We start from the raw sequence: 57671 nt of genomic DNA on the forward strand, positions 1-57671 counted from the left end.
CGAAGGTCGGCTGGGAGGACTACGACCTCATCGTGGGCCCGGCAGGCGTCCTCGTGGCGTTCGCCATCGATCCCGGCATCGACGCCGCGGGCCGGGCACCGCTGATCGCCCGGCTGGCGCTGCTCTGCGAGGACGAGGCACTGTCCAGGTTGCGGGTGGGCCAGTACCAGGGCGAGAAGCTGCGCGGCTGGAACGTCGACCGCATCAATCTGGGCCTGGCCCACGGGCTGCCCGGCATCGTGACCGCTCTACGCGCCGCCGCCGACGCCGACGGGCTGAGCGAGGAGCTGAACGACCTGCTGCGCCGGCTCGCGGGCCGGCTGGTGGCCGAATCCTACGTAGACGACAGAGGTGTGATCACCTGGCCGTTCGGGACCACCCGGCTGGACGGCCATCGCGCGCCCAAGGGAGACGGGCGGCGGCAGGCGTGGTGCTACGGCTGTCCCGGCAACGCCTGGACGCTGTGGGAAGCCGCACGCGTGCTCGGCGACGACGACCTGGCCGCCTTCGCCCTCGAGTCGGCGCGATCGTTCCTGGCGGCGTACGACGATGACCTTTATCTGGACGACCTGGGCATCTGCCACGGGGCCGCCGGACTGATGCTCGTGTTCGACTCCTTCGCCCGATGCGCCGGGCTGCCGGAGGCGGCGAAACTCGCGGATCACCTGACGGACCACCTCATGGGCCGCCTCGACGAGCCCGCCGCGCTCGCGGAGACCGGCTGGTCATTACTGATGGGCGCACCCGGGATGCTGTCCGCGCTGCTGACGAGGAGCGGAGGTGACCGGCGATGGCTGGCCGCACTGGGACTGAGGTGACCCGCGGTCGCGGCGCGAGCGGCGTGCTGGAGGTGCTCCGCCTCCTGCCGCGCGTGTCGCTCCCGCTGACCGCTGCCCTGACCGCCGTCGTGCTCCTGCAGGCCCTGCTGAGCAGCGGATTCATGCTGGCCGGCGCCGCCGTCGTCGGAGACGTGGCAAGCCGTGCGGCCGGTGACGCGGGCCTCGCGCTGGATCTGGCCGTCTTCATCGCCGTCTTCGTGGCGCGGCTGGCCATCACGCCCGTCCAGGGGATGATCTCCGGCGAGCTGGCGCGACGGCTCAACGCGACGCTCGGCCAGACGACCCTCGAAGGAGCGCTCCGGCCGGTCGGCATCGGCCATCTCAGCGATCCCGACGTCGCCAACCGCATCCAGCTCGCGCAGGGACTGGCGACGGGCTATCCGCCCGGCGACGCCGTGACGTCTCTCACGAGGCTCGCGACCAGCAGGTTGAGCGGGCTCGCCGCGGCGATCCTGCTCGCCACCGTCGAATGGTGGCTGCCGCTGCCGCTGGCCGCCGCGTGGATCACGCTGTCCCGATGGCGGCTGCGCGAGGTCAGGAAGGCCGTGGACGCCGAGGAAGAGTCGATGCCCGCGCTCCGGCAGGCCGCCTACGCCCGGGATCTCGCGATCGGCGACGCCGCGGCCAAGGAGGTCAGGGTCTTCGGCTTCCAGGACTGGCTGCACGACCGCTTCACCCGGGCCTGGCTGGCCGGCATGGACACGCTGGCCGGGTCGGGCCGGCTGCCCAGCAGGACGGTGGGCCCGGTCGTGCTGGCGCTGTCCCATGCCGCCGTGTTCGCGTACCTGGCCTTCGCCGTGGTGGGCGGGCGGCTCGACGTGGAGTCGATCACCGTCGCCCTGCAGGCCATCGCGGCCATGGGCGCGCTGGGCTGGATCGGGGACATCCAGTGGATCCTGGCCCAGGCGAGCGCCACCGTGCCGCACGCCCTGGCGGTCGGCCGGCTCGGGGTGGAGGCCGAGCTCAGCCGGCCGGACACCGTCGCGCCGGACGAGCGGTGGCCCGCGCAGGGGATCCGGTTCGAGGACGTACGGTTCGGCTACCCCGACCGTCCGGTACTGAAGGGCCTGGACCTGAGCATCCCGGCAGGTTCGTCACTGGCGATCGTCGGTATGAACGGCGCGGGCAAGAGCACGCTGATCAAGTTGCTGGCCCGGCTCTACGACCCCGTCTCCGGCCGGATCACGGTCGACGGCGTGGACCTGCGTACCCTCGACCCGCTCGCCTGGCGCCGCCAGCTGGCGATCGTCTTCCAGGACTTCGTCCGCTACGAGCTCTCCTTGCGGGACAACGTCGGATTCGGACGGCTCGACGCCGACCGCTCCAACGGCGCGTTCGACCGTGCCGCCAAGCTCTCCGGCCTCAACGACTTCCTGCCCAGGCTCCCGGCGGGGTGGGACACCCCGCTCAGCCGCAGGTTCGAGGGCGGCACCGACCTGTCCGGCGGCCAGTGGCAGCGCGTCGCGCTGGCCCGCGCGCTGTTCGCGGTCGAGCACGGCGCCCGCGTGCTCGTCCTCGACGAGCCGACCGCCAACCTCGACGTGCGCGCCGAGGCCGAGATCTACCAGCACTTCCTGGAGATCACCCGCGGGCTCACCACGATCCTGGTGTCCCACCGGTTCGCCACGGTACGGCTGGCGGACCGGATCTGCGTGATCGACGGCGGCGAGGTCATCGAGTACGGCTCGCACGAGGAGCTGATGGCGCTCGACGGGCGGTACGCCCACCTGTTCACCCTGCAGAGCGCGCCGTTCAGGGAGGCCCGCCATGTCTGACCGAACCTCCCCGCGCGTCGCCGTCCGGGCCATGGCCCTGCTGATCGGGGCCGCCTTCAAGGCCGACGCCCCCAGGGCCGCCCTCGTCCTCGGGCTCGCGCCCGTGGTCGGCGCGGTCGCCGCCGTGACGGCGGTCGGCCTGCAGCGCATGGTGAACTCCGCGGTCGAGGCGGACCTGCCCGGCATGCTGGCCGCCGCCCTCATCCTGGCGGGCGCGCTCGTCGCCGGCCAGCTCGCGGGCACGGTCGCCGCGGACCTGCGCATCCGGCTCCAGCAGCGGGTCGGGCTTCTGCTCGACCAGCGCATCATGGCGATGACCAGCGGCCTGCCGCACCTGGACCACCACGAGTACCCTCCGTACCAGGACCAGCTCGAACTGCTCCGCAGCCACCGCACCTCGCTCGGCTCGGCCTTCGGGGCCCTGGTGGAGAACCTGCGGGCGATCGTCGCCTTCGGCTCCACCGTCGCGCTGCTGATGAGCGTCCGCCCGGAGTTCCTCCTCCTGCTGCTCCTGGCCCTGCCCACGGTGCTCGCCGTACGGCGCGGCGAGCAGGCCACCGCCAGAGCGGAGGAGACGACCGTGGCGCCGGCGCGGCTGCGGCAGGGGCTGTTCACGACCGCCTGCTCCCCGAGCGCGGCCAAGGAACTGCGGGTCTTCGGCCTGCAGGAGGAGATCGCCGGCCGCCACCGCGCCCTCTGGGAGCAGGTCGACAGGCCCCGGCGGCAGGCGGAGGCCCGTACGGCCGTGTGGACCTCCGTCGGCTGGCTGATCTTCGGCGCGGGCTTCGCCGGCGCGCTCTACCTCGTCGTCACGGCGGCGGTGGGGGGTCAGGCGAGCCCCGGTGACGTCGTCCTCACCATCGCGCTGGGCGGTCAGCTGACCGGCAGCGTCTCCGGGTTGATCCAGATGCTCGCCTGGATGCAGAAGACGCTGCGCGCCATGGGCTACTACCTGTGGCTGGACGACCACGCCAGGGCCCGCATCCGGCCGCGGGAGTCGGGCGCCCCCGCGCCCGCCGCCGGCTCCGACCTCGTCCTGGAGAACGTCTCCTTCAGCTACCCGGACGCCGCCCGGCCGGTCTTGCGGGACGTGTCGCTGCGGCTTCCCGCCGGCCGCACCGTGGCAGTCGTCGGCGAGAACGGCGCCGGGAAGACGACGCTGGTCAAGCTGCTGTGCCGGCTGTACGACCCCACCGCGGGCCGGATCACGTACGGCGGGAGCGACCTGGCCGGCTACGACGTCCAGGCCTGGCGCGACCGGGTGACGGCCTGCTTCCAGGACTTCTGCCGCCTGGAGTTCCTGCTGCAGGAGTCGGCCGGCATCGGCGACCTGCCCCGCATCGACGACGAGCCCGCCGTCAGGGACGCCCTCGACCGCGCGGGCGGGTCCGGCCTGCCCGGCCTGCTCCCCCATGGCCTGCGGACCCAGCTCGGCCCCACCTTCCCGGGCGGCACCGACCTGTCGGGCGGGCAGTGGCAGAAGGTCGCGCTGACCCGTTCGATGATGCGGGACGCGCCGATCCTCCGTGTCCTCGACGAGCCGGCCGCCAGCCTCGACCCGGCGAGCGAGTACGAGATCTTCCGGCGCTTCCAGATCGCCGCGAACCAGACGGAGAACGGCACGATCACGGTCTTCGTCTCCCACAGGTTCGCCACCGTGCGCACCGCCGACCTCATCGTGGTCCTGGACGGCGGCACGATCCGCGAGCTGGGCAGCCATGCGGAGCTCATGGCCCTGGACGGCCTGTACGCCACGCTCTACCGGCTGCACGCCAAGGGGTACGAGGAGACGAAGCCTTCGTGGACCGACGCCCTGGACAAGGACTTCGAGGACGCGCCACCGGTGGCGGCCGAACTCTAGGAGTAGCGCTCGCACACCGTGAACGCCACACTCCTGGTGGCCTTCGACGGTGTCAGCAGGTGGAAGACGATCGTGTGCCGGCCCGGTTCGAAGGCTCCGAAGGGGTTGCGCCGGTTCTTGGTCGTGCCGGTCACCCAGTCCGTCTTCCAGCCCTCGTCCTGGCCGTCCACCACCCAGCGGTAGCCGTACTCCACCTGCCTGCCTGACGGGCCCCTGAGCGAGGCGACCGGGAAGAGGCTGGGCGACCAGCAGCCCTTCTCGGTCCGCAGGCCGTCCAGCGTCAGCGACACCAGGCGTACGGTCCCCGCCGGCGCGGCCGTGGTCTTCGTGGCCTTCGTGGGCGTGGCCTTCGTGGGCGTGGGGGTCGGCCGGGCGCGGGAGACGGTGGGGGTGGAGCCGGCCGTCCTGGTGGGACGCACCTTCCTGACCGGCGCGCTGGGCGTTTTAGCGGGGGTCCTGGCAGGTTTCTCGGCCGACGCGCTGGGTGTGCCGGTGGCTCCCTGGCCCGCGGCCGAGGGTGAGGGCGCGGGTGTCGTCGCCACGCTGGGGGCGGCCGTCGTCGCCGGTGCGGGCATCCACATGATCGCCCCGGCCACCAGGGCCCCGGCCACCGCCAGTGCCCCGGCGCCCGCCAGCAGCGCCTTTCCGCGCGGGCGGCGGGCCACGGTGCCGTCCCGGCGGCTCGCGACCTCGCCCGTCGGGCCGGTGGGCGGGGCGCCGATGAGCCGGAGCAGGACGTCCTGCATGGCGGGCCGGGCGGCGGGGTCCTTGGCCAGGCAGGCCAGCACGATCGGGCGCAGCGGACCCGGCAGGTCGCCCAGGTACGGCTGGTCGTGCAGGATGCGCCGGATCACCGCGGGCAGCGAGTCGTTGCCGAACGGAGGCGTCCCGGTGGCGGCGAACACCATCACCGACGCCCACGCGAACACGTCCACCGCGGGACCGAGCGGGGCGCCCGCGAGCTGCTCGGGCGCCATGTACGCGGGCGTGCCGACGATGCTGCTCGTCACGGTCAGCGAATGGCCGGCCGCGCGGGCGATCCCGAAGTCGATGACCCGCGGCCCGTCCCGGCCGAGCAGCACGTTCGCGGGCTTGAAGTCGCGATGCACCACCCCGGCCCGGTGGATCGCCGCCAGCGCGGTCGCGGTCGCCACCGCGAGCCGCTGCAGGTCGGCGCCGAAGTGGCGACCGGCCTGATGGAGCGAGGGCCCCTCGACGTACTCGGTCACGATGTACGGCCGCCCGCCCAGCGAGGCGTCGAGCACCTGGGCGATGCAGAACGGCTCCACCCGGCGCGCCGCGTCGATCTCCTTGGCGAAGCGGTGGTCGTCGGCCAGTCCGTCCACCAGCACCTTCACCGCGACCCGCCGCCCGTCGGGCCCCTGCCCGAGGTAGACCACGCCCTGGCCGCCCACGCCCAGCCGCCCGAGCAGCCGGTAGGGGCCCACCGCCGGGGGATCCTCGGGCAGGAGCGGGTTCATCACTCGGTCCCGACCGGGCAGATGGTGAACGAGAGCGCCCTGGACGCCGTCGCGGGCGAGGTGACGCGGAGGGTGATCTTGTGAGGGCCGTTCGACGTCACGAGCGGGCCGACGACCTGCATGGTGTGGGATTCGGCGATGACGGACTCGGAGCGCTCGACCACGCGTCCGTCCAGGATCCATTCGTAGTGGAACCTGGTGGCCAGCTTGGTCCCCTCGACCAGGCCGAAGGTGTTGGTCTGGCCGATCTGGCAGTCCTGGGTGTTGGCCTTCCTGGCGCCCATGGCCCGGATCCACACCACCCGGAAGGAGCCACCGCCCGACGAGGGCTTCGCCGACGCGGTCGTCGGCTTGGGAGCGGGCTGCGTCGGCTTCACGGTCTTCTTCACGGTCGGGGTCACCGGCTCCGACGGGCTCCTGCTCCTTTTCGGACGCTGGCGCGCTTTGGTCGCAGTCGAAGTCGGAGTCGAAGTCGAAGTCGAAGCGGGAGCCGGGGTCGAGGTCCGGGCCGGCGTCCCGGCGGAGGTCAACGCCAGTGCCTGCGTACTCGGCCGCTGCGGCTGGAACCGGACGTTCGTGGCCGCCCAGGCGACGGCGCCCGCGACCGCCAGCGCCCCCACCCCGGAGACGACCGCGATGACCGCTGTCCCCTTCCCGCGCCGCCGCCGTCCCGGGACCGTGGACACGCCGCTGCCCCCGCCGGCCCCGGCCGGAGGCCCGGGGGCCTGCCCGCCCAGGAGCCACAGCAACACGTCCTGCATGCTCGGCCGGTGGGCCGGATCCTTGGCCAGGCACGCCAGGAGGATCGTGCGCAGCGGTTGCGGCAGGTCGCCGACCTGCGGCTCGTTGTGCAGGATGCGGTTGATCACCGCGGGCAGCGAGTCCTCGCCGAACGGAGGCGTCCCGGTGGCGGCGAACACCATCACCGACGCCCACGCGAACACGTCCACGGCCGGCCCGATCCGCTCACCGGCGAGCTGCTCGGGCGCCATGTACGCGGGCGTCCCCACGATGCTGCTGGTGGCCGTCGCCCCGGCTTCGACGGACCGGGCGATCCCGAAGTCGATCACCCGCGGCCCGCCCTGCCCGAGCAGCACGTTGGCGGGCTTGAAGTCGCGGTGGACGATGCCCGCCTGGTGGATGGCAGCCAGCGCGGTCGCGGTCGCCACCGCGAGCCGCTGCAGGTCGGCACCGACGTGACGACCTGCCTGCTGGAGCGAGGGCCCTTCGACGTACTCGGTCACGATGTACGGCCGCGGGCCCAGCGAGGCGTCGAGCACCTGGGCGATGCAGAACGGCTCCACCCGGCGCGCCGCGTCGATCTCCTTGGCGAACCGCTCGTCGGCGAGCCCTTCGCGCAGCACTTTGATCGCGACCGGGCGACCGTCGGGCCCCTGGCTCAGGTAGACCACCCCTTGGCCGCCCGCACCCAGCCGCCCGAACAGCCGGTAGGGCCCCACGGCCGTGGGATCGCCCTCCCGCAGAGGCTCGACGCGCGACATGGGACTCCTGTGACGACAGTAGGGGATCTTCGGCACCATAGCGGGAAATGTCAGACGCAGTGAGCCAGTCAGGTAAACCCGCGCGAGATCAGGCCACAGCGCCCGGCCCGCCGCCGGCACCATGATCCTCGAATGCCTGCGCCCTTACAGCTCACGAACGCCGGATGACCCGGCCGCTCGACCGCTCCCGCAGCATCCTGGCTAGGTGCCGGTCGAGGCGGGGGTGGGGGCGGTGGAGGAGCGGCGCAGGTCCGGGGTGGACGCGCCCACCGCGGCGACGGCGGCGAGGCAGAGCAGGCCGCCGCTGATCAGGGCCGCCGCCCCCGAGGTGGCGTCCGCGACAAGGCCTCCGCGCATGTTGCCGAGGTCGGGGCCGGCCTGCCCGACGATCTGTTCGGCGGCGCTGACCCGGCCGAGCAGCTCGTTCGGGGTGTGCAGCTGGACGATCGTGCTCCGGGACACCACGGAGACGGTGTCGGCGGCGCCGGCCAGGACGAGGAAGGCCAGCCCGGCCCACGGGTCGGTCGACACGCCGAACAGCGCGAGCGCCCCGCCCCACGTGGCCGATCCGGCGAGCATGACCACGCCGGGCCGGGGCAGCCGGGTGAAGGTCCCGGAGAAGACGGAGGCCACGACGCCACCGACGGCTATGGCCGTGAGGAACAGCCCGAGCGTGCGCGGGTCGCCGCCGAACCGCTCCGCGTTGATCAAGGGGAACAGGCTGATCGGCATGGACAGCACCGTGGTGGCGAGGTCGGTGAGCAGGGCTCCGCGAACGACGGGAGTGCGGGACAGGAAGGCCAGGCCGTCCAGCACGCCGCGCAGTCCGGGGCGGGCGGGCGCGCCCTCGGGACTCATCCGCGGCAGACCGATCACGCCGTAGAAGGCGGCGACGAAGGTGAGCGTGTCGATCAGGTAGCAGCCGCCGACGCCCAGCGCGCCCACGATCAGCCCGCCCAGCGCGGGGCCCGTCAGCATGGCGCCCTGGAAGGAGATACGTCTCAGCGCCAGCCCGGCGGCCAGCTGGTGCTTGGGCAGGAGGTGCGCGATGAACGTACGCGAGGCCGGGCCTCCGACAGCGCCGAAGCAGGAATGCGCGACCACCAGCCCCAGGATCCCGGCGGGCGGGAGGGGCCCGAAGAAGCCCTGGAGCGTGAGAAGGAGCGAGCACACGGCATGCCCGATGGTCGTGATCAGGCAGAGCCTCCGGCGATCCACCCGGTCGACGAGCGATCCGGCGAACAGCCCGAGCACCACGAGCGGGATCGCCTGCGCCAGGCCGACGGCGCCGGTCCACGCGGTGCTGCCGGTCATCTCCCAGACCTGGAACATCACCGCGACGATCGTCATCTGGCTGCCGAAACCGGACAGGGCCTGGCCGATCCATAACCGCCGGAACCGCGGCGACGACCGGAGCGGGGTCACGTCGAGCAGCGTGCTCCTCAGCCCCATTCGGGGTCCTGTGCCAGCTTCTCGGCGATCCGGTCGTGGAAGCTCCTGCGTTCGAGGGCCTGCTCGATGTCGGTGACGACCCGGGAGAGCGGATAGGGGAGCTCGGCCTCGAGGTCGGCGAGGGCGGCCTCGGTGGCCCGCCACTCCGCTGCCAGGCGGCCGATGACGCCGCGGGCGCGGTCGGTGAGCGTCACCTTCTTGCTGCGCGCGTCGTCGCCCGCGACGGTCTCGACCCAGCCGGCCTCGCGCATCGCGGCCACCTTCTGGCTGAGCGCGGAATGCGTCCGGTTGACCGACTCGGCCAGCTCGGTGATGGTCATCGGTCCGCGGGCGTGCAGCCGGAGCAGCTCCATCACGTAGCTCGGCTTGAGCCCCTCGATCCGCTCCTCGGCGTAGATCCGGGCGATGTCGGCGTCCATCGACGCCTGGAGCAGCCGCAGCGGACGCCAGAGGCTCTGCCTGCTGAGGTCGAGCTCATGGGGATCGGCCATGAGCAAATCGTAACAGCGCTTATATAAGTACTGTTAGATGTCAGGCATGGCGCCGCACCCGTTCGTACGCGCACCTGGCCGACCGGCCTCGCCGGAGGCGGCGGCGAGCGGTGGCCGGACCGCAGCAAGGTGGCACGAACACGGGCGTGGTGCGAGGCGGACGCCGTCGGCGGGACAGATACCGCCCCACGTTCCGCCGCAGGATGACGGTGCCGGCCAGCACCACCAAGGCGATGAGGAAGGCGCTTTCGGCCACTTTTCTCGCCTCCTTACAGCGACTGCTCTTCGCACGACACTCGGCGCAGAAGCTATATATCCGCCACAGGGCCGCTACAGAGCTTCAGGCTCCCGGCCAGTTTCTGAGCAGGACGTCCAGCGCGTCCAGGGCCCTGGACCACGACACGTCCGCGCTGCGCGGGTTGGTGGCGAACCGGCCCGTCGTCTCCAGGGACACGTATCCATGGAAAGTGCCGCCCAGCAGCCGTATCGCGTCCGTCTGGTCGGGGTCCGACAGGTCGTAGCCGCGCAGGAGCGCCCGCGCCAGCTCCGAGTGCCGGCCCGCCGCGCTGGTGGCCGCCGTCACCGGGTCGAGTTCGAGCTGCGTCGCGGCGTACCTGCCCGGGTGCTCCTTCGCGTAGTCCCGGTAGGCGTTGGCGAAGGCCACCAGCGCCTCCTTGCCCGCCCGGCCGGCCAGCGCGGCGGCGACCCTGTCGGCGAGCTCCCCCATGGCCAGCTCCCGCACCCTGAACCGCAGGTCCTGCGCGTCCTTGACGTGCGCGTACAGGGCCGCGGGCTTGACACCGAACCCGCGCGCGAGCGCCGAGACGGTCACGTTCTGGAAGCCGATCTCGTCGGCCAGGTCCGCCGCCGCGCTGGTCAGCCGCTCCGGGGTCACTCCCGCCCGCGCCATGCGCCCACCTTTCTTACACCCTTTAAGTATTTGCATAATAGCCTTAAGGAGAGCTAGCCTCGCCGCTCATGAGACCAGTCACCGAGCGGGATATCCGCGCATCGTTCATCAACTGCTCCAAGGGCGAGACCCAGCGCCTCAGCATGCCCAGGGACTTCACGCAGAGCCCCTGGGAAGACCTCGACTTCCTCGGGTGGCGAGATCCGGGCGCGCCCGAACGCGCCTACCTGGTGGCCGAACGCGACGGCTCCTTCGTCGGGATCGCGCTCCGGGTGACGTCCGGCTCGTCGCGCGGCTTCACCTCGCGCAGCATGTGCTCGCTGTGCCTGACCATGCACACCAGCGGCGGCGTCGCGCTGATGACCGCGCGCCGGACCGGCGAGGCCGGCCGTCAGGGCAACTCGGTCGGGCAGTATCTGTGCACCGACCTCGACTGCTCCCTGTACGTACGCGGCAAGAAGAAGGCCGCAAGCGACGGGGCCATCGACGAGTCACTCAGCCTGCCGGAGAAGGTCGCCCGCACCCGGGCCAACCTGTTCGCCTTCCTGGCCAAGGTGTGACCGGCGGCGGTCGGTGTGCGTGGTGTGGACGGCGGGCCAGCCCTCGGAGGCGGGCTCCCGGCACAGGCCGTTGAGGGTGGCGCGGATGACGCGTTCGGCCTGGAGGTCGAAGGCCCGGGCGTCGTCGACGCGGATCAGACCGTCTATGAGCAGGACCGCGAGGCCGTGGATCGGCGCCCAGACGACGAACTCGGCCCCCGGGCGCGACGCCGCCGGGAGGGCGCCGAGGTCGGCGAGGCGGTCGAGCTCGGCCGTCAGGACGTCGTGCGGGTGGCGCGAGACGCGCGAGTCCGGGCCGGTGGCGCCGGCCCCGAAGACGAGGCGGGCCACGGCCGGATCCTCGACCGCCCAGTGCAGGTAGCCGCGACCGAGGGCGATCAGGCGCCGCAGAGGATCGGCGGTCTCGCCGACGGGCGCCCGCGGACCGGCACCTGCACCGCTCAGCTCGCCGGCCTGTTCGCAGGCGTCCGCCAGGAGGTCGCCGAGGTGGGAGAGGATCCGTTCGGACAGGGCGCGGACGAGCGTGTCGCGCGAGGCGAAGTGGTGGTAGGCGGCGCTGGGGCTGACGCCGACCCGGGCGGAGGCCTCGCGTAGCGACCAGCCGTCGGCCCCGCGCTCGCGGACGAGCTCCTCGGCGGCGTCCAGGAGTGCCGCGCGCAGGTCGCCGTGGTGGTAACGCCCCTTCGCCATGAGCCGATCTTAACACCGGTCAGATCCGTGTTACGCTGCGCGAAAAGCCATCTCAACACTGTTCAGATTGGAGTGGGTCATGTGCCCCACCGCGTCTTCGCCGTCCGCCGGACAGAGCGTCGTGCCGGACGTCCGGCAGAGCCCGCCGCCGATCGTGCGGGGCGAGCCGGTCGAGGTGGCCGACGGCGTGTACGTCATCCCGGACGGCCGCGTCGAGCTCGTCCCCAACGTGGGCATCGTCGTGGGCGAGCGGGCCGCGCTGGTGATCGACACCGGCATGGGACCCCGCAACGGCGCTCACGTCCTGGAACAGGCCCGCCTCCTGGCCGGCGACCGGCGCCTGTACCTGACCGTCACCCACTTCCACCCCGAGCACGGCTTCGGCGCGCAGGCCTTCCAGGGGGCCGCGACCATCGTCTACAACGCCGCCCAGCGCGCCGAGCTGCGCCGCAAGGGCGCGGCCTACCTCGACATGTTCAAGGGGCTGAGCCCCGCCGTAGCGGCCGAGCTCCAGGACGTCACCCTCGTCGAACCCGACCTCGTCTACGACGGCGAGGCGGAGCTCGACCTCGGCGGCCGGACCGCGGTCCTGCGCACCGCCGGCCCGGCGCACACCGCCTCCGACCAGATCATCCTCGTCGACGACCGCATCCTCTTCGGCGGCGACCTGTTCGAGACCCGCATCTTCCCGATCACCCCGTACCTTCCGCCCCATGACGTCGACGTCGACGGCGCCCGCTGGATCGACGTTCTCGACCGGCTCATCGCCCTCTCCCCCGAGGTCGTCGTCCCCGGCCACGGCGAGGTGACCGACGCCTCCCTGCTCCACGACGTCCGCGACTACCTCGCCTACGTCCGCGCCGAGGCCGCCCGCCTGCGTTCCTCCGGCGCCTCCGAGGAGGAGACCGCGGCGGCGATCGACCAGGCCGCCCGCGCCCGCTGGACCACCTGGGAACGTCCCGAGTGGATCGGCTTCGCCGCCCGCGCCTTCTACCACGAGGCCGCCTCATAGCGCCTGGACCTGCGGCGACGCCGGGCACGGAGCACAGGCCATACCGACCGGGGTAGCGCAGGCCGCACCTCGGTCGGGGCGCGGGATCGACGCGCTGCGCAGCCCCTCCGTGCGCGCTGTCGCCGATCTGGCGGTGCAGTCGCAGTTCTCGCACTACTTCGTCGCGGGCACGGCGCTGTGCGTCGTCCACCGGTACGGCCCGATCATCGCGGTCCGCCTCGGCAACGCCGTCCACCGCGGCGTCGAGTTCGACGGCAGGGTCGCCGCCCGCCAACCACACCGAGATCGCGTCAGGCGTCGTGGTGACCGTCGTCATCGCGACGCCCCTGATCCCGCTGCGCGTCACGCGCGGCCCGGGCCGGCCCTGGTTCGCGATCGCCGATTCACACCCTTGTCGAACGCCCGCCGACCCCGGCGCCGAAGCGGGCCTTGACCCCCGGGGCAATGGCGCGGCAATCCCCCGCGGATAATGGTCGGCGGGACCGCCATAAAATCACTACATTACCGCCATACGAATTCAGAAGGACATCGGTCCATCTTCACCAGAGACCCGATAAGGGCGCCATAAATTCACCCGGAAAGCCGCTCTGGCCTGGGATTACGCGAGCGCTGGCGGTGTCCGGAAATGCGGGTCCGTAGAACGCGTCACCGCTTACAGAAGGGCGCGAAGGGTGCGACTCCGAATGCGATTTGAGCACCGATCCGAATGGCTGTCCAGACCCTTGTGGAGTGAATTCCGATCATCTACTGTCCAGGTGATCAAATCACTCACCCGCGCACTCGGGAGGCCCAATTGCGCCGATTAACGACCGCCGTCGCCCTTTCGGCGGTGCTGATCCCCTTCCTCTCTCCCGAGGCCTCCGCCTCCACCTCCACCGTCGCCGAGCCGCCCCCGGCCGAGGTTCAGGAGGTCGGCCCCGGTCAGTACTTCGCCGACTCCGGCACCTTCAAGATCGCCGAATCGGACGTGTCCTTCGCCGCGATCGGCCGCCGGCACGGCGTGGCCGCGGCCAACGGTGATCTGGCCCGGCCGCAGTCGGCCCCCGCCACCCGCCCCGAGCTGGCCGTCTTCGGGCCCGGCTGGCAAGGGGAGTTCCTCGGCGGGGCGATCAACCGGAAGCTGGAGGTCCAGAACGGCGCCGTCGTCGTCACGGACCTGGAAGAAGGGGGTTCGACCCGCTACGACCTGAAGAGCAGCGTCTCGCTGCCGGGCGGCGGCGGCATCAACACCTACGAGGACGCCACCGGCGCCAAGCTCACCGAGACGACCAAGTGGGACGCGACCGCCGGCGCGATGCGTACCACGATGGCCGAGGCGATCACGGTGGATCCGACCACCCAGGACGCCGGTGACGACACCTTCACCGACGCCAACGGCAACCCCGTCAGCGCGGCCGACCTCAAGTTCAACTACACCTGGGCGCAGCCGGCGGGCCTGCAGAGCACCGACACCTGGCGGGTGACCAGCGTCGGCACCACCGCGTACGGCAAGTCGACGGTCGGCTACGACACCCAGGGCCGCATCAGCACCATCAAGGAACCGGCCGGGGCCGAAGCCCCCGAGACCACCCTCGCGTTCACCTACGCCACGTCGACCACGGCCGGCACCTCCTCGCTCGGCGACTTCACGGGCCGGCTCAAGGAGGTCACGGTCACCCTCGGCACCGAGGCGCCGCAGACCGCGGCCCGCTACGCGTACGACCTGTCCGGGCTGCTGCGCACGGTGTCCGACCCCAGCGACGGCACCACCCAGGCGACCTACGCCTACGACGAGATCGGCCGCCTGACGTCGATCGACTCGCGCAGCAACGGCGCGTGGCAGCTGAGCTTCCCGGCGGGCAGCGCGGTCCCCCAGGCGACCTCCGTCGACGCCGACCGGCCGACCGCCGACACGCCGATCGAGGGCTCGGGAGGGATCCCCAGCCCCGTGACCCCGGAGCCGCCGCCGGGCGACTTCATCCCGGGCGGCATCGACGGCACGCAGGCCTATCCGAAGTACTGCCCCACGGCCAAGGACTGGATGTGGTGGACCAAGATCGGCTGCATGGCCTACGCGGCGCACTACGGCTGGCACAGCCCGAGCTGGAAGCGGACCGCCAGCGGCTTCAAGGTCATGGGCATCAACCACGACCACTGCACGCAGGCTCCGGACCGCCCCAGCGGCTTCGACTACCGGCCGGCCTGTGACTCGCACGACTACGGGTACGGGCTGATCGGCAACACGTACAAGAAGTACAAGTACTACCTCGACCGCAGCCGCAAGGCCGACGTGGACAACAGGTTCTACATCACGCTGCGCGACAAGGTGTGCGGCGGTTACTTCATCCTGGTCCGCGGGGCCTGCCGGCGGATCGCCCTCGTCTACTGGGCCGCCGTCCGCGTCAAGGGCAACCCCAAGAACGGCGCGAACGCGACGTAACCACTCGCTGTGACCCCAGAGGCCGGACGGCGGGATCGATCGCCGTCCGGCCACCCCCTCATGTCGGCGTCGTCACCATGGAACTCTTAACGTAAGGCGCGATATGTCATGAAATTTCCGGTCTTATCCTGCGTCATCGTGGCATTCGCGGCCACGACGCTCGTGAGCGTGCCGGCCCACGCGGCCTCGGCGAATCTGGAGAAGCAAACCACCCAGCAGGTCACCGCGGCGGCGCCGACGGTGGAGCCCGAGCTGCGCACCAAGCTGGCCGCCGGCGGCAAACTCCGGGTGAACGTGGTCACCAAGTCCCGGACCGACCTGCCCGACGCCTCCGCCAACGGCCAGGTCCTGCAGACCTCCTCCCGCTTCCCCATGGTCACCCTGCGCGTGGACGCGGCGGCCGTGGACCGGCTGTCCAAGCTCGCCAACGTGGTCAGCGTCACCGAGGACAAGCCCGTACCCCCGGTGCTGGCCCAGAGCATCCCCCTGATCGGCGGGGACCGCACCCGCGCCGCGGGCATGACCGGCGCCGGCAGCGTCGTCGCCGTCCTGGACACGGGCGTCGCCGTCAACCACCCCTTCCTGGGCAGCCGCGTCCTCGAAGAGGCCTGCTTCTCCCCCGTCGACGCCGACTACTCGGCCACCAGCCTGTGCCCCGACGGCAACGCCGAGCAGGAAGGACCCGGCGCGGCCGACACCGACACCGGCCCCTGCGCCGACGTCGCCCTCGACTGCGACCACGGCACCCACGTGGCCGGCATCGCCATCGGCAACGGCCAGAACGTCACCGGGGCCCCGCCCGCCGGCGTCGCCCCCGCCGCCGAACTCGTCGCCATCCAGGTCTTCAGCAAGTTCACCTCCGAGGACTTCTGCGGCGCCGGCGCGGCCCCCTGCGTGCTCAGTTTCACCAGCGCCCAGATCGCCGGCCTGGAGAAGGTCCTGGAGCTGCAGGAGGGCGGCACCCCCATCGTGGCCGCCAACCTGAGCCTCGGCAGCGGCCGCTACACCGCCGCCTGCGACTCCGACCCCCGCAAACCCGCCATCGACGCCCTCCTGGCGGCCGGCGTGGCCACCGTCATCGCCTCCGGCAACAACGGCTACGGCGACGGCATCAGCGCGCCGGCCTGCGTCTCCTCGGCCATCGCCGTCGGCAGCACCACCGACACGGACACCCCGTCCACGTTCAGCAACCGCGGCACCCTGCTGGACCTGTTCGCCCCGGGCACCGACATCGTCTCCTCCATCCCCGGCAACAAGTACGCCTCCATGAGCGGCACCTCCATGGCCGCCCCCCACGTCACCGGCGCCCTGGCCGTGATGCGCCAGGCCCAGCCCACCACCGCCGTCTCCCAGCTGGTGACCACCCTGAAGTCCACCGGCAAGGTCATCACCTACACCGGCGCCACCACCCCCCGCATCCAGCTCGACACCGCCGTGCTCGGCGGCACCAACCCCACCCCGGACCCCGACGCGGACCCGTGGCCGCTGCCCAACTACACCAACGGGACCGACTACGCCATCCCCGACCACGGCTACGTGGAATCGAAGATCGTGGTCAACGACCTCATCGGCAGCGCACCCGCCAACATCGAGGTCTACATCGACATCCACCACACCTGGCGCGGCGAGATCAAGGCCGACCTGATCGCCCCGGACGGGAAGGTCTACCCGCTGCGGGCGCCCGCCCCCAACGACAGCGCCGACATCATCCACGAGACCTATCACGTCAACGCCAGCGCCTCCCCGGTGAAGGGCACCTGGAAGCTGCGCGCCCAGGACGTCGAATGGCTCGACACCGGCTACATCGACAGCTGGACCATCAGGCTGCCCTGCTTCGGCGCCTGGGACGACGTGCCCATCCCCGACCCCGGCAGCGCGGACTCCCAGATCGTGGTCGGCTGGCTCTCCGGCAACGCCCCCTCCAACGTGACCGTCTACGTCGAGATCAACCACACCTGGCGCGGTGACCTCAAGCTCGACCTGGTCGCCCCGGACGGCAAGGCCTACCCGCTACGGGCACCGGCACCCAAGGACGACGCCGACGTCCTGAACGAGACCTATCACGTCAACGCCAGCACCTCACCAGCCAGCGGCAGCTGGAAACTCCGCGTCGAAGACGTCACATCCGGCGACAAGGGCTACATCAACGGATGGACGCTCACCCAGTGAGGGAACGCGGCGGCCCGCCGAGCCGCCGCGCACCCTCGACCAGCTCGGCGACGTCGGCGGCCGCCGCGAAGCCGAGCCGCAGGTAGCCGCCCGGAGCCTCCGCGGCGAAGTAGTCGCCGCCCGCGCTGATGACCACGCCCCGCGCCCGCGCCGCCTCGACGGCGGCGTGGTCGTGGCCCGCGCTCATCCGCACCCACAGGTGCAGCCCTCCGGTGGGGATCTGCCCGGGCACCCAGCCGGGGACCTCGCGGGCGAGCGCGGTGACCAGCGCGGCGCAGCGTTCGCGCAGCGCGTGGGCCAGGGCACGCAGGTGCCGGTCCCAGGCCGGGGTGCTGAGCAGCTCGACGGCCGCCTCCTGGAGGGGGCGCGCGATGAAGAAGTCGTCGACCCGCCGCATCGCGCGCAGCCGTTCCATCACCGGGCCCCTGGCGATGACCGCGCCGATGCGCAGGCTGGGCGAGGCGGGCTTGGTCAAAGAGGTCACGTGGACCACGGTGCCGTCGCGGTCGTCGGCGACGAGCGCGCGGGGCACCGGCGCGCCGTGCCCGAGGTGGCGCGCGAAGTCGTCCTCGACCAGGAAGGCGCCGGCCGCGCGGGCCACGTCGACCACCTGCCGGCGGCGCTCGGGCGAGAGCACGGCGCCGGTCGGGTTGTGGAAGGTCGGCTGGCAGTACAGCAGCCGGGCCCCGGTCGTGGCGAAGGCGTCGGCCAGCAGGTCGGGCCGGATGCCGTCGCCGTCCAGAGGCACGGGTACGGGTCGCAGCCCCGCCGCGCGGGCGGCCACCAGCGCGCCCGGATAGGTGGGCGATTCGACCAGGATCGGGCTGCCGGGCGCGGCGATGGCACGGAACACCATGGAAAGGGCGCTCTGCCCGCCGCTGGTGATCAGCACGTCGTCGGAGCCGACGTCGCCGCCGGCCTGCCGGGCGAAGATCGTACGCAACGGCGCCAGGCCGGCCACCGGCGCGCGATCCCACGCGTCCGGGCGGCGCGCCGCGCGGGCCAGGGCGGCGGCCAGTGCCTTGACGGGCTGCAGGGAGCTGTGCAGGTAGCCGCCGGCCATCGTGATGGCGCCGGGCGGCGGGCCGAGCAGCTCGCCCGCCGTCAGCGCGGGCATGCTGCGGTCCGCGAGCACGACCGTCTGCCAGGAGGTGTCCCCCATGCCGTCGGCGGACCGGTCGCGGCGCGCCGCGACGAAGGTGCCGCTGCCTGGCCGGGTCACCACCGCCCCCTCGGCGGCCAGCAGGGCGAAGGCCCGCGTCACCGTCACGGGGCTCACTCCGTGGCGGCGCACCAGGTCGCGGGCGCTGGGCAGCCGGTCGCCCGCGGCCAGCCCGGCGATCTCCGCCCGCAGGCTCGTGACGAGAGCCTCAGTAATGTTACTCTCGGACATGAGAGACAAGAGTAACGCTTTCCACTTTTCACCGGAAACGCTTCGATCCCTCCGAGCCGACACCCCGGGCTGCGAATCGGTGGTGCACTTCAACAACGCCGGCTGCGGCCTGCTGGCCAGGCCGGTGCTCGAGGCGATGCTCTCCCATCTGCGGCTCGAAGCGGCCATCGGCGGATACGAGGCGGCCGCGGCCCGGCAGGTGGAGGTCCGCGACTTCTACGCCGCGACGGCCGGGCTCCTCAACTGCTCCCCCGAGAACATCGCCTTCGCCGGGAGCGCGACCGACGCCTACACCAGGGCGCTGTCCGCCATCCCGTTCGAGCGCGGCGACGTCATCCTCACCACGCGCAACGACTTCATCTCCAACCAGATCGCCTTCCTGTCCCTGCGCAAGAGGTTCGGCGTCGAGATCGTGCACGCCCCGGACCACGCCGACGGCAGCGGCGTCGACGTCGAGGCGATGGCCGCGCTCATGCGCTCGCGGCGGCCCCGGCTGGTCGCCGTGACCCACGTGCCCACCAACTCCGGCCTGGTCCAGCCGGTCTCCGAGATCGGCCGCCACTGCCGTGAGCTGGACCTGCTGTATCTCGTGGACGCCTGCCAGACGGTCGGCCAGTACGAGATCGACGTCGAGGAGATCGGCTGCGACCTGCTCACCGCCACGTGCCGCAAATTCCTGCGCGGCCCGCGCGGCTCGGGCTTCCTCTACGTCTCCGACCGGGTCCTGCGCGCCGGCTACGAGCCGCTGTTCATCGACATGTACGGCGCCCGCTGGGTCGAGCCGGGGCGCTACCGCCCGGTCGAGACCGCCGCGCGCTTCGAGGACTGGGAGTTCCCCTACTCGGCCGTGATCGGCAGCGCGGTGGCCACCAGGTACGCCCTCCAGGTCGGCGTGCACCGCATCGCCGAGCGCACGCCCGCGCTCGCGGCCCGGCTGCGTGACCGGCTGGCGGACGTCCCCGGCGTCCGGCTCCTCGATGGCGGCACGCGGCCGGCGGCCCTGGTCACCTTCGAGATCGAAGGCTGGCAGCCGCAGCCCTTCAAGGAGGCCATGGACGCGCGGGGGATCAACTCCGCCCTCAGCTTCCGCGAGTTCGCCCAGTACGACTTCGGCGACAAGGACGTGGAGTGGGCCCTTCGCCTGTCACCGCACTACTACAACACCGAGGAGGAGGTGGACCGGGTCGCCGCCGCGGTCGCCGAGCTCAGCCTCACCGCCGCCCGGCGGTGAGGCTGAGGGCCCGCACTCAGAAGTACGTGGGCAGGCGGGGCGTGTAGTGCTCCTCCAGTGACGTGACCTCGTCGTCGGTGAGCTTGACGTCCAGCGCCGCGCCCGCGTCGGCCAGATGGCGCGCCTTCGTGGCGCCCACGATGGGCGCGCTGACGACCGGGTTGTTCAGCACCCAGGCCATGGCCACCTGCGCCATCGAGACGCCACGCGCCTGCGCGATCCGCTGGACGGCGTCCACGATGGCCTTGTCGCCCTCGAGGAACAGCGGCCGGCCCTGGCGGTCGGTCGTCGGGTTGGTCGCGGCGCGGCTGGTGCCCTTCTCCCCCCAGGGACGGGCGAGCAGGCCCGCGGCGAGCGGGCTCCACGGCATGCTGCCCACGCCCTGGTCGGCGAGCAGGCCGAACATCTCCCGCTCCTCCTCCCGCTGGACCAGGCTGTACTGGTCCTGCATGGAGACGAACCGGCTCCACCCGTTCGCCTGCGCGACGTGCTGCATCGTGGCGAACTGCCAGGCCCACATCGACGAGGCGCCGATGTAACGGGCCTTGCCCGCCTTGACGACGTCGTGCAGGGCCTCCATCGTCTCCTCCACCGGCGTCTCGGGGTCGAAACGGTGGATCTGGTAGAGGTCGACGTAGTCCGTGCCGAGGCGGCTCAGGGAGGCGTCGATCTGCTCCATGATCGCCTTACGGGACAGCCCGGCGCCGCCGGGGCCCTGATGGATCGGGAAGAACACCTTGGTCGCCAGGACGATGTCGTCGCGGCGCGTGTACTTCTTCAGCGCGCGCCCGACGATCTCCTCCGACGCGCCCATCCCGTAGACGTTGGCGGTGTCCCAGAAGGTGACGCCGAGCTCGACCGCCTGCCGGAAGATCGGCTCAGCCCCCTCGTCGTCGAGCGCCCACGGCGTCCACTCCCCGGACACCCCGAAGCTCATGCAGCCGAGCGCGATCCGGCTCACTTTCAGGCCCGACGACCCCAGACGGGTGTACTCCATCTGCTATCTCTTTCCTCGCGAAACCGCAGTTCGACGGGGAGGCGGCCGCCCCCACCGGGGGAGGACACCTCCTCGACCGTCCATCCTGCGCGCGGCGGGCGCGCGCCGGCAGGGCGGGCTGTTCGGGGGTGTGACAGGGCCCCCCAACGCAGCCGCCGCGCAGGTCAGGGCCCGGCAGACTGGAAGGTATGGCACGTGAGCAACGGGACGGCAGTGGCGGCAGCGAGCTGGGACGTTTCCTGCGCGCACGCCGCACCCGGGTGACCCCGGGCGAGGTCGGCCTGACGGTCGGCCCGGGCCTGCGGCGCGAGGAGCTGGCCACCCTGGCCGGGGTCAGCGTCGACTATTACGTCAGGCTGGAGCGCGGCAGGGAGACCCGGCCCAGCCCGGCCGTCGTCGACGCCCTGGCCCGCGCGCTCCTGCTGGACGAGATCGAGCACGAGCACCTGCGCAGCCTGGCCGCGCGCGCCGCCCTCGCGCTCGCGGAGGCGGCCACGCGGGTCGCCGACAACCCCGACGGCGTCCCCGACGCGGTGTGGCAGGAGGCCGCGGCCCACTACGACGAGGAGGCGCTGGCCGCCCTGGTCATGGCGATCTCGGCGATCAACGTCTGGAACCGCATCAACATCACCCTCCGCAACGCCCCGGCCCAGCACCTCGCTATCGAGCAAACGCTTGGTAGAGTCAGGACGTGCTGCTCGATGACAAGGTCGCGGTCGTCACCGGGGCGGGCCCCGGGCTGGGGCGGACCCTGGCGCGCCTGCTGGGCGAGGAGGGCGCCAGGGTCGTCGTGGCCGCCCGCACCGCGGCCACCGTCGAGCGGATCGCCGCCGAGGTGCCGGGCGCGCTGGCCGTGCCCGCCGACGTGACCAGGACAAAGGACGTACGGCGGCTCGCCGGCACCGTGATCGACCGCTTCGGCCGGGTGGACGTGCTGGTCAACGCCGCCTTCCCCGGATCGCACCGCAGGAACGTGCTCGACATGTCCGACGACGACCTCGAGGCCTGGCGCGCGGCCGTCGAGACGGGCGGCTACGGCACCCTGCTGGCCTGCAGGTTCATCGCGCCGCACATGGTGGCCCAGGGCTCCGGCTCGATCGTCAACATCACCTCCATGTCCTCCCGCACGGGCTACGCGGGGCGCAGCGACTACGCCGCGGGCAAGGCCGCAGCCCACCTGCTGTCCCACTGCCTCGCCGACGAGCTCGGCCCGTACGGGGTGCGGGTCAACTGCGTCGCCCCCGGCTGGATCGCCAGTGACGTGCTCGACGACTGGATGCGCACGCGGGCCGCGGCGGAAGGCGTGCCGTTCGAGGAGATCCTCGCCCGCGACGTCTCGGCGATGGCGCTGCGCCGCATCGCCACCGAGGAGGACGTGGCCCGCGCCGTCCTCTACCTCGCCTCCGACCACGCCAAGGCCCTCACCGGCGCCACCATCGACGTCAACGGCGGCCAGCTGTTCACGTAAACGCGATCTTGTCTGCTGCCCCGGAAGTGATCACACTACGGTTCAGGCAGAGCTCGGCGTCGAACGAGGAGCACCTCCATGACCACCCCTTTGACCTGGCTCGTACGGATAGGTGCCGCGTGCGTCCTGGCCGCGCCCGCGCTGTCACCCGGCGTCGCGTCGGCCCTGACCACGGCCCCGGCACCACTCCAGCCCCTGAGCCTGACGGGCCTCGACCTGCGCGCCGGGTCCGACCCGTACACCGTGCCGCTCACGGCGGAGTACGAGCAGGTGGGCATCGGCGGGGCACTCAGCGGGACCGACCGCGTCGCGCTGCCCGGCAACGAGGACCCCGCCTGCGCCGCCCGGGCGGCCTATCTGCCGCGGGTGCCGGTCCGCTCCTGGTTCTGCTGGCCCGCCGCCGCCCAGGGCGACAAGGAGGACCTCCCGCACTCCCCCTGGGTGCCGCAGGGGCTGGCCACCTCGGGCGAGGCCCAGCTCGACGGCACCCCGATCGGCGGCGACCACCGGGCGCTCATCACCAGCTGGGTCTGGCTGAACTCCCCCGACCCGGACAACCCCGACTACCGCACCAACTCCGTGAACCTGTCGGTGGTCGACCTCGACGACCGCCGCTACCGCAACGTCCTGCCCGTGTGGGTCGACAGCCAGGGGAAGCTGCGGCGCGTGTACGGGCACGGCGGCGGCCTGGCCTGGTACGGCCCCTACCTGTTCATGACCTCCAGCACCAACTGGAACGGCTACTCGGGCCCCGACTCCACGTACAACACCATCCGGGTGTTCGACACCCGCAAGATCTACCGCAAGCGGGACGGGAGCGGCGGCGACTACAGGTACGTCATCCCCGAGGTGCGCCACTACATCACCCCCATCCGCCTGGACTACGTCTCCCTGGACCGCCACAGCTCCGGCGGCGCCAGCCTGATCACCGGAACCTACAAGGCCTCCAGCGGCTCGACGGGCTCCCCGGCCGGCACCAAACTGGTCCGCTACCGGTTCCAGCCGCCCCCGGACGGCGACTACCGGCTCATCAACGCGCCCGTGCAGGCCTGGGTGTCCACCGTCCCGGCCGACCCCGCCGACGCCATCAGCGACGTGCAAGGCGTCCAGTCCGACGGCGACCTCCTCTACATCAACATGGCGGCCGGCGCGCACCCCGGCCCCGACCCCAGGAGACGCTTCGCCACCGTGAACGTCGCCACCACGCCCCGGACGATCAGCGCCCACACGAGCTGGGCGTACCGGCCGGAGGACCTGTCACAGTGGTACGCCACCGGCGAGCTGTGGGGGCTCACCGAGGGCGAGGAGGAACGGGTCGTCTTCTCCGTCGCCATCGCCGACGTCGATCCCTCCTGAACTCAGCACCACTGGCGAAATCTTGATGGTCCCGGATTAACGACATCGCCATCCGCCGGGCGTCCCGATGGAGGAATCGTCCCGAGTTTGCTGGGGTGGGTCCGGGAGGTGACCGATGCCCCAGGACAGACCGATTCTCGTCACGGGCGCCGCCGGCAGCGTCGGAGCGGTCGGCCGGACCGTCGTGGAGACGCTGCGGCGCCAGGGGCTCCCGGTCCGGGCGCTCGTCCATCGCGAGGACGAGCGCGCCGAGGCGCTGCGGGCCACGGGGGCCGAGGTCGTCGTCGCCGACATGACGCGCGCCGCCGACGTCGTGCCCGCCATGCACGGCGTCGGCCGGGTGTTCTTCAGCATGAGTGTCTCGCCGTCGTACCTGGAGGGCGCGGTCACCATGGCGACCGTGGCCCGCCAGACCGCCGGCATCGGGGCGTTCGTCAACCTCTCGCAGATGACCGTCTCCGGGATGACCACCACGAGCACGGAGGAGTCACGCCAGCAGCGGCTGCACTGGCTCGCCGAGCAGGCGCTCACCTGGTCCGGGCTGCCGCTGGTCGTCGTCCGGCCCACGGTCTTCCTCGAACACCCCTTCTTCACCCTCTTCGCCGCCGCCTCCATAGCCGAGCGGGACGAGATCCGCCTGCCGTTCGGGGGCGCGCGGACCTCGCCGGTCGCGGCGGGCGACGTGGCGGAGGTCGTCGCGACCATCCTGGCCGCCCCGTCGCCGCACGTCGGCAAGGTGTACGAGCTCACCGGCCCGCGCTCGGAGGACATGAACGCCGTGGCGGCGGAGTACTCCGCCGCCCTGGGGCGGCGCATCACGTACGTGGACATGCCGCTGAAGGAGTGGATCGAGCGGGACCTCCGCAAGGCGAAGCTGCCGGACCACGTGGCCGAGCACATCTCCACCATGGCGCGACTGCACGCGCGGGGCCGCTACGCCCGCCTGACCCACGACGTCGAGACCATCACCGGACGGCCCGCGACGAGCGTCAAGAACTTCGTCGCCGGTCACGCGGCCCTCTTCGGCGGCACCCGGGCTGGCCCTGGGGGCCTCCGGTAGCGATCAGCCTTCGACGGCACCCGGGTTGGCCCTGGAGGCCTGCGGTAGCGATCATCGGAGGATGCCGAGAAGTGCGCTGGACCAGGCGCGTGACCTGTGGGCGGCCCTGACCGGCACCCCCGTCACGTTCCCCGCGAGCGGGGACGTGAAGGTCGTGGTCTCGCCCGGGTCGTCGTTGTGCCCGCCGGGCTGGACGGGCGTCGTCGCGCTGGGCGGGGCGATCCTGGCCACCGTGCCCGGCGCCGGCCTGGCCGAGCCGGTGCGGAGCGCGCTGCCGGCCCTCGGCGACGCCGGCCTCGCCCGGCTCCCGGGCCTCCTGCCGGCCCTGGACGTCCTGGGCCCGGCGACACTGGCCTACCTCGACGCCGGTGACTTCGTCGCCGCCCCGCCCGTCGCTGACGTCGAACGCCTGCCGGCCGATCACCCGGCGATCCGGGCCCTGCTCGAATCGGTGCCGCAGGAGGAGGCGGACGAGTCCGGCCTGGAGGAGATCGCCTCGGCCGCCTACGCCGTCCGCGAGGGCGGGGAGGTCCTCGCCGCCGCCGGCTTCCGCCCTTGGGTGGACACGGCCGCGCACGTGAGCGTGCTGACCGCGCCGCGGTGGCGCGGCCGGGGGCTGGCCCGCCTGGCGGCCTCCGCGGCGGTCGCCGACGCGCTGGCGACCGGGCTGCTGCCGCAGTGGCGGGCACGTCCGGAGCCGTCGCGGCGCGTCGCCCGCGCGCTCGGCTTCCGCGAGCACGGCGCGCAGATCAGCATCCGCCTCTAGGACCGCCCACAGGCCGAGGATCCGGCGAGCTCGAGTGTTTATACGCCGCGGATATACCCTCAGAGTATAGTCTCCGGGCATGAGCGTTCCCCTTGCGCTGCTCGGCCTCCTGGAGCGGGAGCCGAGCCATGGTTACGACCTGAAACGCGACTACGACACCTACTTCGGCGGGGGCAAGTCCCTGCCGTTCGGCCAGGTGTACTCCACGCTCGCCCGCCTGGTCAGGGACGGCAAGATCGCGGCCGGGCAGAGCGAGCCGGGCGACGGCCCCGACCGCAAGCGCTATGCCATCACCCCGGTCGGCCGGAGCGAGGTCGAGAGGTGGCTGGCCGAACCGGTCGAGGCCGAGCCGTACCTGCAGACGGTGCTGTTCACGAAGGTCGTGCTGGCGCTGATGCTGGGCCGCGACGCGGCGGGCTACCTCGACGCCCAGCGCGCCACGCATCTGCGGCGCATGCGGGAGCTGTCCGAGATCAAACGCGGCGGCGCGCTGATCGACACGCTCCTCGCCGACCATGCCCTGTTCCGGCTGGAGGCCGACCTGCGGTGGATCGACGTCACCCAGGCCAGGCTGGGGGCGCTGGCGGAAACGGTGCGCGAACGATGATCGTCAACGCTCTGCTGCGGGCCGAGGGCATCAGCCGCTCCTTCGGCAGCACGCCCGCGCTGCGGGAGGCCGGCCTGTCGGTGGCCGCGGGCGAGGTCCTGGCCATCATGGGGCCCAGCGGTTCCGGCAAGTCGACGCTGCTGCACTGCCTGGCCGGGATCTTCACCCCGGACACCGGCGAGGTGTGGTTCGACGGGCGGCGGCTCGACACGCTGGACGACGGCCGCCGCAGCGAGCTGCGGCGCACCGCCTTCGGGTTCGTCTTCCAGTTCGGCCAGCTCGTGCCCGAGCTGACGGTGGCCGACAACGTGGCGCTGCCGCTGCTGCTCGGCCGTACCAGACGCAAGCAGGCGTACGCGCGGGCCGCGTCCTGGCTGGAGCGGCTGGAACTGGCCGGGCTGGGCGGCCGGCGTACCGGGGAGCTGTCGGGCGGGCAGGCGCAGCGGGTGGCCATCGCGCGGGCGCTGGTGACGGGGCCGCGCGTGATCTTCGCCGACGAGCCGACCGGCGCGCTCGACTCGCTCACCGGCGAGCACGTGATGAACCTGCTGGTGGGCCTGGCCCGCGAGGAGGGCGCCACCGTGATCGTGGTGACGCACGACGCCCGGGTGGCCGCCTGCGCCGACCGCGAGGTCGTGGTGCGCGACGGCAAGGTGACCGACCCGTACGCCGGCGGGGTCCTCCGATGATCTCGCTGGGGCTGCGGCTGTCGCTGCGCAGCGGCAGGGAGACGGCGGCCCGGCTGGCGCTGATCGTGGCCGGGGTGGCGGTCGGCGTCGCGGTGCTGCTGGCGACGTTGTCGCTGTTCAACGCCTTCCAGGCCACCGGCGACCGGCCCTGCTGGGAGTGCGCGCGCGGCACGGCGCCCAGCGGCTGGGCCCTGGACGCCACCGGCGACGGCGCTCTGTGGAACCTCCGCGAGGACTTCTACGCGGGCCGGACGATCACCAGGCTCGACGCCGCCGCGCTCGGCGGCCGGGCGCCGGTCATCCCCGGCCTGTCCCGCATGCCCGGCCCCGGCCAGTACTACGCCTCGCCCGCGCTGGCCCGGCTCCTGGACTCGGCGCCGCGCGAGCAACTCGCCGCCCGCTTCCCCGGGACGCGGGCGGGCCTGATCGGCCGGGCCGCGCTGTCTGGGCCCGACGAGCTGGTCATCGTGGTGGGCGGGACGCCGCAGCAGGTCGCCGCCATGATCGGCACCCGGCGGGTCGACACGGTCGCCACCGAGCCGGCGGTCGACCGGAGCGCGGACGTCTACCGGTTCGGGTTCGGCATCGCCGCCGTCGGGCTGATCGTCCCGCTGCTGGTGCTGGTGGGCACCGCCACCCGGCTGGCCGCCGCCCGCCGCGAGACGCGCTTCGCGGCGATCCGGCTGGTCGGCGCCACCTCCCGGCAGATCAACATCCTCGCCGCGGTGGACGCCGCGCTGGGCGCGCTGCTCGGCGCGCTGGCCGGCGTCGTGCTCTTCCAGCTCGTACGGCCGGTCGTGGCCGGGATCCGGATCACCGGTTCGCGCTTCTTCCCCGAGCTGGCCGTCCCGAGCCTCTGGCAGTACGCGGCCGTGCTCGCCTGCGTGCCCGTCGTCGCGGCGGGCTCCTCCCTGTGGTCGCTGCGCCGGGTGCGGATCTCACCGCTCGGCGTGGCCAGGAAGGCCGCCCTGCCGCCGCCGAGAGCGTGGCGGGTGATCCCGCTGCTCGCCGGGCTGGGGCTGCTCGCGGGTCCGGCGTTCAAGGACGGCAAACCCGACACCCTGCTGGCCAACGCGGGGATCGCGCTCGTCATGGCCGGGCTCGTGCTGGCCGGGCCGTGGCTGACGATGCTCGGCGCGCGCCTGGCCGCCCGGCTGACCCGCGGCGCGGCGACGCTGCTGGCCGCGCAGCGCCTGGCCGCCGACCCGAAGACCGCGTTCAGGTCGGTGAGCGGGCTGGTGCTGGCGGTGTTCATCGGGACGACGATCGCGGCCCTCGTGCCCACGGTGGTGGCGGGCCAGCGGGCCGTGGCCGGCGGCACGCTCAACGACGTGCTGGGCGCCACGCTCTGGCGGCCGGGCATCGCGAGCCTGTCGCCGCGGGCGGCGGCGGACCTGCTCGCCCAGGTGCGCGCCCAGCCCGGCGTGGACGTGCTGCCGATCTACGCCAGGGCTGATCTGGAGAGCCTGCGCCCGCCGCCCGACGGCTCGCCGCCCGCGACCTCCGTCGTCGAGTGCTCGAACCTGGCCCGCTTCCCCGTGCTCGGCCGGTGCCCCGCGGGCGCGCAGGCGGTGCTGGGCCGGTTCGACCGCGTCGTCGGCGCCGACAATCCCCTCACCATCGACAAGCTCCTCCCGGTGGCCGGACCGGCCAGCGAGTCCGCCTCCGCCGCCGGGCTCGATCTGATGGCCGTCATGATCCGTACGGGCGACGCGGCGACGCTGGAGCGCCTGCGCACCCTGGTGGCCGGCTACTCCGCGCAGGCGCCGATGACCTTCGCCGAGGTCGCCCAGGTCAGGGCCGACCTGTACACCAGGGCGGAGAGCATCGCGCTGGCCATGGTCGCGCTCACCCTGGTCGCGGGCGGCTGCAGCCTCGTGGTGGCGGTCGGCGGCGGCCTGGTCGAGCGCAGGCAGCCGTTCACGCTGCTGCGGCTGGCCGGCACGCCCACGCGGACCCTGGCCACGGTGGTGCTGCTGGAGTCGGCGCTGCCGCTCGTCCTGGCCGCCGTGCTCGCCGCCGGCGCCGGCTTCGCCGTGGCCGAGCCGCTCATCGGCCAGCTCGCGATGAAGGGCGCCTCGCTCGCGATGCCCGGGCCGGTCTACTTCGCCTCCCTAGGCGGCGGCCTGGCCGCCTCCCTCCTGGTGATCCTCACCGCCCTCCCGCTGCTCAGGCGCATGACCGCGCCCGACAACGCGCGTTTCGAATAGGAGTTGCGATGAAGCTGAAATCGGCCGCGCTGATCGCGCTGGCCCTGGTCGCAGCCGTCATGGTGGTGGTGCGCACCGACGCGCCCGCCCTGGCGGACGACGGCCGCTACGCCGCCGAGATCCGGCGCACCGAGTACGGCATTCCCCACATATCCGCCAAGGACTACGGCGGGCTCGGATTCGGGTACGGCTACGCCTTCGCGCAGGACAACCTCTGCGTGCTGGCCTCCTGGGTGGTGACGTTACGGGGCGAAAGGTCCCGGTACTTCGGCCCTCAGGCGAAGTCCGACGACCCGGTCCGCCCGGTCGCCAACCTGGTCAGCGACGTTTACTACAAGAGCGTCGCCGACTCCGGCGTGGTGCCTCGGCTGCTGGCCCGGCGATCGCCGCTGGGCCCGACCGGCGAGCTGCGCCGGCTCGTGGACGGCTACGTCGCCGGGTACAACCGCTACCTGGAGCAGACCGGCGTGGCGAACCTGCCGGATCCCACCTGCCGGGGCAAGGCCTGGGTCGGCCCCATCACCGCGACCGACCTGTGGAACAACCTGCTCGACCTCAGCCGGATGACCGGCATCGCCGGGATGAAGGAGTACGTCGTCGGGGAAGCCGAGGCCGAGGGGCCGGAGCGCAGGCCCGCCGCGGGCAGCAACGCCTGGGCGCTCGGCCGCCGGGCGACCCGGGACGGCCACGGCATGGTGCTGGCCGACCCGCACTTCCCCTGGAACGGGATCCGCCGCTTCTACCAGGTGCAGCTGACCATCCCCGGCGTGCTCGACATCTCCGGCGGCAGCCTGTACGGCACGCCGGTCGTCGAGATCGGCCACAACGCGACCACGGCCTGGACCCACACGGTCTCCCACGCCCAGCGGTTCAACCTCTACCGGCTCGACCTCGTGGACCGCACCAGCTACCGGGTGGACGGCCGGACCGAGCCGATGGGCCGCCAGGAGGTGCAGGTCACCCTCCAGGACGGCACCGTCGTGGAACACACGCTCTACACCTCGCGCTACGGCCCGGTGCTGGCCGCCGGGCAGACCGGCAAGGTCGCCTACGCGCTGGCCGACGCCAACGCCGACAACCTGCGCGCGGCCGACGAGTGGCTGGCGATGGCCAGGGCCCGGAACCTCACCCAGCTGCGCGCCACCCAGAACACCTACCAGGGCATGCCGTTCGTCCACACGCTCGCCACCGACGTCGGCGGGAGCGCCTACTTCGCCGACACCTCGATGGTCCCCCACGTCACCGACGCCCAGGCGGAGCGCTGCGGCAAGCCCTCCCCCATCCCGGGCCTGGAGGAGTACGTCCTGGACGGCTCGACCTCCGCGTGCCTGTGGGGCAGGGACCGCGACGCCGTCGTGCCCGGCGTCTTCGGGCCCGGCGCCCGGCCGAGGCTGACCCGCAGCGACTACGTGGCCAACTCCAACAACACCTTCTGGATGACGAACCCGTCGGCGCCGCTGACCGGCTACCCGCGGGCGTTCGGCAAGGCGCGTACCGATCTGGAGCCGCGCCCGCGCGTCAGCCTGGACATGATCGCCCAGCGGCTGTCCGGCGCCGACGGGCTCGGCGCTCCCGGCTTCACCCTGGAGACGCTGCAGGCGAGCGTGCAGGGCAAGCGCAATTACACCTTCGAGCTCATGCGCCCGGACCTGCCGAAGCTGTGCCGTGACAGCACCCTGACCACGTCCGGCGGCAAGCCGGTGGACGTGCGCGGGGCCTGCCGGACACTGCTCAAGTGGAACGGGCGGGCCACCCTGGACGGCCGGGGGCCATCCTGTGGCGCGAGTTCTTCGGGCGGCTGGGGCGCCCCACCAAACCGGGAGAGCCCGTCTACAGCCCGTGGCGGGTGCCGTTCGATCCCGCGCGCCCGCTGGCCACCCCCCGGGGTCTCAAGAGCGACGACCCGGTGGTACGGCTGGCCCTGGCCGACGCCGTGGCCGCCTTCCAGGCCGGCGGCATCCCCCTGACGCTCACCCCGGGCCAGGCGCAGCGCTACTCCTCGATCCCGATCCCCGGCTGCACCGAAGGGGAGGGCTGCTTCGACCGGGTACGCATGCGCGGCATCCTCGGCGCCGACGGGCGCTACCCGGAGGTGGACACCGGTTCGACCTTCATGATGGCCGTCGAGCTCACCCCCGCCGGGCCGCGTACGCGGACCATCCTCACCTATTCGCTCTCGGCCGACCCCAGCTCGCCGCACCACACCGACCAGACGGTCCTGTTCTCGCGCGGCCAGTGGGTCACCGAGCGGTTCACCGAGGCCGAGATCGCCGCCGACCCGAAGCTGAGGACCTCCACCGTGCGCGGGTGATCCGGTCGGCGGGGACCTCACCGAGCCTTCAGCGGTCCCCGGTGAGGCCGAGGCGGGCGGCGAGCCTGCTCCGTACCGGATCGTCGCCGGGCCGGTCGAGCTCGTCGAGGATGTCCAGCGCGGCCCGCCACTCCCGGCGGGCCGCCGCCTCGTCACCGGCGGACCGGTGGGTGTCGCCGAGGTTGAGCAGGCACGCCGCCTCCTCCCCGCGGTCCCCCACCTCCCGGAACAGCCGCAGAGCGTGCCGGTAGCGGCCGGCGGCCCGGTCGTGGTCGCCGGCGCGGTGGTAGGCGTAGCCCAGGCTGTCCAGGGCGGCCGCCTGGCCGTACGGGTCGCCGAGCGACTCGAACAGGGCCACGGCCTGCTCGCAGTGGTCGACCGCCTCGCGGTGATGCCCGAGTTCGGCGTGCTCCCAGCCGACGGAGTTGAGAATGTCGGCGGTGCTGCTCTTGTCGCCCAGGTCCCGGTACAGCTCAAGTGCCCGCTGGGCGTGCGCGAGGGCCTCGCTGTGGCGCTCCTGAGCGCTGAACACCATGGTGAGGCTGTGGTTCGCGCGAGCCTGGAGCGCCAGGTCGCCGAGCCGGGTGGCCAGGTCGAGCGCGTGATCGAGCTGGACGCGGGCGTCGTCGTAGCGGCCGAGCCGCAGATGGGTGCGGGCGATGATCTGGTGCGCCCGGCACTGCCCGACGAGGTCGTCCTGGTCCCGGGCGGCGTCCAGGGCGGCCTGCTGCGTGGTGAGGATGTCCTGCCGGCGTCCCTGGCGGTTGAGGTAGTCGGCCAGCGACCAGGCCAGCTGCCAGGCGTGCGTGGCCAGCCCGGCGTCGGCGGCCCGCCTGACCGCCCACAGCAGCGCCTGGATCTCGGCGGCGAGCCAGTCGGCGGCCTGCTGGTGGTCGCGCAGGACGACCGGGACGGCGCCGGGGGCGAGGGGTTCGGTCAGCTGGATCGCCCGCCGGTTCGGGTAGAACAGCAGGGCCGCCGCGTGCGCGGTGTGCAGGTAGTGGTCGAGCAGGCGGCGCAGCGCCGCGTCGCGCTCGGCCTCGGTGTCCTCGGCGTACGCCCGTTCGGCCGCGTAGTCGCGCAGCAGGTCGTGGAGGGCGAAGCGGCCGGGAGCGTGCTCGGTGACCAGGTGCGCGCGGACCAGCCCGGCCATGGGCCGCCGGGCGTCCGTGCCCAGGAGGCCGGCCGCGGCGGGCGGCGGGATGTCCGGTCCCGGGTGCAGGGCCAGTAATCGGAACAGCCGGGCCGCCTCCGGCTCCAGCGCGCGGTACGAGGCGGCGAACACGGTCCGCAGGTCCGCCGACAGCTCGCCGGCGTCCAGCGCGTCGAGGCGGGTGGACTCCGCGCGCAGTTCCTCGGCCAGGGACGCGAGCGGGAGCCACGGGCTCATCTGGGCGCGGGCCGCGATGATGCTCAGCGCCAGCGGCAGCCCGGCACAGCGCTCCACCAGGGCGGCCACCGCCTCCGGCTCGGCGTCGACCCGCTCGGGCCCCAGGTGGTGCACCAGCAGCCGGCGGGCTTCGGCGGCGTCGAGCACGTCCAGCGGCACGTGGCGGGCGTCGTGGCCGGCGATCAGCCCGGGGAGCTGGTTGCGGCTGGTGACCAGCACGGTGCAGGAGGGCGTGCCCGGCAGCAGGGGGACGACCTGGGCGGTGTCGCGGGCGTTGTCGAGCACGATCAGCAGGCGTTTGCGGGCCGTCAGGCTGCGGTAGAGCGCGGTCTGCTCCTCCGGCCGCTGCGGGACGGCGGCGGGATCCGCGCCGAGCGCGCCGATCAGCAGGCGCAGGGCCGTCTCCACCGGCATCGGCGCGTTCCCGGCGTCGAATCCGCGCAGGTCCAGGTAGATCTGCCCGTCCGGGAAGCGGTCCACGTGGTGGTGCGCCCAGTACAGGGCCAGCCAGGTCTTGCCGATGCCGCCGTACCCGCCGATGGCGGAGATCATCGCCACCCGGTCCCTGCCGTCGCCGGTCAGCGCGTCGTCCAGGGTGGCCAGCTCGCGCGGGCGTCCGACGAACACCGGCGGCGGCGCGGGCAACTGGCGCGGCACCATGATCCCGGCGGGTGGAGGCGTGGGCGCGGGAGGCGCGGGGGCGGACTCGGCGGGGGCGGGTGCCACCGCGGCGGTGAGCATCTGGTGGTGCAGGAGCCGCAGGTCGGGGCCGGGGTCCACGCCGAGGTCGGCGGCCAGCCGCTTGCGGATCCGCTCGTACTGCTGGAAGGCCTCGCCCTGGCGGCCGCTGCGGTACAGGGCGAGGATCAGCTGGGCGGCCGGCCGCTCGTCCAGCGGGTGTTCGGCCGCCAGGGACTCCAGGGGGCCGAGGAGCGCGGCGTGGCCGCCGCGGCGCAGCCGTACGTCGTGGTAGGCCAGGCGCGCGGCCAGCCGCTCGCCCTGCAGGACGTGCCGCTGGGCCCTCGCCCACGAGGTGTCCAGGTCGGCGAAGGGTTCGCCGCGCCACAGGTCCAGCGCCTGCTCGTACAGGCGTTCGGCGGTGGCGTCGTCGCTCGTGCGGGCCCGGTTCCGCAGGTCACGGAAGCGGTGCAGGTCCACCGCGCTCTCGTCGGCCCGCAGCAGGTAGCCGCCGCCGCTGCGGCGGATGCCGCCGTCCCAGGCCGCCGGCAGGGACGTACGCAGCCGGGACAGGTAGCTCTGCAGGGTCGCGGTCGGCCGCCGGGGCGGATCCTCCCCCCATACGCAGTCGGTCAGCTGGTCGAGGGACACCGGCTGGTTGACCTTCACCAGCAGCGCCGCCAGCACGCTTCGCTGCCTGGCCGGCCCCAGCTCGATCGCCTGGCCGTCGGCCCAGGCGCAGATCTCCCCCAGCACGCCGAAATCGACTCGTAGCACGCTTCCCTCAACCCTCCAGAGACCGGCTCATCATCCGGGGGTCGCGACCCCGTCTGGATGCTCGCATGCCGCGGGGCGCCCCGCACCACCGCTCGCGCGAGTGGAGCAAGGGGTCGTGCGCTCTGGGTAGTTATACTCGGTAGATATACCCCAATATGAACAGTTTCCCCCCAAATCGACGCTGATGACCCCGGCGACGTGGTGAGGGGAAGGGATGGGCGAACAGCGTGCGCAGGGTCCGCGGGCCGTGTCGGCGGACCAGGTTTCCGAGGAGCGAAGACGGCTGCTCGCGGAGGTCGGTGACGATCTGTGGGGGATCGAGCTCCTGCGGTTCGCGCTCGAACAGGCGGTGGCCGATCTTGCCGGGCTGGGCGGGATGGTGCACCTCGGCAGCCCCGGCCACGGCGGCGGGCTGCGTCTCGCCGTGACCAACGGGCTACCCCCCGTGCTCACCCACGCATGGGAGCGCGTCGACGGCAACGGCCCGCTCGCCCCGGCGCGCGCTTTCCGCAACGCCGCGTCCGTCCGGGTCTCCATGGCGAACGTCGCCGCCGGCATCCCCCAGCAGGGCTCCGCCACGGCCGAGGCCCGGTCCTGGCCGGTCGGCACGGCGATGACGGCCGTCCCGCTGCTCGGCCCCGGCGGTCCGGTCGGCGCGCTGTCGATCGTGACGGCCTCCTCCCACGAGCCGTCGCCCGGCCAGCGGGCCTTCCTCGACCTGCTGAGCCGATGGGTGGGCGGGCGCCTGGGCAGGCCCTCCGCGCCACCGCCCGGCTCGGGCCCCATGGGCGGGCGGAGCCGGTCCGCCGGCTCTCACCTGCCGCAGCACCTGGAGACCATCGGCACGTGGGACTGGGACATCCGGACCGGGGACGCCATCTGGAACGACGCGATGCTGACCCTGCTCGGCATCGAGCCGGGCACCTTCGACGGACGCATCGAGACCTGGATGGCCCTGGTCCACCCCGAGGATCTGCCGTGGGTGCTGACCGACATCGACGAGGCGATCCGCGCGGGCAGGATGTACAGCACCGAGTACCGGGTGTGCCGCCCGGACGGCACGGACATCTGGGTACGGGCCCGCGGCCGGTTGCTGGTCGACGAGGACGGCGAGCCGGCGCGCATGGTCGGCACGCTGTGGGACATCACCAAGACCCATGACGACCTCGAGGCGGTCGCCGAGCAGCGGACGGATCACACCGAGCGCGCGGCCCAGGAGCGGTCCGCGCGCATCAAGCAGCTGACCAGGGCGCTGGCCGAGGCGGTCACCGTGCGGGACGTCTTCGACGCCTCCGCCGAGCACATCCTGCCGGCGTTCGGCGCCGCCGGTCTCATGCTCACCTTCCTGGAGGGCGACCACCTGCGGCCGGTCGGGTTCACCGGGTACTCGCAGGAGTTCGTCGACCGGGTGACCCGGATCCCCGCCACCGCGGGACTCCCGATCTCTCAAACCCTGCGGGAGCGTACGCCGATGTTCATCAACTCGGTCGAGGAGTACATCGAGCGCTACCCCGAGACGGCCGACCTGCCGGCGGCGGGCGGCAAGAAGGCGTGGGCCTTCCTCCCGATGATCGCCTCGGGACGCCCCGTGGGCAGCTGCGTGGTCTCCTTCGCCGAGCCACGCCAGTTCACGGGCGAGGAGCGCAACCTGCTCACCACGCTCAGCGGGCTGGTCGCCCAGGCCATGGAACGGGCCCGCCTGTACGACAGGGAGCACACGCGCGCCCAGGAACTGCAGCGCGGCCTGCTCCCCCGCGAGCTGCCCGACCTGCCCGCGGTCACCGCCGCGGCCCGCTACCTGCCCGCCGGCAAGGACATGGAGGTGGGCGGCGACTGGTACGACGTCATCCCGCTGTCGGCGGACCGGGTCGCCCTCGTCATCGGCGACGTCATGGGACACGGCGTGGCCGAGGCGGCCACCATGGGCCGCCTGCGTACGGCGGTCCGCACCCTGGCCGACCTGGAGCTGCCTCCCGACGAGCTGCTCACCCACCTCAACGACGTGGTCAGCGGCCTCGGCGACGACTTCTACGCCACCTGCCTGTACCTGGTCTACGACGCCACCACCCGCTCCTGCGTGGTCACCCGCGCCGGCCATCCGCCGCCCGCCGTCGTCCACCCCGACGGCGCCGTCCACTTCCCCGACGCCGATCCGAACTCGCCCCTCGGCGCCGCCACCCCGCCCTTCGACACCGTACGGATGGAGCTGCCCGAAGGCAGCCTGCTGGTGCTGTACACCGACGGCCTGGTCGAGTCCGCCACCCTCGACATCGACCAGGGCATCGCCGATCTCGCCAAGGCGCTGGGCGACACGGTCCCCAGGATCCCGCCCGCGGCGACGTGCCGGCACCCGGACCGGGACGCGACCCCGCTGCACTGCGCCGAGTGCCTGGAATCCCTGTGCGACAGCCTCACCGCCACCCTGCTGCCCGGCCGGCAGGGTACCGCCGACGACGCGGCCCTGCTGGTGGTCCGCACCCATGCGCTGCCGAACGACGACATGGCCACCTGGCCGCTGCCCGAACACCCCAAGGCCGCCGGCGAGGCCCGCGAACACGTCCGCGCCCAGCTCAGCGCCTGGCACCTGGACGACCTGTCGATGACCACCGAACTGCTGGCCAGCGAGCTGGTCGGCAACGTCGTCCGCCACGCCAAGGGCCCCATCCACCTGCGCCTGCTCCGCAGCGCCGTGCTCACCTGCGAGGTCTCCGACGGAAGCCTGACCACGCCCCGCATCCGCCGCGCCGCCGACACCGACGAGGGCGGCCGCGGGCTCCAGCTGGTCTCCGCGATCTCCCATCGCTGGGGCACCCGCTACACCGACACCGGCAAGTGCATCTGGACCGAACAGCCCCTCCAGCCCGCGCAGGCCGTCCTCTAGGAGGATCTCGCTCCCAAGGCGTCGAGCCTCTCCCGCACGTGCTTCGCCTTCTCGGTGCGGTGCTGGTCCTGGTAGATGGCGAGGGCCTGACCCCAGGCCCGGGCGGCTTCGCCGTCCTGGCCGAGGGCGTGGTGGGTGTCGCCGAGGTGGAGGAGCGTGTCGGCCTCCTGGCTGGCGTTGCCGGTCTCCCGCCGCAGCGTCAGGGCCTCGCGGTAGTAGTCGAGGGCCCGGGTGTGACGGCCGGTGTGGTGGGCGATGTAGCCGAGGCTGTCGAGGGTCGCCGCCTCGCCGTTGCGGTCGCCATGGCTGCGGAGCAGGACCAGCGCCTGCTCGCAGCACTCCCGGGCCCTGGCGAAGTCGCCGAGCATCGCGGTGCCCCACCCCAGGGAGTTGAGCGCGTTGGCCTCCCCCATGGCGTCGTCGATGTCCCTGTACAGCCGCAGGGCGTGCTCCAGATGGACCAGCGCCTGCGCGGGCTCCTCCCGGTGACCCCACGCCAGCCCGAGCGTATGGCGCACATGGGCCTGGCCGGCGATGTCTCCCGACTGCTCGTACAGGGCGAGGGCTTCGGCGAAATGGGACAGCGACTCCGCGTGGAGTCCCGCCCGGGTGCAGGCGCGGCCGAGCAGCTGGTGGACCATGGCATGGGCGGTCACATCGGCCACGTGTTCGACGGCGCCGGACGCCAGGCGCCAGGCCGCGACACAGTTCTGGAGCAGGTTGTGGCCCAGGTGGAAGGTGTCGAGCGTCCAGGCCAGCTGCCATACGGCGCCATAAAGACCGTGCTCGGCGGCCAGCCGCTGGGCGGCGAGCGCGCAGGCGTGCTCGGCCTTGAACCAGGCCTGGGCCGCCGCCACGTCCGCCAGGGCGTCCGTCAGGCAACCGGGAGCGGGCGGCTCCATCCGGATGGTGCTGCGCCGGCGCGGGGAGAGCAGGCGGTCGGCGGCGTACGACGTGTGCAGGTAGAAGTCCACGAGCCGGCGCACGGCGGCGGTACGGGCGTCCGCGCTCAGGTCGAGGCGGGCGCGGTCGATGGCGTAGAGGCGGACGAGATCGTGCATCCGGTACCGGCCGGGAACGTGCTGATCCAGCAGATGGGCGGTTTCCAGGGTGCGCAGCAGCGTACGGGTGTGCGCCACCGGGCGGCCGATGAGGCTGGCGACGGCCAGCAGGCTCGTGTCCGGGCCCGTCATGAGGCCCAGGTGGGCGAAGGTCTCGGCCGCCTCGGGGGCCAGCACGCGATAGGAGGAGCCGAAGACCTCCCGCAGGTCGGTGCTCAGCTCGTCGGTCTGCAGGGCGTCCAACCGGGTGGGCTCCGCCTGGAGCTCGTCCGCCAGCGCGGTGAGGGGAAGGCCGGCGTTGATGATGGCCCGCGCCGCGACGATCCCGAGGGCCAGCGGCAGCCCCGCGCACGTCTTGATGATGCCGTCCACCGCCTCGCGTTCGGCCGCCATGCGATCCTGGCCCAGGCGGCGTCTCAGCAGCTGGCCGGCCTGCGCGTCGGAGAGCGGCGCGAGGCGCAGTAAGTGGGCGCCCTCGGCCGCGATCAGGCCGGTGAGCGCGGTCCGGCCGGTCACCAGGGTGAGGGCCTCCGGAGAGGGGGGCAGCAGTGGGCGCACCTGGTCCGGATCGCGGGCGTTGTCCAGGAGGACGAGCACCCGCCGGCCGGCCAGCAGACTCCGGTAGAGCCCGATCTGCTCGCCGAAGGTGGAGGGCATCCGGTGGTGGGGCACGTGGAGGAACCCCAGCAGGATCCGCACCGCCTCCGACGGTGGCATGGGCGTCGCGCCGGGGCTGAAGCCCCGCAGGTCCACGTAGAGCTGGCCGTCGGGAAAGCGGTCGCGTGCCGTGTGGGCCCAGCGGGCGGCGAGCGCGGTCTTCCCGACCCCGCCGGTGCCGGTGATCACGCAGGTCGTGGCGGTGCGCGGCGGCACCTCGTCCGGGAGCGGGAGGAGCCCGTCCAGCTCGAACAGCTCGGCTTCCCTGCCGCTGAAATGTTTGACGTCCGAGGGGAGCCGGCAGACCGGCGTCCACGGTGCGGGCACGCTCACCGGCGTGGTGCCGGCCAGGATGGCGGCCTGCAGCTGCTGGAGCTCCTCGCCGGGCTCCAGGCCAAGCTCGTCGGTGAGCACCGAGCGGGCGTGCTGGAAGGCCTCCAGCGCCTTGTCCCGTTGTCCCGCTCGCGAGTGCGCGAGCATGAGCAGCCGCCACGCGCGCTCGCGCAGCGGCTGCTCGGCGACGAACGCGCGGAGGTCCTCGATCACCTCCGCAGGCTGGCCGAGGGCGAGCTTCGCCTCGGCCCAGTCCATCCTGACCATGGCCAGCCGCTCTTCCAGTTCGGTCACGCGGGCGAGCATGTGACCGGAGAGCTTGGTGCCTTCGGCGGGTTTGCCCCGCCACATCCCCAGAGCCCTCTCGAACTGGGCGACGGCGGCGCGGACGTCGCCCGCCTCGGACTCCTTCCGCGCCAGCCGGATCGCCTGTTCGAACTGCAGGAGGTCCACCTCCTCGGCGTGCGCCTCGAAGGTGTAGCCCGTTTCCCTGGTGAGCAGCCGCGTGTCGAGCGACAGGCTCCTGCGGAGCTGGCCGATGTAGGTCTGCAGGTTAGGGATGGCGGAGGGAGGGGGGTTCTCCCACAGGGCCTCCACCAGCCGCTCCCGGGACACCAGCGTGTTGACGTTGAGCAGCAGGCTGGCGAGGACGGCGCGCGGCTTGCCGCTGAGATGCACCTGCCTGCCATCGGCCCAGCTCACCCGTACCGGGCCCAAGATTGCAAAGGTCGCGTCGACCATGACCCGCTCCTCGCCTGTAGTGGCTCTGTAGCGTGCTTGTGGCACCAGCGCCGATTGTGACCCAGCGGGCATTCATGGTCGAGAGGGACAGGCCGGAAAGATCTTTCCGGCCTGTCGCCAACGGTCAGCTCGCGCTGCAGGAGACCGTCGGCCAGGTCTGGTTGCCGTTGTGCTGGATCGTCACGCCCCAGTTGTTGCCGTTGCCGTTGGGTCTGGCGGTCAGCACCTGGGCGCTGGGGTAACTGGCGGTGATGTTCCAGGTAGCGATGATCTTCGCTGGGGAGGGCACGTTCATCGTCACGGTCCAGTTGCTGGAGCCGCTGACGGCGACGTTGAGGTTGTAGCGGTCGCTCCACTGCTGCCCCGCGGACAACGACGCGGTGCAGCCGCCGCCGGGGTTGCCACCTCCTCCGCCGCCGGAGGAGCCGTCCAGGGTGATGTTGGAGTTTCCGCTGCTCTGATATCCCTCTGTCGCGAGGATCATGTAATCGTGGCTGCCCAGGCTCATGCCGTAGCGGGCCCATGCGTCGAAGTGGTTGCCGGCGGTGATGGTGCCGCCTGTCTTCTTCGACTGCCGGACGCTCCAATATTGGTTGAAGGTTCTCGTGCCTTCGATGGAGGGGGCGTTGTACCGCGTCGTCTGGTAGATGTCGTACGTTCCGCCGTCGCTGGTCACCGTGCCCTTGTACGTGCCCGTGGGCCGGTAGGTGCCCCAGTTGTCGACGACGTAATACTCCACGAGCGGATTTCTCGTCCAACCGTAGAGGGCCAGATAGGCGTTGCCGGACGGGTTGAAGCTCCCCGAGTAGTTCACGGTCCTGCGCCCGCCGGGGTTCCAGCCCTTACCGGCGACGAAATTGCCGGTGTTGCTCCATGAGGTGCTGTAATTGCCGCCGGATCCCAGGTTCATGGACACCGACCCGGGGCTGTCGGTCCAGAACGAATAGAAGTAGCCGTTGTTGGTGCCGGTCTGGTTGGAGGTTATGGGGGCCGCGTTGGCGATGCCGGGTGGCATCACGATGGCGACGACCAGCGCCACGACCAAGGCGCAGGCACGGCGGATGAGCATGTGCTTCCTCCTCGCGACGGTTCCGAAATTATCGGCCTTGCGTCGAAAGTATCGGCACCGCCTTACAGAGCTGTCAACGAGCCTTGTCAGCCACCAGGCCTGCGGGAGCCATTCAGGCTGGTCAGCGAACGAGATGCGCCGGTGAAAGTTTCGTACTCGCTCCGAAACGACGGTTTATTCGATGGAGGCGTGTTTCTTGCCGCTTGTACAGTGACTGCGGCCGAGCGGGGGGAGGGATCATGCGCGTGCACTATCCGCGTACCCCTCACCTGCCCTGGTCGCCCGGTGCGACCCCGGACGACGTGCGCGCGGGCGACCTGTCCGGGCTGCGCGGGCGCGAGGTCGTGGTCACCGAGAAGCTCGACGGGGAGAACACCACCCTGTACGCCGACGGGATGCACGCCAGGTCGCTGGACTCGGCCCACCATCCGTCCCGGGCGTGGGTGAAGGGTCTGCAGGGGCGGATCGGCGGGCGGATCCCCGCGGGGTGGCGCGTGTGCGGGGAGAACCTGTACGCCCGGCACTCCATCGCGTACCAGGGGCTGGAGAGCTGGTTCTACGGGTTCTCGGTCTGGGACGGCGATCGGTGTCTGGACTGGGACCGCACGGTCGGCTTCCTGCGCGGGCTGGGGGTCCCGGTGCCGCCGGTGCTGTGGCGCGGCGTCTTCGACGAGCGGGCGCTGCGAGGGTTGCGGCTGGACCCGGAGCGGCAGGAGGGCTACGTCGTGCGGGCCGCCGAGGGGTTCGGGCGGGCGGAGTTCGCGGGGCGGGTGGCCAAGTGGGTGCGGCCGCAGCACGTGCGGACGGACACGCACTGGATGCACGCCACCGTCGTGCCGAACGCTCTGGGCCCGGCGGCGGCGCTGTGGTCGGTGCGCTCGGGCGCGGACCCCGACGTGAGCGCCCTGCTGGCCGCGGTGGACCTGCCCGGAACCGAAGGAGCGGCCCCGGAGGCGGTGGCCCCAGAGGCGGTGGCTCCAGACGCGGCGACCCCGGATGCGGTGGCTTCGGAGGCGGTGGCCGAGGTGGTGGCGCGGCTGGACGCTATCGGCCGGTGTGGAGATGCCCGGCTGGCCGGGGTGCTGGCCGTGGTGGCGCACCCCGTGCCGCGGGCCACGTTGGCGGCGCGGCTGGCGGGGCCGCTGGGCATGCGGTCGGCGCGGCGGGTCGCGGACCTGGTCGGGCTGCACGGTGCGCTGCACCGCCCGTACCCGGACGAGGAGCGGCGGGCCGGGCTGGGGCGGATGGCGTTGGCCGCCGACCTGGGCGTGCTGCACGCCGTCGCGGCGGCAGTGCCGGCCGGGCGCGCGGACGACGAGCGCGACCAGGCCCGCGAGCAGGTCGAATGGTCGGCCCTGCACGCCGAGGACGCCGGGCTGCTCGGCCCGGAGCCGCTGGAGCCGTTCCGCGCCGGCCTGCGCGAGGCCCTGGCCGGCCTCGGCGCGGAGGCGGCCGACCGGTGCTGGGCGGAGGCCCGCGACTCCTGGGCCAGGGGACGGATCTCGACGGTCGAGGAGGCCGTGGCGGCGACCTGGCGGTGGCGGTCCAGGCCGTTCCCCAGGCTGGTGCAGCTGGTCGGGCCGTCGGGCAGCGGGAAGAGCACGTTCGCGGCGGGCCTTTCGGGGATCGACGCGTACCTGTCGCTGGACGACCTGCGCCAGGCCCGGGGCTCGCGGGCGGACCAGCGGGCCAACCGGGAGGTGCTGGGCGAGGGGCTCGACCGGCTCGACGCCGCCCTGGCCTCCGGCGGCACCGTGGTGTGGGACGCCACCTCGCTCAACCAGCACCAGCGTTCCCTCGTCCATGCCGTGGCGCGCCGCCGCGACGCGCTGACCACGCACGCGGTCGTGCTGGTGGAGGAGGACGAGCTGCACCGGCGCAACGCCCGCCGCCCCCATCCGGTGCCCGCGCACGTGCTGGCCGCGCAGGCGCGCCGGTTCGTCCCGCCGTACCCCGGGCAGGCCCACCGCACCTGGTACGTCGGGGCGCGCGGCACCGTCGACGACGTGGACGGGACCTTGGAGGCGTGATGCGTACCAGTGAGGAGATCTACCACCGGATCCGCTGGGACCCGCGGTTCGACCCGTCCCGGTTCGTCCTGGGGGTCGGCCAGCGCAACGCCGCCCCCAAGCGCGTCGCGCTGCCCGCCTTCACCCCGGGAGGCGACATCCCCTGGCACCGGGTGCTGTTCGTCGAGGCGGACGGCGAGCTGGTCTGGGACCGCGCCACGGGCCTGGACCGCGTCGACACCTGCGAGGCCGGCCGGGCACGCGACCCGCGCCGCCTGCGGCCGCCGTTCTTCACGGCCAGGACCCCGCACGCCTGGGATCCGGTGGACGGATGGCGCCCGGCCATCGGACGCGGGCGCGCCGGGCACCCGGCTCCGCGCGTGCTGACGTGGAACACGCTGTGGGACCGCTACGACAGCGATCTCCTCGACACGGCCCGGCGCCGTCGCCTGCTCCTCGCGGCCCTCGAAGCGGCCGACGCCGACGTCATCGCCTTGCAGGAGGTCGAGCCCGAGCTGGTGTCGATGCTGCTGGCGGCCCCCTGGGTACGCGCCGGGTACACCCTCGGCACCGACCCGTACGGCCCGGACATCGACGACAGCGGCCTGCTGCTGCTCAGCCGGCTGCCCGTACGGGAGGCGGCCCGGCACGAGCTCGGCCCGCACAAGTCGGTGGCCGCCATCGCCGTGGACACCGCCACCGGCGTCCTCGTCGTCGCCGCCACCCACCTGACCAGCGACCACTCCGGCGACGGCGCGGCCAGGCGGCGGGCCGAGCTGGCCAGGATCGCCGAAGGGCTGGCCGGTGTGGACGGCGACGTGATCCTGCTGGGCGACTTCAACGACGGCACGGACACCCCCGCGTCCGCGCTCGGCCTGCGCGACGCCTGGACGGAGGCGCACGGACCCGACCAGACCCCCACCTTCGACCCGGACGCCAATCCCCTGGCGGCGCTCGCCTCCCTGTCCGGCCGGGCCTCGCGCCTGGACCGGATCCTGCTGCGCGGCCGGCCCCGGGTGGTCTTGGCGGCCCTGCGCGGCGACACGCCCACCCCCGACGGGCTGTATGTCTCCGACCACTACGGGGTGGAGGCGGTCCTGGACCTCGAGGGTGCGGAGCCCGGCGGGGTGCTCGACGTGCCGCCGACGGCGCGGACGGCGGTGGCGTGGATACCGCCGCGGGAGCTGTGGCCGCCGATCCAGGCCGTCCGCCGCGCGCACGATCCGCAGATCGACCGCTGGCCGCCGCACGTCAACCTGCTTTTCGGTTTCGTGCCGGAGTCGGAGTTCGAGGCGGCGGCGTCCCTGGTGGCCGCGGCCGCCGCCGAGGTCGCGCCGTTCACCGCCAGGCTGGAAGGGGTGCGTACGTTCCGGCACCGCGACCACTCGACGGCCTGGCTCGACCCCGCCGCCGGCGACCCGGCGCCCTGGGCCCGCCTGCGCCGGGCACTCGAACGGCGCTTCCCCCGCTGCGAGGGACGCCCCGAGGGCTTCACCCCGCACCTGACGCTCGGCCGTACGGACGACCCGATCCGGCTGGCCGGGATGGCGGCGGAGGTGGGAGAGCTGGTGCTGCTGTCGCGCCGCGCGGACGAGCCCATGCGCCCCCGAGCGCGGGTCGCCCTGGGCACGGGCGAGATCCACTGGATCGCCGAGCCCGCGACCGGCGGAAAGGAGCAGGGCGACACGTCGGCCGATCGGGTGGCCGGCCCAAAGGAGCAACGCGACACCTCGGCCGATCGGGTGACCGGCGGACAGGAGCGACTCGACGCCTCGGCCGGCCGAAAGGAGCAGCCCGGCGACTCGGCCGATCGGGTGGCCCGGCGGCTGGCGGAGGCGCTGCGGCCAGGTGTCGTGTCCGTCGCCGGATCCCGGCGCATGGGCTGCGAACTCCCCGGCGCGGACCTGGACCTGGTGGCCGCGCTGCCCGGCGAACCGGACATGGCCGAGGTCGAGGCCCGGGTGCGGGCCGCGCTGCCCGACCTCGACCGGCTGCGCCAGGTGATCGGCGCGCGGGTGCCGGGCCTGCGGTTCCGTACGGACGAGCTGGAGGTGGACCTGACCGTGGTCCCCACCGGATCGCTGCCCCCCGAGCAGGCGCCGGCCCAACGCGCCGAGCTGGGCGAGGCGGCCTCGATCGCCTTGAGCGCGGTCAGCGACGCGGACGCGATCCGCGCCGCCGTCGGCGGGCAGCACGCCCGTTTCGCCCTGCTCGCCCGGCGGGTGAAGGCGTGGGCGCGGGCACGCGGCCTGGACTCGGCCCCCTTCGGCGGGCTGCCCGGCCTGGCCTGGACGGTCATGGCCGCGCACACCGTACGGGAGAGCGGCGACCTGCCCGCCGACGACCTGCTGAGCCTCTTCTTCAGTACGTGGGCCGCCTGGGACTGGCGAGACCCGATCGCCCTCGGCCCCGCCTCGCCCCAACCGGCCCCGATCGCGGTGATGACGCCCAGCGCCCCCGTACGCAACTGCGCCCGCCAGGTCACCCCCGGCGGCCTGGACCTGCTCACCCAGGAGCTCTACCAGGCATGGGAGCTCGTCGAGAGCGGCCGCTCCGCCGAACTGCCCGCACCGCCGCCCCTCCACCGGCGCCACGCGGCCTGGGCGGTCCTGACCGTGCGCTCGGACCGCCCTGAGGAGCTTGACGCGACGCTCGGCCGCGTCAGAGGGCGGATGCTGGACCTGCTCGCCGCTCTGGAAGAGGCCGGGTTGCGGGACGTCCACGCCTGGCCGCGCCCGTTCGAGACCGGTCCTCGATCGGCCCGCTACGCCATCGGACTGGGCCGCACTCCCCCGCCGGCCGCGCGGCTCGGCGAGATCGCCGGCCGATGGGTCAGGGGCCTGCCGGGTGTCACGGTCGAACGGGCCGAGTGCGGCGGCGTACCGACCCTGACCTGACGGACGCCGGTCAGGTGGAGGAGCGCCTGCGGTACGCCCACCCGCCCACCGCGGCCAGCGCCACGACGCCCACCGCCACCAGGGCGGCCACCAGCACGCCGGTGCCCCCGTCGGGACCGGCGGACTCGGTGGCGGCGGACTTGGCAGCGGCGGACCCGGCTGAAGTCGACCCGGCCGCAGTCGACCCGGCCGCAGTCGACCCGGCCGCAGTCGACCCGGCCGCAGTCGACTCGGCGATGGTGGGCTCGGCGGCACCGGTGTGGCGGACCCGGGTGGGCGTGCCCAGGGCGGCGATCAGCTCCCGGGTGACCCCATTGCCGTCGTCACGCCGCAGCGGCCGGTCGCCGGTCGGCAGCGACGCGTTGCCCGAGCAGCTGGACGTGGTCAGCGCCTCGTCACGCCCGCCGGCGAACACCAGGTGGCGGCTGCCCGCGGCGAAGTCGTACCCGCAGGCCGGCCCTTCGCTACGGGTGGAGACCTGGAACCACTCCCGCGCCTGCCCCTTGTAGACGTGGTCGGCGCGGAGGACGGCGATGACGTGCCCTCCACTGCTCTCATCCGGGCTCACGCCGACCCGAGTCACCGTGCCGGCGAACACGGCGACCGCGCTCTCCATCTGATCTTGCGGGCCCCGTTCCACGCACTTGCAGGCGGACGCCGTGCCGCCGGTGAACATGATCAGCCCTGCCACGAGCGCGAGCAGGGCGAGAACGCGTGATGTCATGCCCTCTTGACGTACGCCGCCGAAGATCGGTTCGCGCAGCCTCAGTACCGGCCTCGGCAGCCCCGGCAGCCGGGCGGCGGCACCGGCCGGGCGTCGCTCCACCCCGCCCGCACGACGATCGAGGCCACCGCCGCGGCGCCCCGCGGGAGGCCGGGCATGGGCGCCACCTGCTGGACCGCCCACAGCTCGCCGCTCCCCGGGTCGATGACGAGCTGGACGCGGACGGCGTCGTTGACGCGCAGCTGCAGGGTCACGCCTCGGCGGCCCACCGGGTCGCGGACGTCGTCGACCACGCGGGCCCCGGGCAGGGCGGCCAGCATGCGGTAGGCCGCCGCCCGGGTGCCCGGGGTCGCCGGAACGTCCTTGACAAGCCGGACCCCCGCATCCCGCACCCAGTCGTCCGGGCTCTGGTCGTAGCCGAGCGGGACGTGCCTCAGGAGCTCGGTCCTGAGCGCGATCGCCTCTCGGGGAAGCGCGAGCAGCTCCTCCAAGGTCGGCTGCCACCCTGGCGCCAGACTCAGAGACCTCTTCAGCGTGCGCACCGGGTAGAAGCGCAGCTTGGGGTCGCACTCCCGGGCGGGACAGAGCTTCGGGGAGCCCGCCCGCCTCCACGCTGCGGCGGCCTCGGCGCCGTAGGGCTTGGCCGAGACGGGTTCGTACCAGGTGTAGCCGTCGTGGTCCCGCCCGAGCACCAGCACGTCCTTGCCGCGTTCCTCGACGAGGAAACCCTCCGTGCCCTTCGAACGGACGACCTCCTCGATCTCCAGCCGCCAGTAGCGGCCGCTGCCCTGAGGCTGCGCCGCGAGCTTGCCGGCTGCCGCGTCCAGGAGCTGTCCGGGGGTGGAGGCGACCTGTTCCCGGCCCGGCGAGGGCACCAGGAGCACGACCGCGCCGATCACGAGGACAACGGCCATCGCCGCGAGCGCGATCCCCCGCCATCCGCGCGCCACCGAACGCCGGCCACGGACCCGCCCCACCGCAGGGCCCGCGGTCCGACCGGTGGGCCGGGCAGCGGAGCGGTCGGTCCGGGCGGTGGGCCGGGCGGCGGTCCGAGCGGGGGGCCGGGCGGCGGTGGCTTCGGCGAGCCGGGCCCGTGCCGCGGCGTGCTGCGCCGGCGAAACCGGCGGTACGTCCGGCATCACCCGGTCGATGAACTCGAACTCCTTCATCACACCTCCACCCCCAACGCCGCACGCAGCTTGGTCCTGGCCCTGCTCAGCCGCGAGGCGACGGTTCCCTCGGCGACCTTCAACGCGGCGGCCACCTCCGCGTAGTTCAGCCCGCCGTACGCCACCAGCAGCACGACGTCACGTTCGCCGGCCGAGAGCTTGGTGAGCGCCTTGGCCAGCCGCCCGACCGTCACCTCGGCGGTGAGCCGGTCGATCACCCGGTCGTGGGGCCCGTCGTCGGGCGGCGGCCCGGTTCTCGCCAGCGCGCGGTACCGGCGCACCTCCGTACGCCGGTGCCGCCCGATCAGGTTGGTCGCGATGCCGTACAACCACGGCCTGATCTCGCCGAACGACGGATCGAACGCCTCGCGCTGATCGAAGGCGATCAGAAAGGTCTCGGCCGCGAGGTCCTCGGCCACGTCGAGGCCGACCCGTCGGCCGAGGTAGCGGCGGATCTCCTCGTAGTGGGCGTCGAAGACCGCTTCGAACGCGTCAGGGGCAGTGATCACTCAAGGACTCCCGAATGAGATGGACACCCCTTCTTGCCCGCGGCGAGCCTCGCCTTCCCACGAATTCTCCATTTACGAGATCCGGTTTATTTGTTAAGAAGGTTTATTAACGAATAGACCAGCCTAGAGAGGGACCCATGGCGCGCTCTCGGCTCATCCTCATCCTGTTATCGGCCTGTGCACTGCTGGTGAACGCCGCGGGCGTGGCGCCGCCCGCCTCCGCGCAGGCCGTACCGGCGACGACCGCCCTGACGGGATACAAGATCCAGTCCACGGCGAAGGTGCCCGACTCCGGGGCCGCGATCTCCACGCCCGGCTACGCGGCCACCGGCTGGTATCCGGTGGGCCCCCGCTCGACCGTGCTCGCCGGCCTGCTGCAGAACAACGTCTACCCGGACCCCTTCTACTCCACGAACATGCAGTCGATCCCGACCGCGGACTTCGACGTGCCGTGGTGGTACCGCTCCGACTTCACCCTCGGCGACGAGTCCGGATTGCGAACCTTCCTCGACGTCAGCGGCGTGATCTCCAGCGCCGACGTGTGGGTGAACGGCACCCAGGTCGCCACCGCCGCCCAGGTGGCCGGGGCCTACACCCGCAACGAACGGGACGTCACCGCCCTGGTGCACCCGGGCGTCAACTCGGTGGCCTTCCGCATCAACCCGAACAACCCCAACAACCACCTCACGATCGGCTGGATCGACTGGGTGCAGCTGCCGCGCGACGACAACATGGGCATCTTCCGCGACGTCCTGATCCGGCGCAGCGCCGACGTCTCGCTGCGCGACGCGCATGTGATCACGAACCTCGCGGTGCCGGCGCTCGACCGCGCCGACCTCACCATCAAGGTCGACGTCCGCAACGCCACCGGCAGCGCCGTGAACGCCACCGTCAAGGGGACGATCGGCTCGCTCGCGTTCTCGCAGGATGTCGCGCTGGCCGCGAACCAGACCAAGCGGATCACGTTCAACCAGACATTGACCAACCCGCAGGTGTGGTGGCCGCACACGATGGGCGCCCAGCCGCTCTACGACCTGAACCTCACGGCGACGACCGGCGGCGCGGAGAGCGACACGCTGAGCCAGCGCTTCGGCGTGCGCAAGGTGGAGTCGGGCAAGAACGCCAGCGGCCGCCGCTTCTACAAGATCAACGGCAGGCCGATCCTGATCAGGGGCGGCGGCTGGTCTCCCGACATCTTCCTCCGCAAGAACCTGGGCTACCTGGAGGACAAGATCCGCTACGTCAAGGACCTCGGCCTCAACACGATCCGCGTCGAAGGCCACCTGGACACCGACGAGCTCTACGACCTGGCCGACAAGTACGGCATCCTGACCCTGCCCGGCTGGGAGTGCTGCGACAAGTGGGAGGGCTCCTTCAGCAGCTCCGACTATCCGATCGCCAAGGCGTCCATGCAGGCGGAGGCCGCCCGGCTGCGCAACCACCCCAGCGTGATCTCGTTCCTGATCGGCTCGGACAACCCGCCGCCGGCCCAGAAGGAGACCAACTACCTCGACGCCCTCACCGCGGCCGAGTGGCAGCTCCCGATCGTGTCCGTGGCCTCCGACAAGTCCAGCCCGCAACTGGGCAACTCGGGCATGAAGATGCCCGGCCCGTACGACTGGGTGCCGCCGAGCTACTGGTACAACAAGCGCGAAGGCGGGGCGTTCGGCTTCAACTCCGAGACCGGCGCCGGCCCCGACGTCCCGACGCTCGACTCGCTCAAGCGGATGATGACCTCCGCGCAGATCGACTCGCTCTGGCAGAGCCCGAGCGCGACGCAGTATCACCGCTCGCCGTCGAGCACCTTCGACGACCTGACCATCTACCACAACGCCCTCAGAGGCAGGTACGGCGTCCCGTCCGGCCTGACGGACTACATGAAGAAGGCGCAGCTCGCCCAGTACGAGGCGGTCCGAGCGCAGTTCGAGGCCTACGGCCGCAACTTCACCGACTCGAGCAACCCGTCCACCGGCGTCATCTACTGGATGCTCAACAGCGGCTGGTCCTCACTCCACTGGCAGCTCTTCGACTACTACCTGGACCAGGGCGGCTCCTACTGGGGCGCCCGCGAGGCCAACAAGCCGCTGCACGTGCAGTACTCGTACGACAACAAGTCCGTCGTCGTGGTCAACTCCGGCGTCTCTGCCGCCTCGGGCCTGACCGTCAAGACGGACGTGTTCAACATGGACGGATCCGCCAAGTACAGCAACACCGCGACGGTCAGCGTCCCCGCCGACGGGGGCAAGGCCACCGCGGTGACCGTACCGGCCGTCAGCGGTCTCTCCACGACCTACCTGGTACGGCTGACGCTGCTGCGCGACGGCCAGGAGATCGACCGCAACGTCTACGCCCTGTCCACCTCGGACGACGTGATCGACTGGGACAACAACGACTGGTACTACGTACCGACCTCCAGCTACGCCAACCTGAAGGGCCTCAACAACCTGGCCCAGGCCCCGATCACCGCCACCGCCTCCGCGCCCTCCCCCGGCACGGTCACCGTGACGATCAAGAACACCGGCACCGGCGCCGTCCCCGCCTTCATGCTGGACGCCGACGTGGTGGACGCGGCGGGCAAGCCCGTACTGCCGATCCAGTGGTCGGACAACGCGACCAGCCTCTGGCCGGGGGAATCCAAGACCCTCACCGCCACCTACCGGGCCTCCGACCTGACCGGCTCGCCGAGCGTGCGGGTGTCCGGGTGGAACACCGCGACCCTCACCGTCCCGACCGGGCCGCCCGACACCCAGAACCCGTCCGTGCCCGGCAACCTGCGCACCACCGGCAAGACCTCGTCCAGCGTCACGCTGGCCTGGGACGCCTCCACCGACAACGTCGGCGTCACCGGCTACGACGTCTACAACGGCACCGCCCTGGCCACGACGGTCACCGGCACCACCGCCACCGTCTCCGGCCTGGCGGCCGGCACGCCGTACACGTTCACGGTCAAGGCCCACGACGCGGCGGGCAACTCCTCAGCACCGTCGAACGCCGTCACCGAGACCACCGGCAGCGGCCCCGCCGTCTACCAGGCGGAGGACGCGACGATCTCGCAGGGCGTGGTGGAGTCCAACCACGCGGGCTACACCGGCACGGGGTTCGTGAACTACGACAACGTGACGGGCAGCTACGTGGAGTGGACGGTGAACGCCGCGACGGCCGGGCCGGTCACCCTGGAGCTCCGCTTCGCCAACGGCACCACGGCCAACCGGCCGATGACCATCGCGGTCAACGGCACCTCGGTCACCCGCGACTTCAACGGCACCGGCGCCTGGACCACCTGGCAGACCGTCACCCTGACCGCCGACCTCGTCCAGGGGGTGAACAAGATCAGAGCCACCGCCACCACGTCGAACGGCGGCCCCAACGTCGACCGCCTCTCGGTGAGCTGACCCCACCGCTCAGCGCTCGGCCCGGCGCCGGAGCAGTTCGGCGGTGGCCTGGTCGGCGGGCAGGAACGCCTCCAGGTGCAGCTCGGCGAGCGTGACGTCGGTCGCCGTCGCGAACGAGGTCAGCGTCGTGATCAGGCGTAGCTCCCCGTCCGCCGAGGCCAGCCTCATGGGGACGGAGAAACCGAGATGCTCGGGCCCGACCGGCGCCTGGGGGACGTAGCCGGCCAGTTCGGCGGCGAAGTCCTCCAGGCGCGGGTCCGGGCTCCGGCGGGCTCGGGCACGGAGGTTCTCGATGATGTGCCGGCCCCATTCGCCCAGGTTGCGCACCCTGGGGGCCATCCCGTCCGGATGGAGCATGAGCCGCAGCATGTTGACCGGCGGTTCGAGCAGCTCGGGCGCGGCGCCCTCGGTGAACACCTCGACGGCGTCGTTCGCCGCCACCACCCGGCCGTACGGCGCGATGACGAGGGCCGGATACGGCAGGTGGCCGTACAGGATCTGTTCGAGCGCGGCGCGGACCGGCCGCAGCGCCGACTCCTCCAGGCCCGACTCGGCGAACACCGGCGCGTAGCCGGCCGCGGTGAGCAGGTCGTTGCGCTCCCGCAGCGACAGCCCGAGCGACTCGGCCAGCCGGATCACGATCGCGCGCCCCGGCCGGGAACGGCCGCTCTCGATGAAGCTCAGATGGCGCTGGGTCGTGCCGGCCAGCGTGGCCAGTTCGAGCTGGCTGACCCGGCGAAGCCCGCGCCAGCGTCTCAGCTCCGTGCCGACGCCGTTCTCCATGGTTGTGCTGCTCACCGCTCTGTTCTATCCGGTCGCCGTGCGGGCCCGCGATTCCCCCCAGGGAATTGCCGGCTGCCACAGCCGCCCCGCACGATCGTGCCCACTCATGCGGAACCGGAAAGGACATCAGATGAAGAGCTACCGCCTCGTACCCGGACGCGGCCTCGACGGGCTGACGCTGCACGACCGCGACGAGCCCGAACCGGGGCGCGGGCAGGTCGTGGTCAGGATCCGCGCGAACTCCCTCGGGTTCCGCGACCTGCGCGTGCTGTCCGGAGACTATCCCCTGCCGGTCACCCCCGGCGTGGTGCCCGGCTGCGAGGGAGTGGGAGAGGTCGTGGCGGTCGGCGCGGACGTCACCCGGGTCAGGCCGGGTGACCGGGTGGCGGCCACCGTCTTCCCGCGCTGGCTGGACGGCCCGTTCCGGCGCGAGGACGCCGCCCAGCTCGGCACCATGATCGACGGCGTGCTGACCGAGTACGCGCTGCTGAGCGAGGACGGCGTCGTGCCCATCCCCGATCACCTGTCGTACGAGGAGGCCGCGGCGCTGCCGCTGGCGGCGGTGACCGCGTGGAACTCCCTGACCTCCGGCGGCGCCCCGCACGCCGGCACGACCGTGCTGACGCTCGGGTCGGGCGCCGTGTCGCTGTTCGTGCTGCTCTTCGCCAAGCTGGCCGGAGCCAGAGTGATCGTGACCACGTCCGGCCCCGCCAAGGCCGAGCGGCTGAAGGCGCTCGGAGCCGACGAGGTGATCAACTACCGGGAGAACCCGGCCTGGTGGAAGGAGGTGCACGCGCTGACCGACGGCCGGGGAGCCGATCGCGTCGTCGACGCGACGGGGCCGCTGGAGCAGTCGCTGCGGTCCGTCTCTGCCGGCGGCGAGGTCGCCTTCGTCGGCTACTGGCTCTCCGGCGCCGAAGGAGCCGCCCCCGTCGACCCCGCCACCCTGTTCATGGCCGGTTCGGTGCTGCGCCGGATCGCCACCGGCAGCCGGGCCCACTTCCTCGAGCTGAACCGGGCCGTCGAGGCGCACCGGCTGCGCCCGGTGATCGACCGGGTGTTCCCGTTCGAGCAGGTGCCCGACGCCTTCGCCTACTGCGGGTCAGGCGGCGGCTTCGGCAAGGTGATCGTCAGCCACGCCTGACCCGCCCGCTCAGCCGGCCGTCCAGATGCGGCTGCGCAGGTCCATGCCGCGGATGACCTGGACCCGGAAGGGGTCGAGGCGCAGGACGTGCAGCTTGGGGTCGGCCGGCGAGCGCCAGAAGGCGCCCAGGTCGTACCCGGCGCCCAGGGGGCTGGTGGCGCGGTAGAGGTCCCACACGCGCCGCCGCACGTCCAGGTCGTCCACCCACGCGGCCACGGCGTCGACGGCGACCGAGTTGTTGCCGGGCTTCCAGTACGAGAACGAGGTGTGCGGGTTGCCGGCCAGGTGGGCCGCCTTGACCGGGGTCCGGTAGGTGGCGAGCCAGCCCAGCGGCCGCCCGTCCACGTTCTCCCAGATGGGGATGAGCACCCGGGTGCGCGGGCGGTTGCGGGCGTCCACGGTGACCATGGTGGCGTACACGGTGGCGCCGACGATGGCGTTGAACTCGGCCTCGATCTCCGCGAAGGACGTCATCGCGCGGCTCCCTTCCGCAGGCCGAAAGCGCTGACCACGACGGCCAGGGCGGCGGCGGCGATCGGCACGGCGAGCGCGGTGCGGTAGGCGCCGAGCAGGTCCCCCGCGTCCGCCACGGCCACGATCACCGTGGTGCTGGCCGCCAGCCCGAGCGCCGCGCCGAACTGGAAGGAGGTGTAGAGCAGCCCGCCGGCCAGGCCCTGCTCGCTCTCGTCCACGCCGTCGGTGGCGACGATGGTGAGCGGACCGTACGCGAGGGCGAACGCCACCCCCAGGATGATCATGGTGGGGAACATCGCGAGATAGACGGTGTCCATGCCGATGGGCAGGAACAACACGTACGAGAGCACGGCGAACAGCAGCCCGGCCAGGATGACCCTCGCGTTGCCGAACCGGTTGACCAGGCGCGGGGTCAGGGTCGGGGCGAGGACGGCGTCCGCGCCGACCGCGAGCATGGCCAGGCTGGTCTGCAGCGAGGTCCAGCCGCGCACCTCCTGGAGATACAGGACCGCGATGAACTGGAAGCCGAAGAAGGCCCCGGAGAACAGCAGCCCCGCGAGGTTGGCGCGGACGAGCGGCGCGGAGCGGAAGATGCCCAGGCGCACCAGCGGCGCGGCGGAGCGGCGTTCGATCACGAGGAAGAGCGCGACCAGGGCCAGCCCGGTGACCAGCGCGCCGGCGGTCCACCCGGCGCCCACGTGGGCGGCGCGCTCGACGCCGAGCACCAGCAGCATGATGGCGGCGGTGATGGTCACCGCGCCCGCCACGTCCAGCCTGCGCTCCTGGGAACGTTCCATGAGACTGGCCGGGATCAGCGGCACCGCCAGGACCAGGATGATCAGGGCCAGCACCGCCGGCGCGAACAGCACCCAGCGCCAGTCCACGGCGGCGAGCAGGCCGCCGAGCACCAGCCCGAGGGAGAAACCGCCGGCGGCGGTGCCCGAGTACACCAGGAGCGCCTGGTTGCGCCGCGGCCCCTCCTCGAAACTCGTGGTGATGATGGACAACCCGGCGGGGGTCATGACCGCGGCGGCGACGCCCGCCACGAAACGGGCGGCGATGAGTACCCAGCCCTCACTGGCCAGCCCGCCCAGGGCGGAGACGACGAGGAAGACCGCCAGCCAGATCAGGAACATCCGGCGGCGGCCGAACAGGTCGGCCGCCCGGCCGCCGACCAGCATGAACCCGCCGTAGCCCAGGACGTAGGCGCTGATCACCCACTGCAGCTCACCCGTGGACAGGCCGAGGTCGGCCCGGATGGCGGGCAGGGCCACGTTGAGCATCGCGACGTTGATCCCCTCGAGGAAGATCGCGCCGCACAGGACGAACAGCATCCCCCAGGCTTTGGGGGTCATGCGCAACGACGGCGAAGAAGAGTGCGTGGTTGTGGACACGGGAACGACTCCTATGGTTCTTTTTCGTAACAAAGGAATCTTGCGTGACCATGGGGAAGCAATGGAAGACGGCACTTCAAAGGCACTCGGTTACTGCACGGGAACCATGGACGACGAGGTCATCCAGTGGGACACCCGGGCCGACTGCGACGTGCGGAAGATCCTCGACCGCGTCGCGGACAAGTGGTCGCTGCTGGTCATCGCCCTGCTCGACCGCCGTACGATGCGCTTCTCCGAGCTGCGCCGTGCCATCGACGGGGTCAGCCAGCGCATGCTCACCGTGACGCTGCGCCAGCTGGAGCGCGACGGGCTCGTGACCCGCACCGTCTATCCGGTGGTGCCGCCGCGGGTGGAGTACGAGCTGACCGCGCTCGGCATCTCGCTGCACGAGGTGATCAAGTCGCTGGTCGTCTGGACCGAGGAGCACCAGCGGGAGATCTCCGACGCCCGCACCGCGTACGACGACCGGACCGCCGAGGAGGAGCGCCTGCTCCAAGCCCCCGCAGCGCGCTGATCCCCGCGCTGATTTACGCCTCGGGGCCGAAGATCCCGGGATACGCCCCGCCCGGCTCGGGGTCGAGCCCCTTCCACAGCGCCCGCAGGATGCCGTGCAGCTGGGCCACCTGCTCGCCGGTGAGCGGGTCGAACAGGCGCCTGCGCACCTCCTCCACGTGCGCGGGCGCCGCCTGCGCGAGTGCGGCGAAGCCGTCGTCGGTCAGCTCGGCCATAGTCACCCGCCGGTTGTCGGGGTGCGGTGACCGCCGCACCCAGCCGCGCTCCTCCAGCCGTGCCACCGCGTGGGACAGGCGGCTGAGCGAGGAGTAGACCTGCGCGGCCAGGTCGGTCATCGACATGCGCCGCTCGGGGACCTCCGAGAGCGTCGCCAGGATCATGTAGTACGTGTACGGCATCCCGGCGTCGTGCTGCAACTGCCGGTCGAGGGCGTCGCCGAGCAACCGGGTCGTCCACAGATACGCCCGCCAGGTCCCCTGCTCGTCGTCGTCGAGCCACCGTGTCTCCACGCCGCCCATCCTAGCTTGAGCTCTCAACCTTTGAGGTGTAGCGTCCACACTTGAACGCTCAACCTTAGGGAGAAATCATGAAAATTGGCGACTTGGAAGTGGGCAGCATCGGTTTCGGCGCCATGCGGCTGTCGGCCGACGGCACGATCTGGGAGGCGCCCGCCGACCGGCAGGGCCCCCTGGCCGTCCTGCGCCGCGCGGTCGAGCTCGGCGTACGGCACATCGACACCTCCGACGCCTACGCGCTGGGCGCGAACGAGGAGCTCATCGCCGAAGCCCTCCACCCCTACGCCGACGACGTCGTGATCGCCACCAAGGGCGGCGTGACCCGGCCGAGCGTCGAGGAGTGGATCCCGCTGGGGCGCCCCGAGTACCTGCGCCAGCAGGCCGAGCTGAGCCTGCGCCGCCTGCGCCGCGACGTGATCGACCTGTACTACCTGCACCGCGTCGACCCCCAGGTCCCGCTCGCCGACCAGGTCGGCGCCCTGGCGCAACTTCGGGAGGAGGGCAAGATCCGCCACATCGGCCTGTCTGAGGTGACGGTGGACCAGCTGGAGGAGGCACGCGGGATCGCCCCCGTCGCCGCCGTCCAGAACCTCTACAACCTCACCGACCGCACCCACGAGAAGGTCGTGGACCACGCCGGCGAGCACGGGATCGCGTTCGTCCCGTTCTTCCCGATCGCCGTCGGCGACCACGCCAAGGCCGGCGGCCCCGTGGCCACCGTGGCGGCCGAGATCGGGGCGACTCCCGCCCAGACCGCCCTGGCCTGGCTGCTGCGCCGCTCGCCGGCCATGTTCCCCATCCCCGGCACGACCTCCGTGGCACATCTGGAGGAGAACGTCGCGGCGGCGGGTCTCACGCTGACCGACGAGCAGTTCGCCCGGCTGGACCAGGTGTCGTAGGGCCTAGGGGGCCGGTTTGACGTTCTTCATCGTGAAGTGCGAGGTGACGTTCCTGATCCGCGGGATGGTCATGACGTACGTGCTGAGGAAGGTCTCGTAGGCGGCCAGGTCGGCGACGGCCACGCGGACGAAGTAGTCGGGGCTGCCGAACAGCCGCCGCAGCTCGACGACCTCCGGGGCCCGCGCCAGGGTCTGCTCGAAGCGCTCGACGGTCTCCGCGTCCTGGGCGTCGAGGGTGAGGTCGAGCAGGACCTCGAACGACCGGCCCACGGCGGCGGGATCGATGACCGCCCGGTAACCGCGGATGACGCCCTCGGCCTCCAGCCGCTGGACGCGCCGCAGGCACGGGCCGGGGGTGAGCCCGACCCGCTGGGCCAGCTCCACGTTCGTCAGCCGCCCGTCCCGTTCCAGCT

General features: G+C 72.4%; 44 protein-coding genes (2 of these 44 running past the window's edge). 25 read left to right on the forward strand and 19 right to left on the reverse strand.

The window, feature by feature from the left end:
* The 3 genes in view from AB0J87_RS56245 to AB0J87_RS56255 are tightly spaced (each overlapping or abutting the next) and all read left to right on the forward strand, a layout consistent with a single transcriptional unit that may run on beyond the window.
* Positions 1-818 carry the 3' portion of a lanthionine synthetase LanC family protein gene (locus tag AB0J87_RS56245; RefSeq protein WP_363982704.1) on the forward strand. The gene continues 364 nt to the left of window position 1, outside the view, so only the last 818 of its 1182 coding nucleotides appear in the window; the start codon falls outside the window, past its left edge; its stop codon occupies positions 816-818.
* Positions 791-2614 (forward strand): ABC transporter ATP-binding protein, encoded by a 1824-nt coding sequence (locus AB0J87_RS56250; protein ID WP_363982707.1) that lies wholly within the window; start codon positions 791-793, stop codon positions 2612-2614. The genes AB0J87_RS56245 and AB0J87_RS56250 overlap by 28 nt, the downstream gene beginning before the upstream one ends.
* On the forward strand, positions 2607-4475 hold the full coding sequence (locus AB0J87_RS56255; RefSeq protein ID WP_363982710.1) for an ABC transporter ATP-binding protein: 1869 nt from the start codon (positions 2607-2609) through the stop codon (positions 4473-4475). Before AB0J87_RS56250 ends, AB0J87_RS56255 begins: the two co-directional genes overlap by 8 nt.
* On the opposite strand, the gene AB0J87_RS56260 is transcribed toward AB0J87_RS56255, so the two are convergent.
* The 5 genes from AB0J87_RS56260 to AB0J87_RS56280 all read right to left on the reverse strand — a co-directional run bounded on the left by AB0J87_RS56260 (position 4472) and on the right by AB0J87_RS56280 (position 10311).
* A complete protein-coding gene (locus AB0J87_RS56260; protein ID WP_363982713.1) occupies positions 4472-5956 on the reverse strand; it encodes a protein kinase in 1485 nt (494 codons plus the stop codon). The genes AB0J87_RS56255 and AB0J87_RS56260 overlap by 4 nt on opposite strands.
* Positions 5956-7458: a serine/threonine-protein kinase gene (locus AB0J87_RS56265; protein WP_363982716.1), complete on the reverse strand. Its 1503-nt coding sequence runs from the start codon at positions 7456-7458 to the stop codon at positions 5956-5958. The genes AB0J87_RS56260 and AB0J87_RS56265 overlap by 1 nt, the downstream gene beginning before the upstream one ends.
* Before the next feature lie 201 nt (positions 7459-7659).
* Complete coding sequence (locus AB0J87_RS56270) at positions 7660-8910, reverse strand: MFS transporter (protein WP_363982719.1); 1251 nt, start codon at positions 8908-8910, stop codon at positions 7660-7662.
* Positions 8901-9401 carry a MarR family transcriptional regulator gene (locus AB0J87_RS56275; protein WP_363982722.1) on the reverse strand — a complete coding sequence of 167 codons (501 nt, stop codon included), beginning with the start codon at positions 9399-9401 and terminating at the stop codon, positions 8901-8903. The genes AB0J87_RS56270 and AB0J87_RS56275 overlap by 10 nt, the downstream gene beginning before the upstream one ends.
* A 340-nt stretch (positions 9402-9741) precedes the next feature.
* On the reverse strand, positions 9742-10311 hold the full coding sequence (locus tag AB0J87_RS56280) for a WHG domain-containing protein (RefSeq protein WP_363982725.1): 570 nt from the start codon (positions 10309-10311) through the stop codon (positions 9742-9744).
* 68 nt (positions 10312-10379) lie between these two features.
* Between AB0J87_RS56280 and AB0J87_RS56285 the strand changes: the two genes are divergently transcribed.
* The gene (locus tag AB0J87_RS56285; RefSeq protein WP_363982728.1) at positions 10380-10871 is read left to right on the forward strand and encodes an FBP domain-containing protein; all 492 of its coding nucleotides are present in this window, start codon (positions 10380-10382) and stop codon (positions 10869-10871) included.
* On the opposite strand, the gene AB0J87_RS56290 is transcribed toward AB0J87_RS56285, so the two are convergent.
* The gene (locus tag AB0J87_RS56290; protein WP_363982731.1) at positions 10803-11561 is read right to left on the reverse strand and encodes a TetR/AcrR family transcriptional regulator; all 759 of its coding nucleotides are present in this window, start codon (positions 11559-11561) and stop codon (positions 10803-10805) included. The two genes, AB0J87_RS56285 and AB0J87_RS56290, sit on opposite strands and share 69 nt — an antisense overlap.
* 79 nt (positions 11562-11640) lie before the next feature.
* Between AB0J87_RS56290 and AB0J87_RS56295 the strand changes: the two genes are divergently transcribed.
* From AB0J87_RS56295 to AB0J87_RS56305, 3 genes are all read left to right on the forward strand, one after another.
* Positions 11641-12573: an MBL fold metallo-hydrolase gene (locus tag AB0J87_RS56295; RefSeq protein WP_363982734.1), complete on the forward strand. Its 933-nt coding sequence runs from the start codon at positions 11641-11643 to the stop codon at positions 12571-12573.
* A gap of 793 nt (positions 12574-13366) precedes the next feature.
* A complete protein-coding gene (locus AB0J87_RS56300; protein ID WP_363982737.1) occupies positions 13367-14992 on the forward strand; it encodes a phospholipase A2 in 1626 nt (541 codons plus the stop codon).
* Positions 14993-15130: 138 nt separating this feature from the next.
* On the forward strand, positions 15131-17161 hold the full coding sequence (locus tag AB0J87_RS56305; RefSeq protein ID WP_363982740.1) for a S8 family serine peptidase: 2031 nt from the start codon (positions 15131-15133) through the stop codon (positions 17159-17161).
* Here AB0J87_RS56305 and AB0J87_RS56310 read toward each other — a convergent pair.
* Entirely contained in the window at positions 17151-18554 is a 1404-nt protein-coding gene (locus AB0J87_RS56310; RefSeq protein ID WP_363982743.1) for a PLP-dependent aminotransferase family protein, read from the reverse strand. The genes AB0J87_RS56305 and AB0J87_RS56310 overlap by 11 nt on opposite strands.
* An 82-nt stretch (positions 18555-18636) precedes the next feature.
* On the opposite strand from AB0J87_RS56310, the gene AB0J87_RS56315 reads away from it, so the two are divergent.
* Positions 18637-19785 carry an aminotransferase class V-fold PLP-dependent enzyme gene (locus tag AB0J87_RS56315; protein ID WP_363982746.1) on the forward strand — a complete coding sequence of 383 codons (1149 nt, stop codon included), beginning with the start codon at positions 18637-18639 and terminating at the stop codon, positions 19783-19785.
* Between the two features lie 16 nt (positions 19786-19801).
* On the opposite strand, the gene AB0J87_RS56320 is transcribed toward AB0J87_RS56315, so the two are convergent.
* Positions 19802-20782 (reverse strand): aldo/keto reductase, encoded by a 981-nt coding sequence (locus AB0J87_RS56320; RefSeq protein ID WP_363982749.1) that lies wholly within the window; start codon positions 20780-20782, stop codon positions 19802-19804.
* 188 nt (positions 20783-20970) lie between these two features.
* Here AB0J87_RS56320 and AB0J87_RS56325 point away from each other — a divergent pair, with 188 nt between their 5' ends.
* The 10 genes from AB0J87_RS56325 to AB0J87_RS56370 all read left to right on the forward strand — a co-directional run bounded on the left by AB0J87_RS56325 (position 20971) and on the right by AB0J87_RS56370 (position 31249).
* Positions 20971-21651, forward strand: a complete 681-nt coding sequence (locus tag AB0J87_RS56325; RefSeq protein ID WP_363982752.1) for a helix-turn-helix domain-containing protein — start codon at positions 20971-20973, stop codon at positions 21649-21651.
* The gene (locus AB0J87_RS56330; protein ID WP_363982872.1) at positions 21546-22250 is read left to right on the forward strand and encodes an SDR family oxidoreductase; all 705 of its coding nucleotides are present in this window, start codon (positions 21546-21548) and stop codon (positions 22248-22250) included. The genes AB0J87_RS56325 and AB0J87_RS56330 overlap by 106 nt, the downstream gene beginning before the upstream one ends.
* A 78-nt stretch (positions 22251-22328) precedes the next feature.
* A complete protein-coding gene (locus AB0J87_RS56335; RefSeq protein ID WP_363982755.1) occupies positions 22329-23606 on the forward strand; it encodes a hypothetical protein in 1278 nt (425 codons plus the stop codon).
* Positions 23607-23721: 115 nt separating this feature from the next.
* Entirely contained in the window at positions 23722-24666 is a 945-nt protein-coding gene (locus tag AB0J87_RS56340; protein ID WP_363982758.1) for an NAD(P)H-binding protein, read from the forward strand.
* A gap of 61 nt (positions 24667-24727) precedes the next feature.
* Positions 24728-25432 (forward strand): GNAT family N-acetyltransferase, encoded by a 705-nt coding sequence (locus AB0J87_RS56345; protein WP_363982761.1) that lies wholly within the window; start codon positions 24728-24730, stop codon positions 25430-25432.
* Between the two features lie 79 nt (positions 25433-25511).
* On the forward strand, positions 25512-26039 hold the full coding sequence (locus AB0J87_RS56350; protein ID WP_350733046.1) for a PadR family transcriptional regulator: 528 nt from the start codon (positions 25512-25514) through the stop codon (positions 26037-26039).
* Positions 26036-26728 (forward strand): ABC transporter ATP-binding protein, encoded by a 693-nt coding sequence (locus AB0J87_RS56355; RefSeq protein ID WP_363982765.1) that lies wholly within the window; start codon positions 26036-26038, stop codon positions 26726-26728. Before AB0J87_RS56350 ends, AB0J87_RS56355 begins: the two co-directional genes overlap by 4 nt.
* Entirely contained in the window at positions 26725-28938 is a 2214-nt protein-coding gene (locus AB0J87_RS56360) for an FtsX-like permease family protein (RefSeq protein ID WP_363982768.1), read from the forward strand. The genes AB0J87_RS56355 and AB0J87_RS56360 overlap by 4 nt, the downstream gene beginning before the upstream one ends.
* 8 nt (positions 28939-28946) lie before the next feature.
* Positions 28947-30905, forward strand: a complete 1959-nt coding sequence (locus AB0J87_RS56365; RefSeq protein WP_363982771.1) for a penicillin acylase family protein — start codon at positions 28947-28949, stop codon at positions 30903-30905.
* Positions 30845-31249, forward strand: coding sequence for a penicillin acylase family protein (locus AB0J87_RS56370; protein ID WP_363982774.1), 405 nt, complete (start codon positions 30845-30847; stop codon positions 31247-31249). Before AB0J87_RS56365 ends, AB0J87_RS56370 begins: the two co-directional genes overlap by 61 nt.
* 28 nt (positions 31250-31277) lie before the next feature.
* Here AB0J87_RS56370 and AB0J87_RS56375 read toward each other — a convergent pair whose 3' ends face one another.
* Positions 31278-34094, reverse strand: a complete 2817-nt coding sequence (locus AB0J87_RS56375; protein ID WP_363982777.1) for a BTAD domain-containing putative transcriptional regulator — start codon at positions 34092-34094, stop codon at positions 31278-31280.
* 214 nt (positions 34095-34308) lie between these two features.
* Here AB0J87_RS56375 and AB0J87_RS56380 point away from each other — a divergent pair, with 214 nt between their 5' ends.
* The gene (locus AB0J87_RS56380) at positions 34309-36975 is read left to right on the forward strand and encodes a SpoIIE family protein phosphatase (protein ID WP_363982780.1); all 2667 of its coding nucleotides are present in this window, start codon (positions 34309-34311) and stop codon (positions 36973-36975) included.
* On the opposite strand, the gene AB0J87_RS56385 is transcribed toward AB0J87_RS56380, so the two are convergent.
* Both AB0J87_RS56385 and AB0J87_RS56390 read right to left on the reverse strand, forming a co-directional pair.
* A complete protein-coding gene (locus AB0J87_RS56385; protein WP_363982783.1) occupies positions 36972-39767 on the reverse strand; it encodes a BTAD domain-containing putative transcriptional regulator in 2796 nt (931 codons plus the stop codon). The two genes, AB0J87_RS56380 and AB0J87_RS56385, sit on opposite strands and share 4 nt — an antisense overlap.
* A gap of 124 nt (positions 39768-39891) precedes the next feature.
* A complete protein-coding gene (locus AB0J87_RS56390) occupies positions 39892-40836 on the reverse strand; it encodes a glycoside hydrolase family 11 protein (RefSeq protein ID WP_363982786.1) in 945 nt (314 codons plus the stop codon).
* 239 nt (positions 40837-41075) lie between these two features.
* Here AB0J87_RS56390 and AB0J87_RS56395 point away from each other — a divergent pair, with 239 nt between their 5' ends.
* Positions 41076-42866 (forward strand): RNA ligase family protein, encoded by a 1791-nt coding sequence (locus AB0J87_RS56395; RefSeq protein WP_363982789.1) that lies wholly within the window; start codon positions 41076-41078, stop codon positions 42864-42866.
* The gene (locus AB0J87_RS56400) at positions 42866-45742 is read left to right on the forward strand and encodes a poly(A) polymerase (protein WP_363982792.1); all 2877 of its coding nucleotides are present in this window, start codon (positions 42866-42868) and stop codon (positions 45740-45742) included. Before AB0J87_RS56395 ends, AB0J87_RS56400 begins: the two co-directional genes overlap by 1 nt.
* 10 nt (positions 45743-45752) lie before the next feature.
* On the opposite strand, the gene AB0J87_RS56405 is transcribed toward AB0J87_RS56400, so the two are convergent.
* The 3 genes from AB0J87_RS56405 to AB0J87_RS56415 are packed head-to-tail and all read right to left on the reverse strand — an operon-like array spanning position 45753 to position 48144.
* Positions 45753-46466 (reverse strand): hypothetical protein, encoded by a 714-nt coding sequence (locus tag AB0J87_RS56405; RefSeq protein ID WP_363982795.1) that lies wholly within the window; start codon positions 46464-46466, stop codon positions 45753-45755.
* Positions 46467-46507: 41 nt separating this feature from the next.
* Positions 46508-47635 carry a hypothetical protein gene (locus AB0J87_RS56410; protein WP_363982798.1) on the reverse strand — a complete coding sequence of 376 codons (1128 nt, stop codon included), beginning with the start codon at positions 47633-47635 and terminating at the stop codon, positions 46508-46510.
* Complete coding sequence (locus AB0J87_RS56415; RefSeq protein WP_355212715.1) at positions 47635-48144, reverse strand: RNA polymerase sigma factor; 510 nt, start codon at positions 48142-48144, stop codon at positions 47635-47637. Before AB0J87_RS56415 ends, AB0J87_RS56410 begins: the two co-directional genes overlap by 1 nt.
* A gap of 137 nt (positions 48145-48281) precedes the next feature.
* Between AB0J87_RS56415 and AB0J87_RS56420 the strand changes: the two genes are divergently transcribed.
* Positions 48282-51536: a fibronectin type III domain-containing protein gene (locus AB0J87_RS56420; protein ID WP_363982802.1), complete on the forward strand. Its 3255-nt coding sequence runs from the start codon at positions 48282-48284 to the stop codon at positions 51534-51536.
* 9 nt (positions 51537-51545) lie between these two features.
* Here AB0J87_RS56420 and AB0J87_RS56425 read toward each other — a convergent pair whose 3' ends face one another.
* The gene (locus AB0J87_RS56425) at positions 51546-52334 is read right to left on the reverse strand and encodes a helix-turn-helix transcriptional regulator (protein WP_355212710.1); all 789 of its coding nucleotides are present in this window, start codon (positions 52332-52334) and stop codon (positions 51546-51548) included.
* Between the two features lie 115 nt (positions 52335-52449).
* On the opposite strand from AB0J87_RS56425, the gene AB0J87_RS56430 reads away from it, so the two are divergent.
* Positions 52450-53463 (forward strand): NAD(P)-dependent alcohol dehydrogenase, encoded by a 1014-nt coding sequence (locus AB0J87_RS56430; RefSeq protein WP_363982806.1) that lies wholly within the window; start codon positions 52450-52452, stop codon positions 53461-53463.
* Positions 53464-53472: 9 nt separating this feature from the next.
* Here AB0J87_RS56430 and AB0J87_RS56435 read toward each other — a convergent pair whose 3' ends face one another.
* Together AB0J87_RS56435 and AB0J87_RS56440 are read right to left on the reverse strand one after the other, a co-directional pair.
* Positions 53473-53937: a pyridoxamine 5'-phosphate oxidase family protein gene (locus tag AB0J87_RS56435; RefSeq protein ID WP_363982809.1), complete on the reverse strand. Its 465-nt coding sequence runs from the start codon at positions 53935-53937 to the stop codon at positions 53473-53475.
* Positions 53934-55292, reverse strand: coding sequence for an MFS transporter (locus AB0J87_RS56440; RefSeq protein WP_363982812.1), 1359 nt, complete (start codon positions 55290-55292; stop codon positions 53934-53936). The genes AB0J87_RS56435 and AB0J87_RS56440 overlap by 4 nt, the downstream gene beginning before the upstream one ends.
* A gap of 145 nt (positions 55293-55437) precedes the next feature.
* On the opposite strand from AB0J87_RS56440, the gene AB0J87_RS56445 reads away from it, so the two are divergent.
* A complete protein-coding gene (locus AB0J87_RS56445) occupies positions 55438-55845 on the forward strand; it encodes a helix-turn-helix domain-containing protein (RefSeq protein ID WP_363982815.1) in 408 nt (135 codons plus the stop codon).
* Between the two features lie 13 nt (positions 55846-55858).
* On the opposite strand, the gene AB0J87_RS56450 is transcribed toward AB0J87_RS56445, so the two are convergent.
* A complete protein-coding gene (locus AB0J87_RS56450; protein ID WP_363982818.1) occupies positions 55859-56353 on the reverse strand; it encodes a MarR family transcriptional regulator in 495 nt (164 codons plus the stop codon).
* A gap of 77 nt (positions 56354-56430) precedes the next feature.
* On the opposite strand from AB0J87_RS56450, the gene AB0J87_RS56455 reads away from it, so the two are divergent.
* Positions 56431-57258 carry an aldo/keto reductase gene (locus AB0J87_RS56455; protein WP_363982821.1) on the forward strand — a complete coding sequence of 276 codons (828 nt, stop codon included), beginning with the start codon at positions 56431-56433 and terminating at the stop codon, positions 57256-57258.
* 3 nt (positions 57259-57261) lie between these two features.
* On the opposite strand, the gene AB0J87_RS56460 is transcribed toward AB0J87_RS56455, so the two are convergent.
* Positions 57262-57671 carry the 3' portion of an Lrp/AsnC family transcriptional regulator gene (locus tag AB0J87_RS56460; protein ID WP_363982824.1) on the reverse strand. 31 nt of this gene lie beyond the right edge of the window, so only the last 410 of its 441 coding nucleotides appear in the window; the start codon falls outside the window, past its right edge; the stop codon is at positions 57262-57264.

It is taken from the genome of Nonomuraea sp. NPDC049625 (assembly GCF_040675285.1).
GTDB lineage: Bacteria > Actinomycetota > Actinomycetes > Streptosporangiales > Streptosporangiaceae > Nonomuraea > Nonomuraea angiospora_A.

Coding starts and splice junctions, on each gene's coding strand:
- AB0J87_RS56250 (WP_363982707.1), top strand. CDS start 791: ATGGCTGGCCGCACTGGGACTGAGGTGACCCGCGGTCGCGGCGCGAGC.
- AB0J87_RS56255 (WP_363982710.1), top strand. CDS start 2,607: ATGTCTGACCGAACCTCCCCGCGCGTCGCCGTCCGGGCCATGGCCCTG.
- AB0J87_RS56260 (WP_363982713.1), bottom strand. CDS start 5,956: ATGAACCCGCTCCTGCCCGAGGATCCCCCGGCGGTGGGCCCCTACCGG.
- AB0J87_RS56265 (WP_363982716.1), bottom strand. CDS start 7,458: ATGTCGCGCGTCGAGCCTCTGCGGGAGGGCGATCCCACGGCCGTGGGG.
- AB0J87_RS56270 (WP_363982719.1), bottom strand. CDS start 8,910: ATGGGGCTGAGGAGCACGCTGCTCGACGTGACCCCGCTCCGGTCGTCG.
- AB0J87_RS56275 (WP_363982722.1), bottom strand. CDS start 9,401: ATGGCCGATCCCCATGAGCTCGACCTCAGCAGGCAGAGCCTCTGGCGT.
- AB0J87_RS56280 (WP_363982725.1), bottom strand. CDS start 10,311: ATGGCGCGGGCGGGAGTGACCCCGGAGCGGCTGACCAGCGCGGCGGCG.
- AB0J87_RS56285 (WP_363982728.1), top strand. CDS start 10,380: ATGAGACCAGTCACCGAGCGGGATATCCGCGCATCGTTCATCAACTGC.
- AB0J87_RS56290 (WP_363982731.1), bottom strand. CDS start 11,561: ATGGCGAAGGGGCGTTACCACCACGGCGACCTGCGCGCGGCACTCCTG.
- AB0J87_RS56295 (WP_363982734.1), top strand. CDS start 11,641: ATGTGCCCCACCGCGTCTTCGCCGTCCGCCGGACAGAGCGTCGTGCCG.
- AB0J87_RS56310 (WP_363982743.1), bottom strand. CDS start 18,554: ATGTCCGAGAGTAACATTACTGAGGCTCTCGTCACGAGCCTGCGGGCG.
- AB0J87_RS56320 (WP_363982749.1), bottom strand. CDS start 20,782: ATGGAGTACACCCGTCTGGGGTCGTCGGGCCTGAAAGTGAGCCGGATC.
- AB0J87_RS56325 (WP_363982752.1), top strand. CDS start 20,971: ATGGCACGTGAGCAACGGGACGGCAGTGGCGGCAGCGAGCTGGGACGT.
- AB0J87_RS56335 (WP_363982755.1), top strand. CDS start 22,329: ATGACCACCCCTTTGACCTGGCTCGTACGGATAGGTGCCGCGTGCGTC.
- AB0J87_RS56340 (WP_363982758.1), top strand. CDS start 23,722: ATGCCCCAGGACAGACCGATTCTCGTCACGGGCGCCGCCGGCAGCGTC.
- AB0J87_RS56345 (WP_363982761.1), top strand. CDS start 24,728: ATGCCGAGAAGTGCGCTGGACCAGGCGCGTGACCTGTGGGCGGCCCTG.
- AB0J87_RS56350 (WP_350733046.1), top strand. CDS start 25,512: ATGAGCGTTCCCCTTGCGCTGCTCGGCCTCCTGGAGCGGGAGCCGAGC.
- AB0J87_RS56355 (WP_363982765.1), top strand. CDS start 26,036: ATGATCGTCAACGCTCTGCTGCGGGCCGAGGGCATCAGCCGCTCCTTC.
- AB0J87_RS56360 (WP_363982768.1), top strand. CDS start 26,725: ATGATCTCGCTGGGGCTGCGGCTGTCGCTGCGCAGCGGCAGGGAGACG.
- AB0J87_RS56365 (WP_363982771.1), top strand. CDS start 28,947: ATGAAGCTGAAATCGGCCGCGCTGATCGCGCTGGCCCTGGTCGCAGCC.
- AB0J87_RS56380 (WP_363982780.1), top strand. CDS start 34,309: ATGGGCGAACAGCGTGCGCAGGGTCCGCGGGCCGTGTCGGCGGACCAG.
- AB0J87_RS56385 (WP_363982783.1), bottom strand. CDS start 39,767: ATGGTCGACGCGACCTTTGCAATCTTGGGCCCGGTACGGGTGAGCTGG.
- AB0J87_RS56390 (WP_363982786.1), bottom strand. CDS start 40,836: ATGCTCATCCGCCGTGCCTGCGCCTTGGTCGTGGCGCTGGTCGTCGCC.
- AB0J87_RS56395 (WP_363982789.1), top strand. CDS start 41,076: ATGCGCGTGCACTATCCGCGTACCCCTCACCTGCCCTGGTCGCCCGGT.
- AB0J87_RS56400 (WP_363982792.1), top strand. CDS start 42,866: ATGCGTACCAGTGAGGAGATCTACCACCGGATCCGCTGGGACCCGCGG.
- AB0J87_RS56405 (WP_363982795.1), bottom strand. CDS start 46,466: ATGACATCACGCGTTCTCGCCCTGCTCGCGCTCGTGGCAGGGCTGATC.
- AB0J87_RS56410 (WP_363982798.1), bottom strand. CDS start 47,635: ATGAAGGAGTTCGAGTTCATCGACCGGGTGATGCCGGACGTACCGCCG.
- AB0J87_RS56420 (WP_363982802.1), top strand. CDS start 48,282: ATGGCGCGCTCTCGGCTCATCCTCATCCTGTTATCGGCCTGTGCACTG.
- AB0J87_RS56430 (WP_363982806.1), top strand. CDS start 52,450: ATGAAGAGCTACCGCCTCGTACCCGGACGCGGCCTCGACGGGCTGACG.
- AB0J87_RS56435 (WP_363982809.1), bottom strand. CDS start 53,937: ATGACGTCCTTCGCGGAGATCGAGGCCGAGTTCAACGCCATCGTCGGC.
- AB0J87_RS56440 (WP_363982812.1), bottom strand. CDS start 55,292: ATGACCCCCAAAGCCTGGGGGATGCTGTTCGTCCTGTGCGGCGCGATC.
- AB0J87_RS56445 (WP_363982815.1), top strand. CDS start 55,438: ATGGACGACGAGGTCATCCAGTGGGACACCCGGGCCGACTGCGACGTG.
- AB0J87_RS56455 (WP_363982821.1), top strand. CDS start 56,431: ATGAAAATTGGCGACTTGGAAGTGGGCAGCATCGGTTTCGGCGCCATG.